General features: G+C 61.7%; 57 protein-coding genes (2 of these 57 only partly in view). 22 read left to right on the top strand and 35 right to left on the bottom strand.

Annotated features, from left to right (window positions below):
* The 7 genes from AMC99_RS13320 to AMC99_RS13290 form a co-directional block, all read left to right on the top strand.
* Positions 1-248, top strand: partial view of a DNA-packaging protein gene (locus AMC99_RS13320; RefSeq protein WP_061927284.1) — the end only. 1081 nt of this gene lie to the left of the window's left edge; only the last 248 of its 1329 coding nucleotides appear in the window; its start codon lies beyond the left edge, outside the window; the stop codon is at positions 246-248.
* Between the two features lie 17 nt (positions 249-265).
* Entirely contained in the window at positions 266-1015 is a 750-nt protein-coding gene (locus tag AMC99_RS13315) for a phage BR0599 family protein (RefSeq protein WP_061927282.1), read from the top strand.
* A complete protein-coding gene (locus AMC99_RS13310; RefSeq protein ID WP_061927280.1) occupies positions 1012-1425 on the top strand; it encodes a C40 family peptidase in 414 nt (137 codons plus the stop codon). The genes AMC99_RS13315 and AMC99_RS13310 overlap by 4 nt, the downstream gene beginning before the upstream one ends.
* 1 nt (position 1426) lies before the next feature.
* Positions 1427-3616, top strand: coding sequence for a GTA baseplate fiber-binding domain-containing protein (locus AMC99_RS13305; protein ID WP_061927278.1), 2190 nt, complete (start codon positions 1427-1429; stop codon positions 3614-3616).
* A gap of 19 nt (positions 3617-3635) precedes the next feature.
* The gene (locus tag AMC99_RS13300; protein ID WP_061927276.1) at positions 3636-4091 is read left to right on the top strand and encodes a DUF2793 domain-containing protein; all 456 of its coding nucleotides are present in this window, start codon (positions 3636-3638) and stop codon (positions 4089-4091) included.
* Between the two features lie 187 nt (positions 4092-4278).
* A complete protein-coding gene (locus AMC99_RS13295) occupies positions 4279-5415 on the top strand; it encodes an OmpA family protein (RefSeq protein WP_061927274.1) in 1137 nt (378 codons plus the stop codon).
* A gap of 167 nt (positions 5416-5582) precedes the next feature.
* Positions 5583-6053, top strand: a complete 471-nt coding sequence (locus AMC99_RS13290; RefSeq protein ID WP_198143541.1) for a superoxide dismutase family protein — start codon at positions 5583-5585, stop codon at positions 6051-6053.
* A 27-nt stretch (positions 6054-6080) separates the two neighbouring features.
* On the opposite strand, the gene AMC99_RS13285 is transcribed toward AMC99_RS13290, so the two are convergent.
* The 7 genes from AMC99_RS13285 to AMC99_RS13255 all read right to left on the bottom strand — a co-directional run bounded on the left by AMC99_RS13285 (position 6081) and on the right by AMC99_RS13255 (position 12937).
* The gene (locus tag AMC99_RS13285) at positions 6081-7697 is read right to left on the bottom strand and encodes a spinster family MFS transporter (protein ID WP_061927270.1); all 1617 of its coding nucleotides are present in this window, start codon (positions 7695-7697) and stop codon (positions 6081-6083) included.
* Positions 7698-7725: 28 nt separating this feature from the next.
* Positions 7726-8415: a 7-cyano-7-deazaguanine synthase QueC gene (gene queC / locus AMC99_RS13280; RefSeq protein ID WP_157058333.1), complete on the bottom strand. Its 690-nt coding sequence runs from the start codon at positions 8413-8415 to the stop codon at positions 7726-7728.
* A gap of 64 nt (positions 8416-8479) precedes the next feature.
* Positions 8480-8896 (bottom strand): hypothetical protein, encoded by a 417-nt coding sequence (locus AMC99_RS13275; RefSeq protein WP_061927266.1) that lies wholly within the window; start codon positions 8894-8896, stop codon positions 8480-8482.
* A gap of 81 nt (positions 8897-8977) precedes the next feature.
* Positions 8978-9868: an Hsp33 family molecular chaperone HslO gene (hslO, locus tag AMC99_RS13270; protein WP_061927264.1), complete on the bottom strand. Its 891-nt coding sequence runs from the start codon at positions 9866-9868 to the stop codon at positions 8978-8980.
* Between the two features lie 54 nt (positions 9869-9922).
* Positions 9923-10849: an ornithine carbamoyltransferase gene (gene argF / locus AMC99_RS13265; RefSeq protein ID WP_198143540.1), complete on the bottom strand. Its 927-nt coding sequence runs from the start codon at positions 10847-10849 to the stop codon at positions 9923-9925.
* 14 nt (positions 10850-10863) lie between these two features.
* The gene (locus tag AMC99_RS13260; protein WP_061927260.1) at positions 10864-12051 is read right to left on the bottom strand and encodes an aspartate aminotransferase family protein; all 1188 of its coding nucleotides are present in this window, start codon (positions 12049-12051) and stop codon (positions 10864-10866) included.
* A 118-nt stretch (positions 12052-12169) separates the two neighbouring features.
* Positions 12170-12937, bottom strand: a complete 768-nt coding sequence (locus tag AMC99_RS13255; RefSeq protein WP_061927258.1) for a cold-shock protein — start codon at positions 12935-12937, stop codon at positions 12170-12172.
* 248 nt (positions 12938-13185) lie between these two features.
* Here AMC99_RS13255 and AMC99_RS13250 point away from each other — a divergent pair, with 248 nt between their 5' ends.
* Entirely contained in the window at positions 13186-13632 is a 447-nt protein-coding gene (locus AMC99_RS13250) for a protein tyrosine phosphatase family protein (RefSeq protein WP_061927256.1), read from the top strand.
* Here AMC99_RS13250 and AMC99_RS13245 read toward each other — a convergent pair whose 3' ends face one another.
* Complete coding sequence (locus AMC99_RS13245) at positions 13633-15057, bottom strand: amidohydrolase (protein ID WP_061927254.1); 1425 nt, start codon at positions 15055-15057, stop codon at positions 13633-13635.
* A 65-nt stretch (positions 15058-15122) separates the two neighbouring features.
* Between AMC99_RS13245 and AMC99_RS13240 the strand changes: the two genes are divergently transcribed.
* The 4 genes from AMC99_RS13240 to AMC99_RS13225 are packed head-to-tail and all read left to right on the top strand — an operon-like array spanning position 15123 to position 18450.
* On the top strand, positions 15123-15542 hold the full coding sequence (locus tag AMC99_RS13240) for a hypothetical protein (protein WP_061927252.1): 420 nt from the start codon (positions 15123-15125) through the stop codon (positions 15540-15542).
* A complete protein-coding gene (locus tag AMC99_RS13235; protein WP_061927250.1) occupies positions 15535-16473 on the top strand; it encodes a sterol desaturase family protein in 939 nt (312 codons plus the stop codon). Before AMC99_RS13240 ends, AMC99_RS13235 begins: the two co-directional genes overlap by 8 nt.
* 23 nt (positions 16474-16496) lie before the next feature.
* Positions 16497-18086 (top strand): GMC family oxidoreductase, encoded by a 1590-nt coding sequence (locus AMC99_RS13230; RefSeq protein WP_061927248.1) that lies wholly within the window; start codon positions 16497-16499, stop codon positions 18084-18086.
* 37 nt (positions 18087-18123) lie between these two features.
* Complete coding sequence (locus tag AMC99_RS13225) at positions 18124-18450, top strand: YkvA family protein (RefSeq protein ID WP_232301432.1); 327 nt, start codon at positions 18124-18126, stop codon at positions 18448-18450.
* A gap of 1 nt (position 18451) precedes the next feature.
* Here AMC99_RS13225 and AMC99_RS13220 read toward each other — a convergent pair whose 3' ends face one another.
* The 9 genes from AMC99_RS13220 to AMC99_RS13180 form a co-directional block, all read right to left on the bottom strand.
* A complete protein-coding gene (locus AMC99_RS13220; protein ID WP_061927244.1) occupies positions 18452-18982 on the bottom strand; it encodes a GNAT family N-acetyltransferase in 531 nt (176 codons plus the stop codon).
* A gap of 75 nt (positions 18983-19057) precedes the next feature.
* The gene (locus AMC99_RS13215) at positions 19058-21820 is read right to left on the bottom strand and encodes a TonB-dependent receptor plug domain-containing protein (RefSeq protein ID WP_198143539.1); all 2763 of its coding nucleotides are present in this window, start codon (positions 21818-21820) and stop codon (positions 19058-19060) included.
* 237 nt (positions 21821-22057) lie between these two features.
* Positions 22058-23380, bottom strand: coding sequence for an ammonium transporter (locus AMC99_RS13210; RefSeq protein ID WP_061928061.1), 1323 nt, complete (start codon positions 23378-23380; stop codon positions 22058-22060).
* A 14-nt stretch (positions 23381-23394) separates the two neighbouring features.
* Complete coding sequence (locus AMC99_RS13205) at positions 23395-23733, bottom strand: P-II family nitrogen regulator (protein ID WP_061927241.1); 339 nt, start codon at positions 23731-23733, stop codon at positions 23395-23397.
* Positions 23734-23881: 148 nt separating this feature from the next.
* The gene (locus AMC99_RS13200) at positions 23882-24583 is read right to left on the bottom strand and encodes an endonuclease/exonuclease/phosphatase family protein (RefSeq protein WP_061927240.1); all 702 of its coding nucleotides are present in this window, start codon (positions 24581-24583) and stop codon (positions 23882-23884) included.
* A gap of 18 nt (positions 24584-24601) precedes the next feature.
* Positions 24602-25177, bottom strand: a complete 576-nt coding sequence (locus AMC99_RS13195) for a pyridoxamine 5'-phosphate oxidase family protein (protein ID WP_061927238.1) — start codon at positions 25175-25177, stop codon at positions 24602-24604.
* Positions 25177-26046 carry an alpha/beta fold hydrolase gene (locus tag AMC99_RS13190; RefSeq protein WP_061927236.1) on the bottom strand — a complete coding sequence of 290 codons (870 nt, stop codon included), beginning with the start codon at positions 26044-26046 and terminating at the stop codon, positions 25177-25179. Before AMC99_RS13190 ends, AMC99_RS13195 begins: the two co-directional genes overlap by 1 nt.
* Positions 26047-26083: 37 nt before the next feature.
* Positions 26084-27640, bottom strand: coding sequence for a peptide chain release factor 3 (locus AMC99_RS13185; RefSeq protein WP_061927234.1), 1557 nt, complete (start codon positions 27638-27640; stop codon positions 26084-26086).
* 39 nt (positions 27641-27679) lie between these two features.
* On the bottom strand, positions 27680-28282 hold the full coding sequence (locus tag AMC99_RS13180) for a TetR/AcrR family transcriptional regulator (protein WP_061927232.1): 603 nt from the start codon (positions 28280-28282) through the stop codon (positions 27680-27682).
* Between the two features lie 101 nt (positions 28283-28383).
* Between AMC99_RS13180 and AMC99_RS13175 the strand changes: the two genes are divergently transcribed.
* Entirely contained in the window at positions 28384-30753 is a 2370-nt protein-coding gene (locus AMC99_RS13175; protein WP_061927230.1) for a TonB-dependent receptor, read from the top strand.
* Between the two features lie 82 nt (positions 30754-30835).
* Here the strand turns inward: AMC99_RS13175 and pheT are convergent, their stop codons facing one another.
* The 3 genes from pheT to AMC99_RS13160 form a co-directional block, all read right to left on the bottom strand.
* Complete coding sequence (gene pheT / locus AMC99_RS13170) at positions 30836-33229, bottom strand: phenylalanine--tRNA ligase subunit beta (protein WP_061927228.1); 2394 nt, start codon at positions 33227-33229, stop codon at positions 30836-30838.
* Positions 33226-34326 (bottom strand): phenylalanine--tRNA ligase subunit alpha, encoded by a 1101-nt coding sequence (gene pheS / locus AMC99_RS13165; protein ID WP_061927226.1) that lies wholly within the window; start codon positions 34324-34326, stop codon positions 33226-33228. Before pheS ends, pheT begins: the two co-directional genes overlap by 4 nt.
* 97 nt (positions 34327-34423) lie before the next feature.
* A complete protein-coding gene (locus AMC99_RS13160; RefSeq protein ID WP_083440178.1) occupies positions 34424-35332 on the bottom strand; it encodes a helix-turn-helix domain-containing protein in 909 nt (302 codons plus the stop codon).
* Between the two features lie 113 nt (positions 35333-35445).
* Between AMC99_RS13160 and AMC99_RS13155 the strand changes: the two genes are divergently transcribed.
* On the top strand, positions 35446-36315 hold the full coding sequence (locus tag AMC99_RS13155; RefSeq protein ID WP_061927224.1) for an SH3 domain-containing protein: 870 nt from the start codon (positions 35446-35448) through the stop codon (positions 36313-36315).
* A gap of 60 nt (positions 36316-36375) precedes the next feature.
* Here the strand turns inward: AMC99_RS13155 and AMC99_RS13150 are convergent, their stop codons facing one another.
* From AMC99_RS13150 to hisN, 5 genes are all read right to left on the bottom strand, one after another.
* Positions 36376-37278 (bottom strand): helix-turn-helix domain-containing protein, encoded by a 903-nt coding sequence (locus AMC99_RS13150; protein WP_061927222.1) that lies wholly within the window; start codon positions 37276-37278, stop codon positions 36376-36378.
* Positions 37279-37374: 96 nt separating this feature from the next.
* A complete protein-coding gene (gene rplT / locus AMC99_RS13145) occupies positions 37375-37734 on the bottom strand; it encodes a 50S ribosomal protein L20 (RefSeq protein ID WP_061927220.1) in 360 nt (119 codons plus the stop codon).
* 26 nt (positions 37735-37760) lie between these two features.
* Positions 37761-37964: a 50S ribosomal protein L35 gene (rpmI, locus tag AMC99_RS13140; RefSeq protein ID WP_061927218.1), complete on the bottom strand. Its 204-nt coding sequence runs from the start codon at positions 37962-37964 to the stop codon at positions 37761-37763.
* Between the two features lie 267 nt (positions 37965-38231).
* Positions 38232-39077 (bottom strand): SDR family NAD(P)-dependent oxidoreductase, encoded by an 846-nt coding sequence (locus AMC99_RS13135; RefSeq protein WP_338021447.1) that lies wholly within the window; start codon positions 39075-39077, stop codon positions 38232-38234.
* Complete coding sequence (gene hisN / locus AMC99_RS13130; protein WP_061927216.1) at positions 39016-39846, bottom strand: histidinol-phosphatase; 831 nt, start codon at positions 39844-39846, stop codon at positions 39016-39018. Before hisN ends, AMC99_RS13135 begins: the two co-directional genes overlap by 62 nt.
* A 222-nt stretch (positions 39847-40068) precedes the next feature.
* On the opposite strand from hisN, the gene AMC99_RS13125 reads away from it, so the two are divergent.
* Positions 40069-41028, top strand: a complete 960-nt coding sequence (locus tag AMC99_RS13125) for a helix-turn-helix domain-containing protein (RefSeq protein WP_198143538.1) — start codon at positions 40069-40071, stop codon at positions 41026-41028.
* Between the two features lie 42 nt (positions 41029-41070).
* Here AMC99_RS13125 and AMC99_RS13120 read toward each other — a convergent pair whose 3' ends face one another.
* Positions 41071-42006, bottom strand: coding sequence for a ribose-phosphate pyrophosphokinase (locus AMC99_RS13120; RefSeq protein ID WP_061927212.1), 936 nt, complete (start codon positions 42004-42006; stop codon positions 41071-41073).
* Positions 42007-42142: 136 nt separating this feature from the next.
* Positions 42143-43144 carry a class II fructose-bisphosphatase gene (gene glpX, locus AMC99_RS13115; protein WP_061927210.1) on the bottom strand — a complete coding sequence of 334 codons (1002 nt, stop codon included), beginning with the start codon at positions 43142-43144 and terminating at the stop codon, positions 42143-42145.
* 65 nt (positions 43145-43209) lie between these two features.
* Here glpX and AMC99_RS13110 point away from each other — a divergent pair, with 65 nt between their 5' ends.
* Positions 43210-43833, top strand: coding sequence for a hypothetical protein (locus tag AMC99_RS13110; RefSeq protein ID WP_157058332.1), 624 nt, complete (start codon positions 43210-43212; stop codon positions 43831-43833).
* Here the strand turns inward: AMC99_RS13110 and AMC99_RS13105 are convergent.
* The 3 genes from AMC99_RS13105 to AMC99_RS13095 form a co-directional block, all read right to left on the bottom strand.
* Positions 43793-45103: a homoserine dehydrogenase gene (locus AMC99_RS13105; protein ID WP_061927206.1), complete on the bottom strand. Its 1311-nt coding sequence runs from the start codon at positions 45101-45103 to the stop codon at positions 43793-43795. The two genes, AMC99_RS13110 and AMC99_RS13105, sit on opposite strands and share 41 nt — an antisense overlap.
* Positions 45096-45515, bottom strand: a complete 420-nt coding sequence (locus tag AMC99_RS13100) for an acyl-CoA thioesterase (RefSeq protein ID WP_061927204.1) — start codon at positions 45513-45515, stop codon at positions 45096-45098. The genes AMC99_RS13105 and AMC99_RS13100 overlap by 8 nt, the downstream gene beginning before the upstream one ends.
* Before the next feature lie 89 nt (positions 45516-45604).
* On the bottom strand, positions 45605-46453 hold the full coding sequence (locus tag AMC99_RS13095; protein ID WP_061928055.1) for a hypothetical protein: 849 nt from the start codon (positions 46451-46453) through the stop codon (positions 45605-45607).
* 361 nt (positions 46454-46814) lie between these two features.
* Here AMC99_RS13095 and AMC99_RS13090 point away from each other — a divergent pair, with 361 nt between their 5' ends.
* The 6 genes from AMC99_RS13090 (at position 46815) to AMC99_RS13065 (ending at position 50554) form a co-directional block, all read left to right on the top strand.
* Positions 46815-47477: an energy transducer TonB gene (locus AMC99_RS13090; RefSeq protein WP_061927202.1), complete on the top strand. Its 663-nt coding sequence runs from the start codon at positions 46815-46817 to the stop codon at positions 47475-47477.
* 82 nt (positions 47478-47559) lie between these two features.
* On the top strand, positions 47560-48327 hold the full coding sequence (locus AMC99_RS13085; protein ID WP_061927200.1) for a MotA/TolQ/ExbB proton channel family protein: 768 nt from the start codon (positions 47560-47562) through the stop codon (positions 48325-48327).
* Between the two features lie 78 nt (positions 48328-48405).
* Positions 48406-48936: an ExbD/TolR family protein gene (locus tag AMC99_RS13080; protein WP_198143537.1), complete on the top strand. Its 531-nt coding sequence runs from the start codon at positions 48406-48408 to the stop codon at positions 48934-48936.
* Positions 48937-48971: 35 nt separating this feature from the next.
* A complete protein-coding gene (locus AMC99_RS13075) occupies positions 48972-49421 on the top strand; it encodes an ExbD/TolR family protein (RefSeq protein ID WP_061927198.1) in 450 nt (149 codons plus the stop codon).
* Positions 49422-49649: 228 nt separating this feature from the next.
* A complete protein-coding gene (locus AMC99_RS13070; protein ID WP_232301430.1) occupies positions 49650-50033 on the top strand; it encodes an ExbD/TolR family protein in 384 nt (127 codons plus the stop codon).
* The gene (locus tag AMC99_RS13065; protein WP_198143536.1) at positions 50030-50554 is read left to right on the top strand and encodes an ExbD/TolR family protein; all 525 of its coding nucleotides are present in this window, start codon (positions 50030-50032) and stop codon (positions 50552-50554) included. The genes AMC99_RS13070 and AMC99_RS13065 overlap by 4 nt, the downstream gene beginning before the upstream one ends.
* A 15-nt stretch (positions 50555-50569) precedes the next feature.
* Here the strand turns inward: AMC99_RS13065 and AMC99_RS13060 are convergent, their stop codons facing one another.
* The 5 genes from AMC99_RS13060 to AMC99_RS13040 all read right to left on the bottom strand — a co-directional run.
* On the bottom strand, positions 50570-53023 hold the full coding sequence (locus AMC99_RS13060) for a ligase-associated DNA damage response DEXH box helicase (protein ID WP_061927194.1): 2454 nt from the start codon (positions 53021-53023) through the stop codon (positions 50570-50572).
* A 63-nt stretch (positions 53024-53086) separates the two neighbouring features.
* On the bottom strand, positions 53087-53902 hold the full coding sequence (locus AMC99_RS13055) for a DUF2059 domain-containing protein (protein WP_061927192.1): 816 nt from the start codon (positions 53900-53902) through the stop codon (positions 53087-53089).
* A 17-nt stretch (positions 53903-53919) separates the two neighbouring features.
* Positions 53920-55335 carry a phosphoglucomutase/phosphomannomutase PgmG gene (gene pgmG, locus AMC99_RS13050; protein ID WP_061927190.1) on the bottom strand — a complete coding sequence of 472 codons (1416 nt, stop codon included), beginning with the start codon at positions 55333-55335 and terminating at the stop codon, positions 53920-53922.
* A gap of 88 nt (positions 55336-55423) precedes the next feature.
* Positions 55424-55711 carry a J domain-containing protein gene (locus tag AMC99_RS13045; protein WP_061927188.1) on the bottom strand — a complete coding sequence of 96 codons (288 nt, stop codon included), beginning with the start codon at positions 55709-55711 and terminating at the stop codon, positions 55424-55426.
* 3 nt (positions 55712-55714) lie between these two features.
* Positions 55715-55756, bottom strand: partial view of a division plane positioning ATPase MipZ gene (locus AMC99_RS13040; protein WP_420805551.1) — the end only. 786 nt of this gene lie beyond the right edge of the window; only the last 42 of its 828 coding nucleotides appear in the window; the start codon falls outside the window, past its right edge; the stop codon is at positions 55715-55717.

Here is a 55756-nt window from a genome sequence, read left to right as displayed (position 1 = left end):
CCGTGCGGCTAGTCCATGCTTCTCGAGGGAAGGTGGCGCGGGCAGAACCCGTCGCCGCCCTCTACGAAGCCGGCCGCGTGCGCCATTGCGGTCCGTTTCCGCAATTGGAAGACCAGCTATGCGGACTGATGGCCGGCGGAACCTACGAAGGTCCGGGCCGCAGCCCCGACCGGGCCGATGCGCTTGTCTGGGCGCTGACCGAACTGATGCTCGGCAGGCGCGGCGGGCCGCGTGTGCGCACAGTCTGAACTGAAAAGGAAACCCGATGTCATTTCTCGGAACGCTTGCCTCCTCTTTCAAGGGAGGCGGGGATGGCCGCGTGCCGCTGTCGCGCGGCTTCGTGTCGCCGTGGGCGCTGGCGCTCGGCAGTAATCACGGCTTCGGCCGCGGCTTCGAATATGCAGAGGCGGTGCGGCAGGGCTACCTCGCCAATCCCATCGCCCAGCGCGCCGTCAGGATCGTTGCCGAGGGCATTGCCGGTGCGCCGCTGGCGAGCGGGGATGAGCGGCTCGAAAAGCTGGTTACCGCGACAAGCGCAGGTCAGCCGTTGATCGAGACACTTGCCGCGCAATTGCAATCTGCCAAGGCCAATCTCGAACGAAGTTTCGTGCCATTGACCAGCCCTACTTGTCGCGCCCGCTTCTGCGGAGAACAATGCGGCCTATCGAGCCGCTTTTTCGAGCATTTCCTCGAGCTGGATTTGGTAGATCTGGACAGCAATGTGGTGGATTTTTCGGTCGATGACCCAGCCTTGTTTCTCGACGGAATGGTGCGATTTACCGAGGGGCCTCAAACTGGTCTGTCCTTCAACATCATCGGCGTATCGGAAGAGGGGTTCCTGCTGGACAAGGCGATTGCTGCCGAAACGAAGCCTGGCATGAAAGCTCTGATCATCGAGGGATGCGATCACCTTCTTGCGACCTGCGGAAATCGCTTTGACAATGCTGCGAATTTCCGTGGTGAGCCTTTCCTTCCGGGAAATGATCTCCTCACCCGATACCCGACACCGAAATGACCGCAGCGAAAATCGCCGAAGAGGCGAAGTCGCTAATCGGCGTCCCGTTCCGACTGCATGGGCGCGACCCGCGATATGGGCTCGATTGTGTCGGTCTGGCAGCACACTGCCTTGAGGCTGCCGGCCGCGAAGGGAACGTACCTTCTGATTATCGCCTGAAGAATCTTTCCGTGCGCGAGTGGTTCGGCAGCGCCCGATCCTTCGGGTTGACCGAGGTCGCGGGTGAGAGCGAGGCGGGCGACATACTGCTCGTCGTTGCTGCCCCAGCTCAATTTCACATCCTGATTGCAACAGGTGGCGGGGCCTTCGTCCACGCTCATGCCGGTCTCGGGAAAGTGGCGATCGCCACCGCCCCGCTGCAGTGGCCGGTCGCCAAGCATTGGCGACTTCAACCGAAGATCGAGGATTGATATGGCAACGCTCGTACTAACCGCCGTCGGATCAATCCTTGGTGGTCCTATCGGTGGGGCCCTGGGTTCAATCGCAGGACAACAGATCGACAGTGCGATCGGCCTTGGTCCGAAGAAAATCCATGGCCCGCGGCTCAAGGATCTGTCGGTCACGACCTCCAGCTTCGGTCATCCGATCGCACGGCACTTCGGCAAGGTAAGAACTGCAGGGACCATTATCTGGGCGACCGATCTAAAGGAACAGCGAGAGACCAGCGGGGGCGGCAAGGGTAAGCCCAAGTCGACGTCATACAGCTATTCCGTTTCGTTTGCAGTCGCGATCAGCAGCAGGCCGATCCATTCGATCGGCAGGATATGGGCCGATGGCAAACTTTTGCGAGGCGCAGCGGGAGACCTGAAATCACCCGGAATAATGCGTTTCCATAGTGGACATCGCGACCAGCAGGCTGATCCATTGATCGCCTCGGCAGAAAGCAAGTGTCCCGCCTTTCGCGACTGCGCCTATGTCGTATTTGAAGACCTTTCGCTCGGCGACTTTGGCAACCGCATTCCTGCGCTCAATTTCGAGGTCATTGCGGACGCTGCGCGCGAAGTGATGATTTCGGACCTCGTGCCAGACTCCATTGGTTCCGATAGAAATGGCGTCCTGAGTGGTATGGTTGGCTACTCGGATGAGGGCGGTCCGATATCGACTTCGCTGTCGCAAATCTCTGAGGTGTTCCCGCTAAATTTCGGTCTGTCCGGGACATCGGCAAAGATAGCTTCTTCATTGGCTGGACAGAGCAGACTGGTGCAACTCGATGCGGCGCGGCGCGCACCAGCGCAGGCTTCAGGAGAGGGGCAGAGCGAGGAGGTGGTTCAAACCCGCTCTAACTCGTCACGCGCTGTTCCAAGAGCGCTGCGCTATTACGATGTCGGGCGCGACTACCAACCTGGAGTTCAGAGAGCACTCGGGCAGTCGACCGATCATTCTGACGCAGCAATCGAACTGCCGGCAGCTCTCGAAGCTTCGACAGCCCGTAGTCTCTGCAACCATATGGTGCAGCAGGCGAAGTGGCGGAACGAATTGCTCACTTGGCCCATTTGCGACGTCGATACCGACATTCTCCCGGGAAAGGTGGTGTCCCTTCCCGACAGGGCGGGGAACTGGCTGGTCAAAGAATGGGATTGGTCTGAGCAAGGCGTGGACCTCTCGCTCGAAAGAGTGCTGCCCAATGCCCCTCGCGAAATTGACGCTCACAAAGGCGATTTGAAGCCCCCGTCAGACCTTCACCCACTGCCAACAAAGCTGCGTTTTCTCGAGCTTCCTTGGGATGGCTCGGGATCAAGCGACGATCGCCAGCTGTTCGCCGCCCTTTCGTCAGGTGAGGAATGGTCGGGAGCGAACCTTTATTATGAATTTAACGGCGGCCTGATCCCGATTGGCGTGGGGACCGCCGAGCGGGTGGTACAGGGTTCGATCCAGGATTCCCTGCCCCCTTCGCCATCGATACTTTTCGAAAGGGAGGCGACGATAGAGCTGCAAGTCGAAGCGGCAGACTTCAATATTCGCAGTACGACGATGGTTGGCCTTTTGCAGGGTGAGAACAGGGCACTTGTCGGAGACGAGGTCATCCAATTTCTTGGCGCCGAACAAACTGGCCTACTGAGCTGGGATCTGAAGGGCCTACTCAGGGGCAGAGGGGGCACGGAAACGAGTGCATTGGCCGGTCATCCGCCTGGAACTGCATTCGTCCTGCTCGACGAAGTACTGCAGCGTCTCGATGGCGCATCAATTCCCTACTCCGCTGAAACCAGACTTGCCGCAATCGGGTTTGGTGATGAGCAGCCGGTGCTCGCTGACATTGAAATGTTCGGCCAATCTCGTCGCCCGCTCGCGCCTGTCCATCTGCAAAGAACCGAAGCAGTTGGAGGAGATGTCACTTTCAGCTGGAAACGACGAGCCCGCGGCCAATGGCAATGGACCGATTTCGTCGATACAGCGCTCGTAGAAGAGCGTGAAGTATATCTTGTGGGTGTTGGAAGTAAATTCGACCCGCTAAGGGTCTGGGAAATCGAAAAACCCCATATTTCATTTTCCAAATCGGAACTCGATGCGCTCAGCGCAGGCTATCCCGGGCAATCGCTATGGGTTTGCCAGGTTGGAACTTACTCCCACTCGCATCCAGCTATTCTCGCCACATTCGCATAACTAGCCAACGGAGGCCGCCATGGCAGAAATCGATTTGAATCAAGCTACAACGAAATGGCAACTTCCGTTTTTGATCCCCGGACAGGCGCAAAAAGAAGTCACGGTCAACGAAGCATTCGCCAGGATCGACTCCCTGTTGAGCCTCGCGGTTGCCGGTGTGTCCGCCAACCCTCCACCAGAGCCATACGAAGGTGAGGCGTGGCTCGTTTCGTCAGAGGCATCTGGCGTGTGGGCAGGACAGGTCGATAGAGTGGCTGTTTGCATTGGCAGCGCCTGGCAGTTCTACTCACCCCATCCAGGAATGCAGGTGCTCAATGAGCAAACCGGGCAATATCTCTACTGCTTTCAGGGCTGGCAGACATCTTCGGAACCAGCCTCACCCTCTGGCGGGGAGACTGTCGACATCGAAGCCCGAGCGTCAATCGATGCAATAATCGATGCCCTTCGAAATAGCGGAATATTTCCGCGCAATTAGCGGAACTTTCATCATTTTGGGGCGTTTAGCGGGTTCAAGGTTGCATGAGGCAGCCTTCTTTCGGGAAATCTGCCAGCAATAGAGGCTAATTTGCAACAGTTTGGGCAGAATGCCTGCTTGCCACCGTCCAGTTGAAAAGTTAGATACTTGGCGGTGACTCCAGTTCGCTAAGAAGGGGAATAATATAATGCGGAAACTCGTCATAGGGATGGCGATGGCCTCGACGGTGCTCTCGGCACCGGCGATTGCTCGCGATGATTCATGGTATATCGGTGTTGATGGCGGGCCTATGCTCGTCGAAGACAACAACTACGATGTTGCTGGCGTAAAAAGTGATTCGTCTGCCGATTACGACACTGGCTTCGATTTCGGTGGCGTTGTTGGTTACGACTTCGGTGGTTTCCGTATCGAGGCGGAAGGTAGCTACCGCGCTGCTGACCTCGATACCATGACTGCTGGCCCGCTTGGTCTCATCGGCAACTTCGCTGTTGAGCCGGGCAATCGCCTGCGTGCGCAGAACGGCGAGTTCGACGCGATCGGCGAAACCAACATTCTCAGCTTCATGCTGAACGGCTTGATCGACTTCGGCGACGACGACGGCATCCAGGCTTCGTTCGGTGGTGGTGTCGGCGTTGCTCGTACCAGCATCGAAGCGACTGTTGATGCCAGCGGCCCTGGCACTTTCGACGATTCGGACACCGGTTTCGCTTGGCAGGCTCTCGCAGCTGTTCGCGCTCCGCTGACCGACCGTTGGGACGCCGGCCTCAAGTATCGTTTCTTCAACGCCCTTGACGTCGACATCGTCGATGCTTCGGGTGCTGAGTTCAATACGGACGTCCGCTCGCACTCGCTGCTTGGCTCGTTCATCTACAACTTCGGTGGCGCCGAAGCTCCGCCGCCTCCGCCGCCGCCGCCGCCTCCGCCGCCGCCGCCGCCTCCTCCGCCTCCGCCGCCGCCTCCGCCGGCTCCGGTCTGCAACACGGGTCCTTACATCGTGTTCTTCAACTGGGATGAGTCGGATATCACTCCGGAAGCAGCGACGATTCTCGACAATGCCGTTAGTGCATATGCCGATTGCGGCACTGCAAGCATCATGCTTGCCGGTCACGCTGACCGTTCGGGTACCGTTACTTATAACGTCGGCCTGTCCGAGCGTCGTAACGAATCGGTTCGCGATTACCTCACTGGCCGCGGCATCCCCGATGCACGCATTGCCAGCGAAGCATTCGGTGAATCGCAGCCGCGCGTTCCGACCGCAGACGGTGTTCGCGAACTGCAGAACCGTCGCGTTGAGATCACTTACGGTCCGGGCTCGGGCATGTAAGCTCTCGCGATTTTGCGAAATTAAGAAGGGGCCGGAGAGATCCGGCCCCTTTTTTTGTCTCGATAGATCTCAAGAGTAGTCCCATGAACATATTCCGATCCGCAGTCGCCCCGGCGTTGGCAATCAGCCTTGCATCATGTGCCCAGGCCTCATTCCAAGGCACTGCCATGGATGAAAAGAGAGGCGCGCCTTTGGCTATCGCCCAGCTGGCTGATCAAAACGGCACGACAATTGGCACAGCAGACATTATCAGTATGAACGGCAAGCCCACCGTCCGACTGACATTCGCCAATCTAAAGCCAGGCATCCATGCGTGGCATCTTCACTCCGCTGGAAAATGCGAAGCCCCTGCGTTCTCAAGCGCCGGTGGCCATTTGAATCCTTACGCGAGAGAGCATGGCCAAGATAATCCGAAGGGGAAACATCTCGGCGATATGCCCAACGTGACCGTCGGTGCAGACGGCCGGGGCTCAGGTGAGTTTGCACTCGACATTGGCTCCGCTGAATTAAGCGAGCTGTTATTCGACGCAGATGGCACCGCCATGATGCTCCACGCAGATCCCGACGATTACAGGAGCGATCCTGCTGGTGCCGCGGGTCCGCGCATCGCTTGCGGAGTGCTAGAAAAACTCCAGTAAAGGGAAGTCGTCCCTTCGTCGCGAGGACTAGACAGGCTCTCCAGCCTGTCTAGCTCGCTCGATCAGCGATGCACTTGCAGCCGGCACAAGTTTGATCGACGCCAACACCAGGATCAAACCGATCGGTGCAATCCATAGAGTCGAGAGAACGCCTTTCGACAAATCGCCATCGTTTGTCGCTGAAACATATCCTGCAAGATAGGGCCCCAGCGCGAGGCCAACGAGCGTTGTCGCGAGGAAAAACGTCGCTGTGGCCGTCCCCCTCATTCGCGGAAGGACCAGCGCCTGACTGGTAGCTGCAGCTGCGCCCAAGGCGGACGACGTCAGCAATTGCGCAAAGAACGCCAGGATGAAGAATGTGGTCAGATCATTGGTGGTAAAGAGCCAGATGGCGACCGGAATTGGCGAAACCAGACCAAAGAGCAGCACGAACAATCGACCAGCCGGGTGCTTCTCGAACAGGATGTCAGCAACCCGTCCGCCAATCGTCACTCCGAGAAAACCGGCGACCGCACTTGGCCCGCCAATCCAGAAGCCCAAGCTACCCTTGTCGATTTCGAACACACGCTCTGCGTAGGGGGCCGTCCAATAGGCACTTGCATAGGCCATAAAGGCTACGCTTCCGTACCCAAGGATCGTGCTGAGGAAAGCAGGCGATCCCCAGGTGAGGCTGAACGTCGCGGGATCCCGCTCCCTCAGCGAAGTCGCCCAACAGAAAACAGCGTAATAGCCGATGGCGAGAAGAAGCCATTGGTCGGTAATTGCAGAGATCAACATTCCTTCGCCGGAGTCGAGCCAGTCCGTCAACAACACGGCGAGCGTCATGAAAAACACGAAAACGAAGATGTTGATTGCGAGGGCCCCTGCTCCGCGCCGCGCCGCGCCGACCAGAGTAAATGGCGGGATTACCGTGAACAGTTCCGCCACGAAGCCTTTGAACGGCGCAGGATCCTCCGGCGATTCGAGGCCATCGATCGCTCCGCGCTTCGGCTCTTTCAATGTCATGACCCAGAGCGCCAGGAGCAGACCCGGTAAACCGACGGCAATGAATGCAACTTGCCACCCGGCGAGGTCGAAAGGTCCACCGTCCGGATAGGCGTTATTCCAGCCGTCGACGATCATCCCGCCGATGAGCAGTGAAATACCGCCGCCGATATAAAGGCCCGAACTGTAGATCGCGAGCGCCGTTGCCCTCAGCCGCGCTGGAAACCAGTCGGAAATAAGGGAATAGGCGGATGGGCTGGCTGTAGCCTCGCCTACGCCGACGCCGATACGGGCAGCGGTCAAAGTCGTTGCGTTCTTCGCCAGGCCCGAAAACGCCGTCATTGCAGACCACAGGGCGAGACCGATCGTCATCAGCCTGACACGCTTCCAACTGTCCGCGAGGCGCCCCAAAGGGATGCCGAACAATGCGTAGAAAATCGCGAAGGCCGTTCCGTAAAGAAATCCCAGATAGGCATCATCGACGCCCAGATCTGCCTTGATGTCGTTGGCCAGGATCGAGAGAATCTGACGATCGATGAAGTTCAATACATAGATAAGAACGAGCACGCCCAGCGCATACCAACTGTATGCCGGAACCGGTTGCTCGGCTTGCGGACGCACTTCGGACGCTTCGACGTGCTCGCCGACCTGATCGCTCATGTTATGAATTTCCTCTCAACGCTTTGCGTCAAGCGTAGCTGGTATTATCCGTAATTCCAGCCTCTTCGAAACCTTTCTGTCGCAATCGGCAGGAATCGCACTTGCCGCATGCCCTGCCGTCGGGTTCCGGATCATAGCAGGACCAACTCCAAGCCGGCTCGAGCCCAAGCCTGTCGCATTCCCGGGCAATATCGGCTTTCGACATATATTGCAGCGGGGCATGGATCTGGAAGGGACGACCTTCGACACCTGCCTTGGTGCCCAGTCTGGCCGTTTCGGCGAAGCTTTCTATGAATTCCGGCCGACAGTCGGGGTAACCCGAATAATCGAGCGCGTTCACCCCGATGAAGATATTCGCAGCGTCGCTTGCTTCAGCGCAGGCGACCGTCAGGGAAAGAAAGACCAAATTGCGGGCCGGTACGTAGGTGACCGGTATGTCCTCGCCGACGCCGCCCTTCGGCACTGGAATGTCAGCGGTTAGTGCCGAACCCCCAAAAGCGCTCAGATCGAGTTTGATTTCGCGGTGCGAAGCAAGTTCGAGCCGATTTGCGATCTCCCTCGCTGCATCGAGCTCCCGACGATGACGCTGCCCATAATCGACTGTCAAAGCGTGCACGGTGTAGCCGCGTTCCTTCGCGATAGCGGCCGATACCATGGAATCGAGGCCGCCTGAAAGCAGCACGACAGCCTGCATGTTTTCTGATTTACCCTGCGTCATATCGCGCAGGACCTAGCGCCATTCGCCAATGTTTCAATATGCGCCTTTTCCGACGCATATCGATTCATCGGCAAGTGCCGGTGCGCCGCGCTTCTGCATTCGCCTGGAACGGCAATCCTTCGACGATTCCTTGCGTCTGGACCTGTAGCAAGGAAGGCGTCTCCTGCCTGATCTTCGTCCGTCCGTATCCATTGCCAGGACACGTGTACTGCACGACGACTTCCTGGGCCTCATCCTCGACGATGAAGCGCGAACAGTTTTGTTCACGGTGACGCAGCTGGATCAGTTCCATCCCGGTTCTGACGCAGATCTTGCGATCGAGCGATCCATCGCGAGACTTGAGGGTCCATTCACCCTTCGCGAGATTGGCCAGCATCCCGAGACTGCCAGCTTGCGCGGTTGCTCCTGATGAAATCAAGGTTGCGGACACACCAAGAGCAGCCGCAAAAAGCGTCGGCAAATAGAACCGCCATGCTTTCATTCTCCGCTCCTGCATAATGTGTCCCAACGGCATGCTATTAGCACATCGGCGATAAACCGCTCCTTAATAGCGACGAACCGTTTACGCCGTAAGGATGAATTCCTTCGAGCAAAAGGCACAGTCGACGACGATTTTTCCTTCGTCGTTCTTCATGGCTTCCTGATCTTCCTCGGGGAAGCGCGCAATGACCTGCTCGTAATGCTCTATACTGCAACGACAGCCCTTGCTCAGCATCAAACCCTTGTTGACCCGGATTTCGTCCTCTTCGTGGAAGAGACGCCAGACGATCGCTTCCATGGAAAGCGCGCTATCGGAAAGCTCGTCATGACTGATGGTCGAGCCCAGGGTCTCGACATGTTCCCAGTCCGGATCGTCCAATTTCACGTGCAGGCGTTCGCGACCTTCCTCGCCTTCCGGAAGGTGCTGCAGCAGAATGCCGCCCGCACGGCATTTGCCGCCCGTATTGCGTACAGCGACCCGCAGCAGGGTCGGCACCTGTTCCGATTGCACGAAGTAATTCTCGCATGCTTCGGCAAGCGAGGCTCCTTCCAGCGGGACGATGCCCTGATACCGGCGACCCTTGTCGGTCTCGAAAGTGATCGCGAGATAGCCTTTGCCGAAGAGGGCGAAGAGCGATGGATTTGCGCCCAACTCCGCCAGCATGTCGGCGTCGAAATCGACATAGCCGCGCATCTGGCCATTGCGGAAATCGCAAACCAGCAGGTTGACCGGTCCGTTTTCCGTCTGGGCCTGCATCGTCAGCTGCGCATTGTCGCCCTTCAGCAAGCCGCCCATCAAGGCGCCAAGCACCAGCGCCTCTGCCAGCAGCAAGGTAATCGGGGCAGGATAGTCATGGGCCGACAAGACTTCGTCCAGCAAACCTTCCAGGCGAACAGCGCGGCCACGCGCACTGCGGTCAGGCAAAGTGAAGCCGAGAATCTGATCGGCAAAGGTTTCGGCTTGTTCAGTCATGGCGGCTATATGGGGGCGGGCCTGAGCGATGGTAAGCCCCTGCCCGCAACCCGGTCATCCAAGCTGCTCGAATGCCCATAACAGCACCGACTTCTGCGCGTGGATGCGGTTTTCCGCTTCATCGAACACGACGGACTGGCTGCTCTCGAAAACCCCTTCGCTTACCTCGTCGCCGACATGAGCCGGCAGGCAATGCAGGAAGATGGCATCGTTCTTGGCATGCGCCATCAGGGCTTCGTTCACCTGATAGGGCGACATCGCCGCGATCTTGTTATGAGCGTGATCCTGGCCCATCGATACCCAGGTATCGGTGATCAGCACGTCGGTATCGCGCGCCGCAGCCACAGCATCCTGAGTCAATGTGACAGTGCACCCGGCCTCGCGCGCCATCTGGACGAATTCGTCTTCGGGTGCGTAACCGGCGGGCGTCGCCACGCGGACGTTGAATTTCATCAATGTCGCTGCCTCGAGTATCGAGTGCAGCACATTGTTGCCGTCACCGAACCAGGCGACCTCCAGCCCCGGCAGCGCCTTGCCATGCTCGATCATCGTCAGAAGATCGGCAACGATCTGGCAGGGATGCGAGCGATCGGTGAGTCCGTTGATCACCGGAACAGTGGCATAGCGCGCCAGTTCCTCTGCCTTGGCATGGTCGTCGGTGCGGATCATGATCGCATCCACCATCCGGCTAAGTACGCGGGCAGTGTCCGCGATCGATTCCCCACGGCCGAGCTGGCTCGTCCCGCTATCGAGAATCAGGGCGGATCCGCCGAGTTGTCGCATGGCGATATCGAAACTGACCCGTGTGCGGGTCGAATTCTTCTCGAAAATCATGGCGAGGACACAGCCGTCCAGCGGTCGGTCGCTGTCCGGTCGGCCCTTGGCCCAGCCTGCGCGCGCAGCCTTGCGATCCTGCGCATCGTTGATCATGGCGGCAATTGCATCGCCGCCCGCATCGGAGAGGTCGAGGAAGTGCCGCATGATCCGTGCCTTCCTCAGCTTTCCGGGACTTCGTAGCTTGCAGCGCCTGCCGAAAGCTTTTCAAAGAATTCGTCGATCTCGGCATCGCCGACCACCAGTGGCGGTAGGACGCGGAGCGTATTGTCGCCTGCCGCAACCGTCAGGAGCTGGTGATTGTCGCGCAGGTGCACGAAGAAAGGCCGACTTTCGACCTTCATCTTGAGACCGAGCATCAGGCCCTTGCCGCGGACGAGTTCGAACAGTTCCGGATAATTGCCGATGAACTGTTCGAGGCGGCTGCGAAGACGCTCGCCCTTGTCACGGACCGACGCGAGGAACTCGTCGTTTGCGACCGCTTCCATCACCGCGCTGCCCGCAGCCATGGCGAGCGGATTGCCGCCATAGGTCGAACCATGCGTTCCGAAGGTCATGCCGCGCGCGGCCTTTTCCGTCGCAAGACATGCGCCGAGCGGGAAGCCGCCGCCAATCCCCTTGGCAGTCGCAAGAATATCGGGCTCGATGCCGTATTGTTCATAGGCATAAAGCGTCCCGGTACGGGCAACGCCGCACTGCACTTCGTCGAGGACGAGCATCAGGTCGTTTTCGTCAGCGAGCTTGCGCAAACCCTGCATGAATTCATCCGAGGCCGGGCGAATGCCCCCTTCGCCCTGGATCGGTTCCACCAGGAAGCCTGCGGTATGCGGGCCCATTAGCGCCTTGGCCGATTCAAGATTGTCGAACTCGGCATATTTGAACCCGGCGAGCAGCGGCGAGAAGCCGTGATGCATCTTTTCCTGATTCGAAGCGCTGATCGTCGCCATCGTGCGCCCGTGGAATGCATTGGCGAAGGTGATCAGTTCATAGCGCGTCGTATCGCCCTGGTGCTGGTGATAGGCGCGTGCGGTCTTGATTGCGGTTTCCACCGCCTCGGCACCGGAATTTGTGAAGAACACGGTATCGGCAAAAGTCTTGTCGACGAGCTCTTGCGCCAGCTTTTCGCCCTGCGGACTGCCGTAAAGGTTCGACACGTGCATTAGCGTTGCGGCCTGCTTCTGGATCGCGCCGATCAACCCTTCATGCGAATGGCCGAGCAGGTTGACTGCGATACCGCTTGCAAAGTCGAGATAGCGGGTGCCGTCTTCGTCGATCAGATGACAATGTTCGCCGCGCACGGGGCGCACGCCGCAACGGGGATAGACGGGCATCAGGGGAGTGATCGACATAGGGCACCTGTAATTCACGAAATTCGAAAACGAGAAATGGCGGCCCCTTTAGGGACCGCCACTTCGCGCCGTTTAGATTGTCGCCTTGCGCCGGTCAAACACCGGCCTGGGGCTCGTATCAGCCTTGAACGGGCACAAGGTTGACCGCCGAGTGCTTGCCTCGTCGATCGACCTCGAGGTCGAATTCATAGCGTTCACCTTCGTTGATACCGGCAAGGCCGGACCGTTCGACGGCGCTGATGTGAACGAATGCGTCCGGCTGGCCATCATCGCGTACGAGGAAGCCGAAGCCCTTCATAGAATTGAAGAACTTGACCGTGCCGACAGCCTTTTCGCCAGTCAGTTCGCGCTGCGGTGCGGCGCTGCGCTGCTCGACTTCGATAACATCGCCAACGACCTGCAGGTCCTGTGCCGACACCTTCCCGCCGCGATCGACGAGATTGAATTCTAGGCCCTGGCCTTCTGCCAGACCTTCAAGGCCGGCACGTTCGACAGCACTGATGTGGACGAAGATGTCTTCGCCGCCGCCATCTTGCTGGATGAAGCCGAAACCCTTCTGTGCGTTGAAGAACTTTACGACGCCCTTGCCGGTACCAACAACTTGAGCTGGCATGCGGTTGAAACCGCCGCCACCACCGCCGCCGCCGCCCGGGCCACCACGACCGCGACCGCCGCCACCGCCGAAGCGATCGCCGCCACCACCGCCGCCATAACGGTCACCACCGCCGAATCCGCGATCGTCATTACGCGGACCTCCGAAGCGGTCGCCACCCGATGGCGCGGGAGGATTGTATCCGTCCATGCCGCCACCGAAGGGATCGAAGCCGTCTTCGCCGAAACCGTCGCGTTTGTCTCGACCCCGGCGGCGCCCTCTATCGTAACCCATAATCTACGTCGTACCTTGTTCCATCGCCCTGGCATTCCTTGCGACGGTACTACGGACGACAGCCATACCGTGCGCGGTTGGTTCGCCGGTGAATGCCGGACCCCCACCCTTCTCAGCTTTTACGCATAGCTCACAAATGCGAGCGATGCGAACGATTTAACACAACTGCGCGCAATGGGGCGAAATTGTGACATTTTCGCATAATTCCAGAGGTTGTCGCCCATGCGAAAGTTAGGCATTGCGACGTCATGACCGACAGCAACTTCCGACAATTGTCAGACCGATTCTTTGCCAGCCCGCAGATCGGTGTCGCCGACATCGATTCTGCCAGAGAACTTGGCATTACCCTGATCGTCAACAATCGACCGGAAGACGAATCGAGCGACCAGACGCCCGGGGCGGAGATCGAGGCTGCAGCGAAGGCGGCCGGCATCGGATATCTGGCGATCCCGGTGACACATGCCGGTTTCAGCGTGCCGCAGGTCGAGGCGCTCGCTGCCGCAATCGAAAACGACGATGGCAAGATCCTGGGCTATTGCCGCAGCGGAACCCGGTCCACGCTACTTTGGGCGCTTGCGCGGGCCAGCATGGGTGATGATCCGTCGAGCATCTCGGACGCTGCCGAATTGGCTGGTTACGACACGTCCCCGGTGCGCCCGGCCATGGACATGCTGGCAGCGCACAACCGCGACTGATCAGTTCCGATAATCGAGTGGCGGCTCCCGGTCGCCGAGCAGCGACTGATAGACGTAATCCGGGCCGCGCGAGGCATCGAATTCGGCCCGCGCCGCAGCGCGCAATTTCGGGTTCGTAAACAGCTCCACCGCCATCAGCGTCATGGTCTTGGCCGCGACCTGCGCACCCTTGAAGCCGATCGAATTGCCGCTAGCCGCGACCGCCTGCCAGCTGTGCGCGCTGGTGCCCGGAATCCATGTCGCCGCCCTCAGGCCGACGGTCGGTGTCGCCCAGGAAACGTCGCCGACATCGGTCGAGCCATATCCCAGCCGCTTGTCATAGGGTTCAATCTGCGCAGCCGATTCGATCGGCTTGGCAGCATCGCCCAGCGTCTTGGAAATTTCCCTCGCCCACGCAGCTTCTTCGGCCGTGTATTCGACGCCGCCCACCTCCCGCAGTTTGGCATCCATCACCCGGGCGAGCGTTTCATTGACGAGCAATGCATTATTGCCGTGGATGACTTCCCACTCGACCTCGGTCCCGGTGCCGAGCGCCGCTCCGCGAGCGGCATCTTCCAGCCTGGTCCAGATATCCTGCACGCCCTTGGGGTCGGGATGGCGCACGTAATAGAATACCTCGGCGAAATCGGGCACGACATTGGGCGCCTCGCCCCCTGAAGTGATGACGTAATGCATGCGTGCCGATTGCGGCATGTGTTCATGCATCATGTTCGCCATCATGTTCATTGCCTCGACTCCGTCGAGCGCCGACCGACCGCGCTCGGGCGCACCGGCGGCATGCGCCGAAATCCCCTTGAAGCGGAACTTCGCCGACCGATTGGCCAGCGTCGTGCGGGCCGCTGCGCTGTTCGAATCGTCGGCGTGCCAGTGGATGGCGATGTCGACGTCGTCGAACAATCCTGCGCGCGTCATGTAAACCTTGCCCGACCCACCTTCTTCGGCAGGTGTGCCATACAGCCGGATGCGGCCCGGAGTGCCCGTCTTTTCCAGCCAGCGCCTGACCGCGATGGCCGCAGTCAGCGAACCCGCCCCGAACAGGTTATGGCCGCAGGCTTGGCCCGCCAGCTTGCCTGCCACCGGATCGCGGCTGGCGGAGCGCGACTGGTTGATCCCGGGAAGCGCATCATATTCGGCGAGGATGGCGATGACCGGCCCGCCGTCGCCCCATTCTGCGATGAAGGCAGTGGGAATGCCCGCGACCCCGCTCTTGATCGAGAACCCTTCGCTCGCAAGCTCTTCTTTCAGGAGCGAGCTCGACCGGGTTTCGAGGTAACCGAGTTCGGCCCAGTCCCACAGCTGGGTAGCGACGCGTTCGGTGCGGCCGGCTTGCGCTTCCACCTCGGCGACGGGATCGGCCGTCTGGGCGCTCGCCTGGAAGCCCGTGGCGAGAACGGCGAGCGCCGTTGCGGTGAAGAATCGCGTCATTCCAGATGTCCCCCTTTTGACCGGCAGCTTGCCGCAAAGCGCGCCCCGTGCCAATCGGTATGGCTATGGAATTCCCGCCCGCCCTTATCCAGTTTCTCGGCTCGCTCGTCGCCATTCTCGCGCTTGCGGGGATTGCGTGGTGGCTGAAGCTCGGCCCCGAGCCGCGACTGGAGGACGAAGCGGATGCCCGCGCCGCCGCCGATGAAGCGGTGAGCGGTTTCGATCCGGTCGCTATTGCCCTCGACAGCGAAGGACGCGGCGCGCTGCTGCGCGATAACGCCGGGCGAATCCTGCTGCTGCGACCACACGGCACGCACTTTGCCGGGCGCCTGCTAACGCCGCAGGCGAGCGCGTATGTGGAAGGCGATGCGCTGGTGATCGACACGGCTGAAAAGCGATATGGATCGGCACGGCTCGACCTGGGTGATAATGCTTCAGCTTGGGTGCAGGCGCTCGACGAGATAAAGAGGGCCGGTCATGCCTGATTTCTCGCCCACCGAATATGCCGTACCCGGCTTCGTCGCACTGGTCCTGATCGAAATGATCTGGGCCTGGCGCACGCGGCGCGACGCCTATGAGCCCAAGGATACGCTGACCAGTCTCGCGTTCGGCCTCGGCAGCACGGTTGCCGGGCTGATTTCCGGCGGCGTCTTTCTCGCGCTGTTCCTGTGGGTCTGGCAGTTTCGCCTGTTCGAGATTCCGTGGAGCTGGTGGGCATTCGCACTGTGCTTCGTGCTCGACGATCTCGCCTATTACTGGATCCACCGGTTCGGCCACCGCGTGCGCTGGTTCTGGGCGAGCCACGTCAACCACCACTCGAGCCAGCACTACAACCTGAGCACGGCATTGAGGCAGACCTGGACGGGCTTCCTTACCCTGGGATTTGCCTTCAAACTGCCGCTGGTCCTGCTCGGCTTCCATCCGGTGATGATCGCGATCTGCGGCGGCTTCAACCTGATCTACCAGTTCTGGATCCACACCGAAGCGATCGGCCGGATGCCGCGATGGTTCGAAGCCGTGATGAACACGCCGAGCCACCACCGTGTTCACCATGCGACCAATCCGCGTTATCTCGACCGCAACTATGCCGGTGTCTTCATCGTCTGGGACAGGATGTTCGGCACTTTCGAGCCCGAAAGCGACGAGGAAAAGATCCGCTATGGCATCGTGAAACAGCTTGGCAGCTTCAACCTGCTGTGGGCGGTGTTCCACGAATGGATCGGCATTGCGCAGGACATGTGGCGCGCGCCGTGGAAGCACAAGCTGTCCTATCTGCTGCGCGAGCCCGGCTGGACGCATGACGGCAGCCGCGAGACTTCCGACCAGATTCGCGAGAATTGGTTGCAGAGGAAAAGCGCTGCGGAAAACTCCGTTGCAACCGGAAACCCAGTTGCGAGACACGGCGAGGCCGCCTAACCTCTCCCGCACAAGGAGAGGACATGGACAGTTTCGATTACGTCGTGATTGGCGGCGGCAGTGCAGGTAGTGCGGTTTCCGGGCGCTTGGCCGAAGATGGCAGGCGCACGGTTTGCCTGCTCGAGGCGGGCGGCACCAACGACAATTTCCTGATCAAGACGCCGGGCTTCATGCCCTTCATCCGGAACAGTTCGAATTACAAATACGATACCGTCCCGCAGAAAGGGCTGAACGGCCGCATCGGATACCAGCCGCGCGGACGCGGTCTGGGCGGATCGTCCGCCATCAACGCGATGGTCTATATCCGCGGCAATGCGTGGGATTACGACAATTGGGCGGCGCTGGGCTGCGATGGCTGGGCCTATGACGATGTCCTGCCCTATTTCAAGAAGGCCGAAGACAACGTCCGCGGCGGTAATGACTATCACGGGTCGGGCGGCCCATTGCGCGTGTCCGACCAGGGCTCGCCCAACCCCACGAGCCGCGCCTTCGTCGAAAGCGCAGCTTCGCTCCAGCTTCCCACGACGACCGATTTCAACGGCGAGAAGCAGTCGGGCTTCGGCCTCTACCAGGTGACCCAGAAGGACGGTGAGCGCTGGTCTGCCGCGCGTGCCTATGTCGAACCGCTGCGCGGCAAGTCGAACTTCGATATCCGTACAGGCTCCTTGGTAGAGCGGCTGGTGATCGAGGACGGGCGCGTCACCGGTGTTGCGATCAGGCGCGGCAACAAGGCGGAGATCGTCCATGCCCGCCACGGCGTGATCCTATCAGCTGGGGCCTTCAATTCTCCGCAGATCCTCATGCTCTCGGGCATCGGGCCGGGCGCACACCTGCAGGAACAGGGCATTGCAGTCACGCTCGACAAGCCTGCCGTCGGCAGCGACCTTCAGGACCACATCGATTACGTTTCCGGTTGGGAGACGAAATCGCGCGAGCCGTTCGGCAACAGCCTCGAGGGGACGCTGCGCATGGTCAAGGCGATCATCGAACACCGGCGCAAGCGCACCGGGATCATGACCACCTGTTTCGCCGAAGCGGGCGGTTTCTGGACCGTCATGCCCGATGCCCCCGCCCCTGATGTACAGTGGCACTTCGTCCCCGCCGTGCTCGAGGATCACGGGAGAGAGAACGTGGGCGGTCACGGATTTTCGCTCCATGCCTGCGTACTGAGGCCCGAAAGCCGAGGCACCGTCAGGCTGAACAGCGCCAATCCGGCAGATGCCCCCCGCATCGACCCCAACTTCCTCGACGACGAGCGCGACATGGCGGTCCTGCGCGGCGGTGTGCGTCTGTCGCACCGCATCGCAGAGGCCCCGCCGCTGTCGGATTACGATCCGCAGGACCGTCACCCCGTCGACATCAACGACGATGCCGCCCTCGACGAATTGATCCGCAACCGTGCCGACACCGTCTATCACCCGGTCGGCACCTGCCGCATGGGCGGGGACGACGACAGCGTGGTCGACAACACGCTGAAGGCGCGCGGTGTCGACGGACTATGGATTGCCGACGCATCGATCATGCCGCGGCTCGTCAGCGGAAACACCAATGCGCCGAGCATCATGATCGGCGAACGCTGCGCCGACTTCGTCAAGGCGGAAGCCTCTGGGTAAGCTCAAGGACTGGGCAGGCGCTCTCAAGCGCGATGTGGTGGCGCTCTGGATCGCTTCCGGCGACAAGCGCACACCCATCGCTGCAAGGGCACTCGCCCTCCTCGTGGCAGGCTATGCGCTAAGCCCGATCGACCTGATACCGGACTTCATCCCGGTCCTCGGCCTGTTGGACGATGTCATCCTGCTGCCTCTCGGCATCTGGCTGGTCCTTAGGATGATCCCGCCGGCGCTTATGGCGGAATTTCGCGTGCAAGCCGAACAGGTGAAGGTGAGGCCCCGTGTCCTGGCCGGAGCAGCGCTAGTCATTGTCGTGTGGCTGGCGGTGCTCTCATGGATTGCCGCTTCGCTCTGGCGGGCCGACTGACCTAGTCGAGCCGTTTCCACATGGTCGAAAGCGGCACAGGCACGGGCCCGTTCTCGTCGAACCAGTCGCTCTCGACCTCGTATCCGCAGGCGCGGTAGAGCGGCCTTCCCGACATCGTCGCTGCCATTTCGATTGCGGCGAAGCCTTCGTTTCTCGCGGCGTTTTCGGCCGTTTCGAGGATCAGCCTGCCGATGCCTTTACGGGCGTGATCGGGGTGGGTGTACATGGCCCTGATGCGTGCACGTTCGGTCCCCGGATCCAGCGTGCGCGGATCGCGGCCCGCCGAATGGTTGCCGCCATACAGGGTCGCGCGGCGCGACCACCCGCCGCAACCGACGAGTTCGCCCTGCTCCACGACGCAAAAATAGGTCCCGTCTTCGATCAACTGCAGATCGAGGCCCATGCCGGCGCGCGAGGCTTCGATCTGTTCGGGAGTTAGAAAACCCTTTTGCAATTCGGCGATGGCCCGATCCATCAGCGCGGCAATGGTATCGGCATCGTCGCGGGTCGCGAGCCGGATCGTCAGAGTCATGCTGAAATTCCTTGGGCCAAGAGAAAGGGGGCGACCTTGCGGCCGCCCCCTCGCTTTACCTCAGGCTGTTTCCGATCAGAACTGGAAACGACCGCGGATGTAGTAGGTGCCGCCGCTGAAACCGAACGGCGACGTCACTGCATATTCCGCACCGGCGATACCGGCATAGGGGTTACGCTCCGGATAGGTGTCGAGCAGGTTCTGCGCACCCACGGCAAGCTCGAAACCGTCGAACAGCTCGTAACCGAGTTCTGCATCGAGGGTCACACGTGCACCGGCGTCGATCGGCAGCGTGCCGTCGTCGAGGTGCGCTTCGTAGAAGCTGCCGAAGTAGTTCGCGCGCAGCATGCCGCGGAAGCGGCCCTGGTCGTGCGTCAGGTTGAGGAAGCCCTTCCACTGCGGGAGGTTTTCTTCAAGCTGGCGGATGCGAGTATCCGAAATGGTGGAGTCCGCATTCAACACCTTGGTGTGCGTGTAGTTCACCGCCAGCGTGGCGCGCGTGGTGCCACCCGGGATCGGATAGAGACGTGCATTCGCCACGAAGTCGACGCCCTGCGTGCGGGTGTCGAACGCGTTGTTGAAGAATGCGAATGCGGTCAGGTCTTCGAAACCGGTGAAGTCGTTGCGATCGATGACGCCGGCACCGTCAAGCGCGACCAGCAGGTCGGCCGTACGCGGCAGCGGGTCGTTGATCAGGTCTGCAGGGCAGGCCGTTGCAACGCTTTCACGATCGGCCAGGTAGCACAGGGCTGCCGGGAAGCTGATCGTCGACGAACGCGAAATACGATCCTTCAGCTTGATGTTGAAGTAGTCGAGCGTGAAGGTGATGTCGCCAAAGTCGCCAGCGAGACCGACGGTGAAGCTGTCGGACTTTTCGGGCCCAAGCGTCGGACGGGCAAGACCGAGACCGCCATTGGCAGTGTCGGAAATGTAGTCGGACACGATGAGACCGGCAGGGCTGAAGAGCGGGAAGGTGCCTTCATCCTGCAGCTGGCCACCGGAGAACTGCGTCGTCACGTTGATGACGTTCGCCTGGCCGGCGGTCGGTACGTGGAAGCCGGTCGAATAGGTACCGCGCACGCGCAGTGCATCCGAGAGGCGATAGAGCGCGCCCAGCTTCCAGGTCGTCGTGTTGCCGAAGCTCTTGGTGTCTTCGTAACGGACGGCACCCTGCAGGGTCAGCGCGTCGATCAGGTCGGCTTCGATATCGAGATAGACCGCCTTGTTGTCTTCGGTGCTGGACCCGGCAGCATTGTCGCTGAAACCGCCGAAGCCGTTCGAACTGGTCGAGAAACCCTGACCGGTCGGATAGGCTGCCGTCGGCTGCGCAAGCGGGCCGAGAGCGAACGAAGCCGCATCGCCAGCCTGGATGGTGAAGGTTTCCTCGCGGTATTCCGCACCGGCTGCGACATAGACGCTGCCAGCGCCGACAGGGATTTCATAACCGAGGTCGAGGTTAACCAGCTGTTCTTCCTGCTGGTAACCGCCCGGCTTGAACTCGTTCGGCGTATTCGGGCCGAGCGAAGCGTTGACCGTGTTGCGGATCACGAAGTCGACTTCGTTCCGGCCGTAGCGATAGCTGACGTCGAAATCGAGGCCGCCGAACAGTTGCCCGCGCAGGCCGCCTGCAACCGATACGTCTTCGAGGCTACCGCCGAAGCGCGGAGTGAAGCCGCCCGGGAACATCTCGACGAAGGAGAAGCAGTTGGGATCGGCCGAAACTGCCGCCAGGATGGTCGGATCGGGGATCAGGCCGCCCTGCGTCAGCGGAATACCGGCAACACAGTCGCCAGAGCTGTTGATCGACAGGTCGCCGACCAGGACCGAAGGAACGGCATTGGATGCGCTCGAAGCAAAGCCGGTGGTCGGATCGACCATCGGACCTGCATAGACGCCGCCGCGATTGGTCGGGTTACGGAAGAAGAAGCCGCCGTCCACATTGCGCGAGGCATAGTTGCCGAATGCATAGAGGTGGAGGTTGTCGGTAAGATCGAGGCCCGAATTGATGAACAGCTTGAAGTCGTCATTGACGTTGGGCTGACCCCAGATCTGGGCGGGATCGGCCACTGCCGTATTGCCTGCCGCGATCAGGGCGGCTGCGTCGTCGCGCTGTACCGAACGGCTGGTCGCATCGGATTCGCCATATTCGGCGCTGATGTTGATGAAACCCAGCTCGGTAAACCCGAGACCGATGTTGGCGCCGATCTGGTAGTTGTCGCCGTCACCTTCATAGGTGGAGCCCCACTTGCCGGTGAGCGTGCCGCCTTCGCGGTCATCTTTGATCAGGAAGTTCATCACGCCTGCGATGGCGTCCGAACCATATTGCGACGATGCACCGTCACGCAGCACTTCGAGCTGCTTGATAGCGATGGTCGGGATGGTCGAGATATCCGGACCCTGCGAGCCGTCGGCGATGCCCCCGCCGAGGAAGGTGATGACCGATGCGCGATGCATGCGCTTGCCGTTGACGAGGACCAGCGTGTTGTCCGGCGAAAGCCCGCGAAGGTTTGCGGGGCGGACCAGGGTCGCGGCGTCAGAAATCGGCTGGGTGTTGACGTTGAACGAGGGGACGGCGACGCGGAGCAGGTTACCCATGTCCGTGTCTGCATTGGCAGCCAGTTCTGCGCCGGTGACGATATCGACCGGGGCGACGGTGTCCGCTGCCGAACGGTCGGCCTGGCGGGTACCGGTAACGATGATGGCAGGTGCGTCCATGGGATCGACGGCCGATTCATCGGTCACGTCCTGCGCCATGGCTGGTGTTGCAGTGGCAACTACGGCGGCGCTCGAAAGCAGCGCGAGCCGGGTGGCCGAAGCGCGATTAAACATCAATTTCATAGGTTGTTCCTCCTCGTCCTAGAAATTGGGAATAATCTGACGTCCCAAGGGGTAATCGAGCAAGTCCGTTTCGTTTGATACCGGATCAAACCGGTAACACTGTCACCAGAATGCAACATACAAAAAAAGGGGCCGGAGCGGCTGGCTCCGGCCCTCTAGTCTTGGTGTTCGCAGGAGGAACACTGTCAGGCGGGACGAGTGGGAGGAGAGAGTTACCCGTCCCGCCAAACTGTTGGATCAGTTGTAGGCGCGCTCCCCGTGCTCGGCGATGTCGAGGCCGTTGACCTCGTCTTCTTCCGAGACACGCAGACCGGTCACAACCTTGGCAATCATACCGGCGATGAAGGTGCCGACCGCTGCCCAGACGATGGTGATAACCACGCCTTCGAGCTGGATCAGGACCTGTGCCAGTGTGCCGGTCGAACCGTCGCCGGGGCCGCCGATGAACGGCTGGACCACGATGCCGGTGCCGATAGCGCCGACGATACCGCCGATGCCGTGGATGCCGAAAGCGTCGAGGCTGTCGTCGTATCCGAACTTGCTCTTCACCTTGGCGACGAAGAAGTAGCAGACGACCGAGGCAACCATGCCGAGCAGGATCGCACCGAACGGTCCGCTGTTACCAGCTGCCGGAGTGACGGCGACGAGGCCGGCAATCACGCCCGAACAGAAGCCCAGTGCGCTGCCCTTGTGGCCGGCGAGACGCTCGACAACCATCCAGGTGAGTGCACCAGCTGCAGTGGCGACGAAGGTGTTGATCATGGCAAGGCCTGCGACGCCGTCGGCTTCGAGTTCCGAACCGGCGTTGAAGCCGAACCAGCCCACCCACAGCAGGCCGGTGCCGACCATGGTCATCGTCAGGCTGTGCGGCGGCATCGGTTCTGCCGGATAGCCGCGGCGCTTGCCGAGCATGTAGGCAAGGACGAGACCAGACACACCGGCGTTGATGTGCACCACGGTGCCGCCAGCGAAGTCGAGTGCGCCTGCATCGAGCAGCAGGCCGCCCGTGCCCCAGACCATGTGGGCGATCGGGAAATAGACGATCGTCAGCCAGATCGGCACGAACACCATGACGGCGCTGAACTTCATGCGCTCTGCCGTTGCACCCAAGATCAGGGCTGCCGTGATCGCGGCGAAGGTCATCTGGAAACTGATGAAGACATATTCGCTGATGACTTCATCACTGAAAGTTGCCGCCGTGGTGTCCGGCGTTACCTGGCCAAGGAACAGGTTGCCCCAGGCGAAGAACTGGTTGCCTTCGGGTCCGAATGCGGTCGAGTAACCCCAGATCACCCAGACCAGCATTGCGAGAGCGGCGGTGGCGCCGATCTGGGTCATGGTCGAAAGCATGTTCTTCGAACGGGTAAGTCCGCCGTAGAAAAGTGCGAGACCCGGAAGGATCATCAGGAGTACCAGTACGGTGGAAGTCATCATCCAGGCGTTGTTGCCCGGGTTCGCGACGGCAGGCGCGGCTTCGACAGCCTCTTGCGCCATCGCGGCGGTTGCGACGAGCATCGAAGCGCCAAGCGCCCCTACGCCGCGAGCAAATGTGCGGATCATTGTTTTACCCCTCATTAGAGCGCGGTGTCGCCGGATTCGCCGGTGCGAATGCGGGTGGCACTGGCAAGATCGAGTACGAAGATCTTGCCGTCGCCGATGGCGTCGGTGCTGGCGGTTTGCTGGATCGTCTCGACCACTTGCGCGGCGATGTCGTCGCTGGCCGCGATCTCGAGCTTCACCTTGGGAAGCATGTTGGTCGAATACTCGGCCCCGCGATAGATTTCGGTCTGCCCCTTCTGACGGCCGAAACCCTTGACTTCGGAAACCGTCATGCCGGCTACCCCGATGCCGCCCAGCGCTTCGCGAACCTCGTCGAGCTTGAACGGTTTGATGATGGCGATGATGAACTTCATCCCTGCCCCTTTCTCTTGGCCGGGCCCTCCCCGGCTCAAACCAAGCAGCAAAAGGCGTGCCAAAATGCGTTTCCGCGCAATTTCAGGCGCGCAGAGGCACGCGCGGTAACCCGATCGTAATAGGTGTGCCTATATTTTAGGCGAGTGTTTATTTTTTGGGCAGTTTGAGCGTCGTCCAGATCGGAAGATGATCGGATGCCTGCGCTGCAAGTGCGCTGTGATGCACCCCGCCGTCGATCACTCGACAACTGTCGGACACGACGATCCGGTCGAGCCGGGCAATCGGGCGGCGCGCGGGATAGCTCGCTCCGGGTGCCAGCATCTGCCAGCCCTTGGCAAACTCTCCCATCGCCCCGCTGCGCAGGCCCCACTGGTTGAAATCGCCCATCAGCACGGTTGCGCGCTGGTCGTCGTGTTTTTCCAGATGGCTCAGGATGGATCGGATCTGGTCGCGGCGGCGAAAGCCGGACAGATCGAGATGCATGCCAATGACGCGGAGGCGGCACCCGTCGAGCACCAGTTCGGCCATGGCTGCGCCGCGCGGCTCCAGCGTGGGCAGTTCCAGCGCGCCGGCCGCCACCCATTGCATCGAGCGGCGGACGAGGAGGGCATTGCCATGCCAGCCGATGCTCTGGCGGCGCTTCGCAACGGGAACGGGCTCCCACGGCGTATCGTCGAGCAGGGCGCGCGGCAGGACGCTGACACGCTGGCCGAAGCGCATGTCCGCTTCCTGCAGGGCGATGACATCGGCATCGAGTTCACGCAGCACCGTAATGATGCGGTCGGGATCCTGGCGCCGGTCTATGCCGACCGCCTTGTGGATATTGTAGCTGGCGAATTTGAGCTGCACTGAGTGCAATCAACGTCGTTATTCGGCGATCGTGCCCGGATCGCCCGCAATATAGCGGTCGGTGGCGCGTGTCGGCAGGCCGTCGATGCTGGCGATGCGGGTCGCCATCTTGGCTTCCCACTCGGCAGGATCGGCCTGGGCATGCAGCTTCGTCAGCGTGTCGCGCTCGCGCTCGAATTCCATGAAGGGAACGCCATAGCCGCAGCTGGTCTGCACGGTTTCGACATCGATCACGAAGATCTGGCGGGTGCCGGGCAGGAGCGTGAAATTGGCGGCAAGCCTGTCCCAGCCATCGTCCTGCGGCAGCACCGGGACGCCGCGGCCATAGATGCGCAGGATCAGCGCAGGCTGTTCGAAATTGCAGAACATCACCGTGATCCGGCCGTCGGCCGCCAAGTGGGCATGGGTCTCGTTCCCTGAACCGCCGAGATCGAGATAGGCGACCCGCTTGGGCGACAGGACACGAAACGCGTCATAGCCCTTGGGGCTCACATTCACGCGCCCCATCGGCGCTGCGGTCGCGACGAAGAACACAGGCTGCTTCTCGATCATCGCGACATGCTTGTCGCCGAGTGCGTCGAAAAATTCAGCCATCAGAGAAAATCCCCCAGCACCTTCATGAAACGGTCGAACTGATCGTGGTGGAGCCAGTGCCCGGCGTTCTCGAACTCGATCACCTCGGCATTGCCGAAATGTTCGATCCGGCCATCCTTCTCAGGATTGGAGGCCCAGCTGTCGGCGCCGTAGAGCAGCAGCGTCGGCGCGGTGATCGCGGCCCATGTCTGCTGCAGGAATTCGTCTGCCACATCCTCGACCGCCCAGACGTTGAGGTGGGGATCGAACTTCCAGCTGTAGGTGCCGTCCTCGTTCCGGTTCACGCCGTGGAGCGTCAGGTGCCGCGCCTGTTCTTCGGTGAGATAGGAATTTTCCTCGATCATGCGGGCGAACGCCGCCTCGATCGTTTCATACTTGCGCGGGCTGCGACCCGAAGCGGCGCGCTTCTTGGCGATCCACTCGTTGAGACGCGCGGGATAGGGCGTCTCGCGCATTTCTTCCTGTCGCTTGGGGCTCGGCCCCAGGCCCTCGATCGCGACGATCTTCTTGACCATGTCCGGGAAGGTCCCGGCATAACGCAGCGAGACATTGCCGCCCATCGAATGGCTGACGATGGTGACCGGGCCGACACCCAGCTGGTGGATCAGCTGGGCAAGGTCATAGACCATGTCATTGCTCGAATAATTGCCGTCCGAGACCCAGTCGCTGTCGCCATGGCCGCGGTGATCCATCGCCACGACATGCCAGTCCTGGCAAAGCTTTTCGGCCACCCAGTCCCAGCTGCGGGCATGATCACGCCCGCCATGGACCAGCACCAGCGGCGGCTTTCCGCGGTTGCCCCAATCGAGGTAATGCAGCCTCAGCCGCTGCGAGATGAATGTTTGCGAGGTAGGGCCAGCTAGCGTCATGGTGCTTCCATGCCGCGAACGCGCCCCGCTCGCAAGATCACCTTTCCTTGGTGGCCGAGAAGGTCAGCTCGGGATTTTTCTCGACCTGGTAATTCACGTCCCACGGGCTCTTGGCCATGAAGACGAGATCGCCGTCGCGGTCGCGCGCCAGGTTGGAGCGGTTGAAGTCCTCGAAGTTCTTCAGTGCCGCTTCTGTTCCTTTCAGCCACCGTGCGGTCGCAAACGGCGATGCCTCCAGATGTGCGCCGACCTTGTATTCCGCCTCCAGCCTCGAAACGAGAACGTCGAGCTGCAGCTGGCCCACGACGCCGACGATCCACTGCGCGCCGATTTCGGGATAGAAGACCTGGATCACGCCTTCTTCAGAAAGGTCGTCGAGCGCCTTCCTCAATTGCTTGGTCTTGGTCGGATCCTTCAAAATAACGCGGCGCAGGATTTCCGGTGCGAAGTTGGGCAGGCCGGTAAAGCGCAGGTCGTTCTTCTCGCTCAGCGTATCGCCGACGCGCAAGGTGCCGTGGTTCGGGATGCCGATGATGTCGCCGGCCTCTGCCGTGTCCGCAATCTCGCGGTCCTGCGCGAAAAACAGGATCGGCGAGTGGATGGCGATCGGTTTACCGAGGCCCGAAGGCGTCAGCTTCATGCCGCGTTTGAAGGTGCCCGACACCTGCCGCATGAAAGCGATGCGGTCGCGGTGGTTCGGGTCCATGTTGGCCTGGACCTTGAAGATGAAGCCGGTCACTTCGTCGCGGTCGGGGCTGACCTGTTCCTCGCCCGCAGGCTGCGGCCGCGGCGGGGGCGCCCATTCGGCGATCGCAGTAATCAGTTCCTCGACCCCGAAGTTCTTCAGCGCAGATCCGAAGAACACCGGCGTCAGGTCGCCATGGCGATAGGCTTCGAGGTCGAATTCCGGATAGCCGATGCGCGCCAGCTCGATTTCCTCGGCGAGATCGTCGGGCAACTCGCCGAGCGGTTCGCGCTTGCCGAGATATTCCTTGCTGTCACCTTCGGGCACGGCGACCGTGTCGTCGGAGAAATCGAGAATGCCCTTGAACAGGCCGCCCATGCCGAGCGGCGCGCTCTGGGGGCTGACATCCAGCGCCAGCGCATCGGCAACCTCGTCCAGCACCTCAAAGATCGAACGCCCTTCGCGATCGACCTTGTTGACGAAGGTGATGATAGGGACGGAGCGCAGGCGGCAGACCTCGAACAGCTTGCGCGTCTGTGGCTCGATACCCTTTGCGGCGTCGATCACCATGATCGCGGAATCGACAGCCGTCAGCGTGCGATAGGTGTCTTCGGAAAAGTCTTCGTGACCCGGCGTGTCGAGCAGGTTGAAGGTGATGGTCTCGCCGCCGTTCAAGTCCGGGAACTTCTTCTCGAAGGTCATCACGCTCGACGTTACCGAAATGCCGCGCTGCTGCTCGATTTTCATCCAGTCCGACCGCGCACGCCGCGCCTGCCCGCGCGCCTTTACCTCGCCGGCAAGATGGATCGCGCCGCCCTGGAGCAGCAGCTTTTCGGTCAGCGTCGTCTTACCCGCGTCGGGGTGGGAGATAATCGCGAAAGTTCGGCGATTGGATTTCGTATTGGCCATCGGCGCGCCCTTACGGGGACTGGCCGTCAAAATCCAGCGTCAGCGCGCTATGCCGCGTTCCAGCAGGGCCATCGCGCGCCGCGCCACTTCCCCGGTCGAGAGCGCATCGTCCTGGACGCCAAAACGCAGGCCCAGAAACACGTTCATACCCATGATCGCCCACGCCTCGACCTCGCCCACGTCACGGGCGATCCCCTGGCCCTTCATTTCCTCGAGGCGGGCAGTAATGCGTTCTGCCGTGTTCGAGTAATGCGCCTGCCAGTCTTCCGGCGCGACGAATTCGGCCTCGTCGATGATCCGGTAGAGCTCTTTGTGCTGCCTGACGAAGTCGAGAAAGGCGTGCAATGCCGCCCCTTCACGTTCCAGCCCGGGCTCGAGGTTCGAAATCGCAGGCGATACGGCATCGCGCACACCGTCCGACATGTCGCTGACAAGCGCACGGAACAGTTCGTCCTTCGATTCGAAATAGGTGTAGAAACTGCCGAGGGCGACGCCGGCGCGCTGCGTGATCGAGACGATGGAGCTTTCGTGAAAGCCGCGTTCGCCGAATTCCTGAGCTGCCGCATCGAGGATCTTGCGACGCGTCTGACGGCCACGCGCAGTGCGCGGTTCGCGGCTCACCTCCTTCGTCACAGCTGGCATCTCGTCCTCCCCGGTTCACTTTCTAGGCATGCGCGCGAGGCCCATGCAAGCAAAACTTGAAAGTCGGTTCATATTTCAATATTGGCAGTCACAGAAGTTCAATGGGAGAGAATTCTGTGACCCTGTTTTCCAAGAAGAATGCGGCTGTCCTGCTTGCAGGCTCGGCCATGTCCTGCCTAGTCGCCATCCCCGCACATGCCCAGTCGGCAGACAATGCCGCCGCTGGTGAAGCCGAATTCCAGCCGACGAACGAAATCGTCGTCATCGCCCGAAAGCGCGAAGAGCGCCTGCTCGACGTTCCGATCGCAATCACCGCGCTCGGCCAGGAACAGCTAGACGATCTGGGTGCCAACGACCTTTCGGGCGTCCAGGGCGCTACCCCCAACGTCAATGTCGTCCAGGGGCGCGGTTCGGCCTCGAGCGCGAACTTCTTCATCCGCGGCATCGGCCAGCCGGATGCCCTGCAGACCTTCGACCCGGCAGTCGGCGTCTATATCGACGGTGTCTATCTCAGCCGCATCCAGGGCGCTTTGCTCAATCTCTATGATGTCGAGCGCGTCGAAGTGCTGCGCGGCCCGCAGGGCACGCTATATGGCAAGAACACCATCGGCGGCGCTGTGAACATCGTGTCGAAGAAACCCGATCTCGACTACATGACCGGCGAAGCGAGCTTCACCTATGGCAAGTATGACGAGACCATCGCCAAGGGCTATATCTCGGCCCCGATCGCACCCGGCAGCGTCGCGCTTTCGCTCGCCGGCCTTTACGACAACCGCGACGGTATCGTCACGGACCCGGCGACCGGCAAGAAGTACAACGACAGGAACAACCTGTCGTTTCGCGGCATCCTGCGCGCCCAGCCGAGCGATGCGGTCGAGGTCCTGCTTTCGGGCGACTACACGCGCCAGCGCAACAAGCTGACGCTGGGCTGCGCGACAACTGACCTGATCGGCTTCGACTACAACGCAACCTTCACTGGCCTTACTCCCTTCGTGATCGCGCCCAACAGCGACTGCGATAATTACGACTACGAGGCATCGACCAGCTTCACTGGGGACGAAGGCCAGAAGCTCGAGCATTGGGGCGTATCCGGAACCGTCAATGTCGAATTGAGCGACATGCTGACGCTCAGCTCGATCACAGCATATCGCAAGCTGACGCCTGACCTCTTCATCGACATCGATGCGACCGATACCGAAGTGGGCGACGTATTCGTCGGCGTGAACCAGAAGCAGTTCAGCCAGGAATTGCAGCTGAAGCTTGATGCCGACCGCCTCGCCGGTGTTTTCGGCCTCTACTACCTGAACGAGCAGATCACCTCGCAGCAGACCGCGTGGGCGGACAACTACCTGCGTTACATCGGCACACCGCTCGAATTCATCCGTACGATCGAGGACGACCAGGAACTCGATAGCTATGCAGCCTTCGGCCAGCTGACCTACGATTTCACCGACAAGTTCTCGATGACTGCCGGCCTTCGCTACACGCACGAGAAGAAGAGCTACTACCGCCACACGGACGCCCTGCTTTCGAGCGCGGTGTTCCAGACCGACATCCTCGCCAGCAGCTACACCTTCCCCGACGATCTGCCGGCGCCGTTCAACGACATCGACAGCGTGTCGTTCGATGCTTGGACCCCGATGGTTTCGGCAAGTTACAAGCCGACCGCGAACACGATGATCTACGCCTCGGCCAGCCGCGGCTTCAAGTCGGGTGGCTTCAACGGCCGCGTCAACGGCCTCGCCGATGTGACGCTGGAAGTGGATGGCGACACGGTGGTCGTACCTTACTTCGCACCGGAAAAGGTCTGGACCTACGAAGTCGGCGCCAAGGGTAGCTGGCTCGACGGACGCGTGAACGTGTCGGTCGCTGCCTTCCACTCCGACTACAAGGACTTCCAGGCCCGCGTAGGCGGCGGCAACACCGGTGTGACCGGAGGCAGCTTCCCTGTGCTCAACGCCGGCAAGCTGACCATCCAGGGCATCGAGGTCGAAGGTTCGGTGAAGCCTTCGACGCCGCTCACCATCATGGCATCGGTCGGCTATCTCAACGCCAAGTATGACGAGTTCACCGATGGCCGCCGCGCTCCTGCATTCAGCTGCAACCCGACCGGGAATGCAGTCACCTGCGAACCCGCCTTCGCACCGCCGCTGACGGCGCGTGTGGGCATGGATTACACCGTGCCGGTGGGCGACGATGCATCGCTGTCATTCGGCGGTGACATGCGCTTCGTCGACAAGCACTATCTCTCGGTCGACAACCGCGAAGGGCTGGAGGAAGACGGATACTACCTCGGCAACGTCTATGCAGAGATCGACTGGGGCGGATATTACCTGCGCGGCATGGTCAAGAATGTGACCAACTCGCTCTACAAGACCGACGGGCAGGAATTCAGCTCGGTCGGCAATATCCAGACGGTCTATTTCGGCGATCCGCGCACCTGGCAGGTCACCGCAGGCTTCCGCTTCTAGGAAAGCGAAGTCAGGACAAAAAAGGGGCGAGGGAGCGCATTGCTCCCCCGCCCTTTTTCTTTGGCTATCGCTGGTTGCAGCCTTAGCCGCGCAAATCGGCACCAAGCTTCGCAGCCGACGACACGACCGCATCGGAGATCGCCTTGATCTCTGCATCCTTGTAGCTCTTGTCCTGCGGTTGCAGCGTCACTTCGAGAGCGATCGACTTCTTGCCTTCCGGCACGCCCTGCCCAGCGAACACGTCGAAAATGCGGGCATCGACGATGTTCGATTTATCAGCCCCGCGAACGGCCTTGAGCAATTCGCCCGCGGCGAGATCGGCATCGACCAGGAATGCGAAGTCGCGCGTTACGGCCTGCAGCGCCGGCGGCGAGTAGGCTGCCTGCGCAAAGCTTGCCGTACCCCGCTTGGGCGGAATGGCGTCGAGGAAAATCTCGACCGCAGCCACCGGGCCATCGACATCGAAGCTCGCAAGGGTCGAAGGGTGCAGCGTGCCGAAGCGCGCCAGCACGTTCTTCGGACCAAGGCGGAGCGTGCCCGACTGGCCGGGATGGAACTGCGCACCGGCCTCGCCCATCACCATCAGCTTGTCGACAGGGGCACCCGCCTCTGCGAGCAGCGCCTCGGCTTCGGCCTTGGCATCGAAGGCATCGAACCTGGTTGCCTTGCCACTGGCCCATGCGCGGGTCGACCTTTCGCCCGCGAGCAGGACGCCGAGCGTCAGTTTCTCGTCGCTTGCGCCGGACTTGCCGCGGAAATAGCGGCGACCGATCTCGAACAGGCGAAGGCTCGCCGCGCCGCGGTCCATGTTGCGCTTTGCCGCCGCCAGCAACCCGGGAAGCAGCGAGGGGCGCATGACCTTCATGTCCTCGCTGATCGGGTTGTCGAGCGCCCAGGGCGTGCTGCCCTCTTCGGCGAAATGGTCGGCGTCGGCCTGCGGCAGGAAGGACCAGGTGATCGCTTCGTTGAGGCCGCGAGCCGCTGCCGCACGGCGCAGGCGCCGTTCGAGCTTCTGCGCTGGTGTTGCAGTCGGTTTCGCCACGCCTTCGGCGCGCGGCAAGGCCACGCTGGCAACCTTGTCGAGACCGTGAATGCGCACGACTTCCTCGACCAGGTCGGCAGGCCCTTCGACATCGTGACGACGCAGCGGACACGTGACGTTCCAGTCATCCGATACGCCGAAATCGAGCGCTTCGAGGATGCGGCGCTGATCATCAGCGGTGATTTCCACACCGCCAAGGCGCGCAGTCAGTCCGGGATCGAAGGCGATCAATTTCGCTTCTGCCGGCGGCTGGCCGGCGCGCACGACCTCGCTCGCCTCGCCGCCGCAGGTGCGCTGGACCAGATCAGTCAGGATCGCCAGCCCATCATCGAGGAATGCCGGATCGACACCGCGTTCGAAACGCGTGCGTGCATCGGACGCCAAGCCGAGTTTGCGGCCGGTCACGCCGATGCGGGCAGGATCGAAATAGGCGATTTCGAGCAGGACGTCGGTCGTCGCCTCGGTCGCTCCGGAATGCTCGCCACCCATGATCCCGCCGACGTCGTGGACACCGGCATCGTCTGCAATTACGGTCATCGTGTCGTCGAGCGTGTAGGTCTTCTCGTTCAGCGCTTCGATCGTTTCGCCATTGCGTGCACGACGGGCAACGACTGCACCCTGGAGCTTGGCCAGGTCATAGACGTGAGCCGGGCGGCCGAAAGCGAGCATCAGGTAGTTGGTGCAATCGACGAGCGCGCTGATGGGGCGCTGTCCGGCCGCTATCAGGCGCTGCTGCATCCATTCTGGCGACGATCCGTTTTTGACGCCGCGAAGGACCCGTCCATAGAAGGCAGGACAGCCATCGGGATCTTCGGTGCGGATCTCTGCAGGGCAGCCGAAAGCCGCTTCGACCGAAGGGACATCCATCGGCTTGAGCGTTCCGACGCCTGCCGCGGCGAGGTCGCGTGCAATGCCATAGACACCCATGCAATCGGGGCGGTTGGGCGTGATCGCCACATCGAAAACCGGCGATGCGTTGTGGTAATCGGCGAAGCTCGTTCCGACCGGAGCATCTTCAGGCAGTTCAATGATGCCGTCATGCTCGTCGCCCAGTTCGAGTTCGCGGACCGAACACATCATGCCGTTCGATTCGACGCCGCGAATGGCGCTCTTGCGGAGTTCCATGCCGTTGGCGGGCACGACCGCGCCGGGCAGGCCCAGCACACCCTTCATTCCCGCGCGGGCATTGGGCGCGCCGCAGACGACTTGCAAGGGGTCGCCGTCGCCCGTGTCGACAGTGAGCACCTGCAGCTTGTCCGCGTCTGGGTGCGGTGCCGCCGTAAGGACCTTCGCGACACGGAAACCCTCGAGCCTTTCGGCAGGGTCTTCCAGGCCTTCGACTTCGAGGCCGATTGAATTGAGCGCAGCCGAAATCTCCGCCACCGACGCGTCGGTGTCGAGGAATTGCTTCAACCATTCGAGCGAGAACTTCATGCCCGTGCTCCTACGCCTGCGGAGAGGGTCGGCTGGTCGAACGGACTGAAGCCATAATGCTGAAGCCAGCGCACGTCGCCGTCGAAGAAGGCGCGCAGATCGTCCATCCCGTATTTGAGCATGGCAAGCCGGTCGACGCCGACGCCGAAGGCAAAGCCTTGCCATTCGTCAGGGTCGAGGCCCGCGAATTCGATCACCCGGCGGTTGACCATGCCGCTGCCGAGCAATTCCATCCAGCCGTGACCCGGTGCATCGCCATCGCCGCCGAGGACGCGGCGCCCGTCGACCACTTCGAAACCGACATCGATTTCGACCGAAGGTTCGGTGAAGGGGAAGTACGACGGTCGCAGGCGCAGCACGATATCGTCGCGCTCGAAGAATGCCTTGAGGAAGGTTTCCAGCGTCCACTTCAGGTGGCCGAGGTGGATGCCCTTGTCGATCACCAGTCCTTCGACCTGGTGGAACATCGGGGTATGTGTCGCGTCGCTGTCGGATCGATAGACTCGGCCCGGCGCAATGATGCGGATCGGCGCGCCCTGTTCGACCATGCTGCGGATCTGGACGGGAGACGTATGCGTGCGCAGCAGCATGCTACGCCCTTCTCCATCCTTGTCCGGGAAATAGAAGGTGTCGTGCATTGCGCGTGCCGGATGGCTTTCATCCATGTTGAGCGCGGTGAAGTTATGCCAGTCGTCTTCGATCTCCGGACCGGTAGCTACTGCAAAGCCCAGGTCGACGAAGATTTCGGCCAGCTCGTCCATCACCTGGCTGACAGGATGGACCGTGCCGCTCGGCTGCTGAGGCGCAGGCAATGTCAGATCGACGGTCTCGTTGGCGAGCTGAGCTTCGAGCTCTGCACTCTCGAGCGCGGATTTCTTGGCCATGAGCGCGTCCGAGATTTCGGCGCGGATCGCCTGGATCGCAGGCGCGGCCTGCTGGCGTTCGTCCGGGCTCATCTGGCCGAGCGTCTTCAGCGCGAGGCTGACCCAGCCCTTCTTGCCGAGCGCGGCGACGCGTTGTTCCTCGATAGCATCGAGTGTCTGCGCATTCGCAATTGCCGCCAGTGCGGCATCCTTTTGTGTCGTCAGTTCTGTCATTGCTTCTGGCTTCTTTACCGGAGGGCGACCCGCTAGCGGCAAATGGCCTCGAAGGCAAAGCGGCAATACCGCCTCGTCACGAATCGCCGCCTTCCAGTCAGGCAGAAATGGCAGGCTTCCCGCCCGCCGAAGGGTCATGCAAGCCCTGGACGGCCTCGCCCGCGATCGCCGCGCGCGCCTTTGCCGCCGCGGCAAGCAAGGGATGATCCTGCTTCGCATAGGCGCTCGGCGTCATGTCCATGAACCGTTTGAAGTCGCGGACGAAATGCGCCTGGTCGTGGTAATGGTAGTCCATCGCAGTCAACCATTTGAGCGAGGGATCGAGCATGAACTGCGCGAGGCTGCGCAGGAACCTCTGTCGGCGGATAAGCAGCTTGGGTGAAAAGCCGAAAGCGCGGCGCGACAACCGTTCGAGCGTCCTGATCTTCAGTCCCGTCGCCTCCGCCAGGTCGGCCACCGTCGTTACATCGGGATCGACCAGCGCGGCATTAAGCGCCGTTATCGATTCCACGTCGTTGACCGGGCGCTCAACCAGCGCAGCCATGTGGCGCTCGATGATGGCCAGCTCGTCCTCGAAGTCCCCGTTGGAAGCGCGCAGTTCATCCGCCAAAGGCCGGAAAACGGCAAAGGCAGGGTCGGTATCGGCATCGGCAACCCGGTCTGCATAATCACCGGCCGGGGCATCGATGAACTTGGCCCATCCCAGAGGGAGCAGGCCAATCCCCCAATTGCGGCCCGATCCCATGCGGAACCGCGTCGCCCGGCTCGTCGGCCCGGCTGCCACGAACGCCGGGGTCTGCTCCATCGGCGCACCGGCGATCGAATGCTGGCTCATCCCTTCGGGCAGAATGCGGATGTTACCCCATTCAGGATGGAGGTAATCCTCCTGCCAGCCGATCAGCGACGGCGCCTCTACTGTCGTGCAGTAATAGGTGGTGACGAACGGCTGCAGCTCACGCGAAGGCAAGGCGAATCGTATCTCGATCGAACCGGTCGATACCCCCACCCAATGCAACCCCTTGTTATTTTGAGAAAATCCGAAACGTCGGATCCTTACAAGTCGAAAGTTGCATTTCAGCCTAACTATCGGTGACTTACAAGTACTTGGGGGAAACAATCATGAAACTTAAATTGATGACGGCGGGTCTTGCGATGGCTGTCCTTGCAGCGCACGCGCCGGCCTCGGCGGCGAAGCAGGAAGCACCGGAACTGACGAAGTGCGAGGCCAGCCTCGGCACGATCGCGCTGGTCGAAGGAGACACGACGGGCTGGACAGAGTGGGGGCTAGGCAGTCCACGCGAACTCATCAATGCTCTCGCCATTGAATCCGGCTGCTTCACGCCCGTCAACGCTGCAAATGGCGAACCGGCACGCTTCCTCGTCACGGCGATTGCCGGTTCGCAGGAAGAAGTCGACAAAGGCATGGAAATGGCCAAGGCAGGCGCTACCGAAGCCCTCATCCGTAGCGGCGCTGCCGGATCCGTCCTCAGCAAGGTCCCGGTTGGCGGAGCGCTTCTCGGCGCTTTCGGCGGCTTCGGGGGCAAGAAGAAAACCGTCGCAGCCGGCCTGCGCGTCGTCAGCCCAACAAACGGCATGACCGTTGCCGCCGGCAGCGGCACCGTGAAGAAATCGAGCCTCAGCTTTTCCGGCTCGGGTGGCTGGGCGCAGACCGCAGCCAATGCATCGGGCTATCAGGGCAGCAAGAACGGTGAAATGCTGACCGAGGCCTTCGTCATCGCATTCAACCAGCTGATCGCTCAGCGGACGGTTCTGGAAAGCGCCCCGGCAGCATCAGGCGGGGCATCGGCAGCGGCGGTCGTTGCCGTCGATACCGTCATGCGCAGCAGCCCCGCTGCCACCGGCGCTGAGGTGCGTTCGCTCCGTGCGGGTACGGAGCTGTCGCCGACCGGCAAGCGCGAAGGGCTCTTCATCGAAGTCGCGGACAACTATGGCACGAAGGGCTGGGTGTCCGTCGAAGACATGGAATAGGACTTTTCCGGAAGTTCTCGCAGGCGGATCGGTGCATCATGCGCCGGTCCGCTTTTCGTATCAGCCTGGCTTGTCGAGCGTTTGGGCCGGAGAGCCCCAGATCTTGGCCCGCGCCCTGATGAAGGCCGACAGGACGGGATGGTCGAGAGCGGCATAGTCCGACGGGTTCATTGTCATGAATTCGTGAAACTCGCGCGTGAACTGCGCCTGGTCGTGATAATGGTCGTCCATCACTTCGGTCCATTTCTTCCCGTCGTGAAGAAGGAAGTCGGTGAGGCTGCGCATGAAACGTTGCCGCCGCATCAGCAGTTTCGGCGAGAACCCGAAGTAGCGGTGGCATAGCCGTTCGAGCGTCCGCACGCTCATCCCTGACAGATCGGCAAAATCGGCGACGCTGGTCAGCTTGCTGTCGACCATCGCCCGGTGGACGCGCACGATCTTGTCCTCGTCGCGGTTGGGCCGCATCGCAGCATTCATGAATTCGACGATGTAGTCGAATTGCTGCTGGTCGGGCACGCTATCGTCGCAGAGCACCTCCTGCATCGGAGCGAACTTCTTGAACGCTGGGTGCGCTGCCCCGTCGCATATGATGTTCACAACGTCGCTGGCATTGGTGTCGAGCAGCCGCGACCAGCCGAGCGGAAGTATCCCGATGCCCCACATGCGGCATGTGCCCAGCTCGAACCTGACCGGCAGCGTGCTGGGGCCGGTCGCCGTGAACCGCGCGTCGCGCAGCTCTGGCTTGCCGGGCACCTGGGAGACCGGAACGGAACCTGAAAAGAACCTGAGGTTCGCCCATTCCGGCTGCAGGTGGTCGTGGAGAACTCCGCCATCATCGACGTCGATTATGGCCTGGTAGAAGGACGTGAAGCAGCCGTCGAATTGCGCAGGTGGTGCGAAGAAGTTGCTGCGAACCTCATATCGTTTTGCCGCGCCCTGTGCTGACGCCTGATGCCCGGTCATACCCGACAGTAAGACACACTTGTCGAGAATTTACAAACGAGAAGGGCGCCGAAGCCGAAGCCCCGACGCCCTTCGCGAATTCGTATGGCGATCAGATCAGGCCGGAAGGGCCTTCTTCGCCTGTGCGATCACTGCCTTGAAGGCTGCGCCCTCGTTCATGGCGAGATCGGCCATCACCTTGCGGTCGAGTTCGATACCGGCGAGCTTCGCGCCGTGCATGAACTGCGAATAGGTCAGGCCTTCGGCGCGAACGGCAGCGTTGATGCGCTGGATCCACAGGGCGCGGAAGTTGCGCTTCTTAACCTTGCGGTCGCGATAGGCGTACTGGCCGGCCTTTTCGACGGCCTGGCGAGCGACGCGAATCGTGTTCTTGCGACGACCGCGATAGCCCTTGGCCTGTTCGAGCAGCCGCTTGTGCTTCTGGCGCGTGGTAACGCCGCGTTTAATGCGAGGCATATTCTATCTCCTGGAAACTTGCGGGCTCAGTCGAGGCCGTAGGGGGCCCACTTCTTCACGTGCTTCACGTCCGCTTCGGACAGCACGGAAGTTCCGCGGTTCTGGCGAATATACTTCGCATTGTGGCTGATCAGGCGGTGGCGCTTGCCAGCAACACCGTGCTTGACCTTGCCGGTTGCGGTGATTTTGAAGCGCTTCTTCACACCGCTCTTGGTCTTAAGCTTGGGCATTTTCATCTCCTAGTACAGAGACACGCTCAACCAGCCCTGGCAGCCCTTGTCGCCAGGCCGGCAGCTTGATTCGTGTCGTTGAAGGCGCGCGAGATAGCGATCTGGGCAGGAATTGCAAGCGTTGTGACGCCCGCCAAATCCTACTGGATGGAACACATGGAACACAGTCCATGAGGCGAAACTCCTTCCTTTCGGGCCTGGACGCGGCATGTCATCGCTGCCGATGTCAGCTGCGGTAGGAAAGCGCGAAATCGAAACGTTCGGATCCTATTCCTCGTAGATCATCTTGACCGTCATCCCGCCGTCGATGTTGAGATGCTGCCCGGTCACGAAGCCCGCGCGACAAAGATACTCGACCGCCTCTGCAATGTCCTGCGGTTCGCCGACACGCCCGGCAGGATGCTGGCCCTTGTCCTTTTCGCGATGTTCGACCTCTTCGCGCTTCGACTGTTTCTGCCAGTTGCGCGTCTCGATCCAGCCCGGCCTGATCGCATTGACCCGGATTTGCGGACCGAGGGTAACCGCCATCGAATGGGTCAGAGCATCAAGACCGCCCTTGGCTGCTGCATAGGCGAAAGTTTCGGGTTCGCTCATGACCGCGCGGGTCGAGGAAATGTTGACGATGGCCGCCCCGTCTTCGGCTTTCCGCAAATGAGGCAGCGCCGCGCGGCTGCACAGGAAAGCCGCTGTCAGGCTGGCATCGATCCAGCCCTGCCATTGGTCGAGCGACAGATCCTCCAGCGGGCCGCAATATGGGTCGGCGATGCCCGCATTGTTGACGAGGCAGTCGAGTGCCGCCCCATCGAGATAGTCCGAAACCTGCTCGAAAGCCTTTCCCACCTGGCCTTCATCGCCAACATCGCAATCTATCATTTGCGACCGGTCAGGCAGGGCCATGCGGAGTTCGTCCAGTGCCTCGCCATCCTTGTCGAGGCCGATAACGTTCCAGCCTAGCCCGTGGAAATGCAGGACAATGGCGCGTCCGATGCCAGCACCGGCGCCTGTGATCAGTATCGTTCTTTCCATGCGCGCCCAACGAGCGGCCGGCGGCTTAGTGCCCGTGATCGTGCCTGTGATCGTGGTCGTGGTGATGGCCATCGTCGAGATCGACACCGCTCATCGCCTCGAGCACGTCTTCGAGACGTGCCGGATCGCCGAGCGCGATCACCCTTCCGTCGCTTCCGGCATCGAGCGGGTGACCCTGCCAGTCGCTCATCGTGCCGCCGGCCCCTTCGACGATCGGGACTAACGCGGCATAATCATAAAGCTGCAAATTGGCTTCGACCACGAGATCGACATGGCCCGACGCGCACAGGGCGTAATTGTAGCAGTCGCCGCCATAGATGATCTTGCGCTCTGCCACCGCCTTCGCAACGCCCATGAAGGCATCGACATCGTCGCCCGAAAACTGGTGCGGCGTGGTCGTCGCCAGGACCGCCTGCGACAATTCGCCGCAAGGCGAGCAGCGCACGGGCTTGCCGTTGAAAGTCGTACCTTCGCCGATCACCCCGACCCAGCGTTCATTGAGGATCGGCTGGTCGATCACGCCAAGGACGGGCCAGCCGTCCTGCAGCAGCGCGATCAGGGTCCCGAAGATCGGGCGTCCGGCAATGAAGCTGGTGGTGCCGTCGATCGGATCGAGCACCCACTGCCTGCCAGCGCCTTCGTTGCGCAGGCCGTATTCCTCACCAACGATGCCGTCGGACGGAAACTGCTTTTCGATGATCGAGCGCATGGCCGCTTCTGCCGCGCGATCCGCCTCGGTCACGAACGTGCGGTCCTTCTTCTGTTCGTGCGACCAGTCGCCGCGGAAAAGCGGGCGGATGGCAGAGCCTGCCGCGTCGGCAAGGCGGAGGGCGCATTCAATGTCGGTTCGGTCCATGACTTCCCGTGACTTTTAGGATACAAAAGACGCTGAAAACGAAGTTGGGATACCTTCGATCGCAAACTATGGGGACACATAGCCCAATGGGCCGCGAAGACAATCGTGCGACCTCACGGTTGCTGCGACCGCATGCTTTGCGGCCATTTGCGATTGCCTGCGCCCTCCATGCGGAAAGCATTTCGTCGCCCTGCAGCTCGCTTTCTTCAGGGGGCCTGGGCCGTGTCTGACAATCCCGACGAGGACCTTTGGCGCAAGCACATCGTGCCGCTGACCGGCATGTCGCGCGACGGCATGCCTCTGTCGGAAAACCGCGCCCCTTCCCCTGACCTGGAGCCGTGGGTTGCGCGGCTCGTCTCGGCCAAGATGACCAACGATCCCAACGCGCATGTCGCCTGCGGGATGTGCAATGACCTCCTCTACACCCGCGTCATATTCAACGGACGCTGGACGGCGATGACTGCCGACGGCCACGACAGCTTCGAACACGAGGTCCTGCAGTTCGGCCAGCAATCGAAATTCATGCCGTTATCGTGCACCGGCGATATCATGTCGGCGGGTTTCGGGCTGCGCGCCGGTGCCTTTCATGCGCTGACCGGCCGATCGGCCCATGAACTGACCGACCGGATCGAACGAACCGACATTTTCGGAGTGCTGGCAGACGACATCAAGGATGTTTTCTCCGACGAGTATTCGCCGGAAGACTGGAATCTCGCGCTGGAAGAAGCGCTGCGCCGATATATCGACCGACATGATCCCGCCCCGCCCAATCCGGTCACCTCGGCTTTCGAACTGGCGGCCTTCGCGGACCCGACCCAATCGCTCGGCGATTTTGCCGAACAGCACAACATCAGCCTGCGACAGCTCGAACGCCTCGTGAAGCGCGATTTCGGCCTGACCCCGCGCACGGTGATGCGGCGGGCGCGGGCGCTCGACATGGCCGCCCTGATTTGCGGGGTCGCGGACGAAAGCGAGGAGGAAGAGATCCTGCTGCGCTATTTCGACCAGTCGCACCTGATCCGCGAATTCGCGTCATTCTTCGGGGTGACGCCGGAAAAATTCCGCGCCCGCCCGCGGCCGCTCATCACGCTCACGCTCGAACAGCGCCAGGCGCGGCGGCTGGAAGAACTCGACCGCCTGAAACCGGGAGAAAAGCGCCCCTGGTTCAGGAGCGACTACTGACGGGACCTTGACCGTCGGCGGAGGCTGGCGCCCCCTGCCGGATCAATCGAACAGCGAGCTAACCGAGCTTTCGTCGGCGATACGGCGCACCGCTTCGCCAATCAGCGGAGCGATGGTGAGGATGCGGATCTTGTCCGATGCCTCGGCCGCTTCGGTCGGTCGGATCGAGTTGGTGATCACCAGCTCTTTCAGCTTGGACCCGTCGACGCGCGCAACCGCGCCGCCCGACAGCACGCCGTGCGTGATATAGGCCGCGACGCTCGCAGCGCCCTGGTCCAGCAGAGCTTCGGCCGCATTGCACAGCGTGCCGCCCGAATCGACGATGTCGTCGATCAGGATGCAGTGGCGACCGGTCACGTCACCGATGATGTTCATCACTTCGGATTCGCCCGGGCGATCGCGGCGCTTGTCGACGATGGCGAGCGGAGCGTTGTCGAGCCGCTTGGCCAGCGCGCGTGCGCGCACAACGCCGCCGACGTCGGGGCTGACGACCATCAGGTCCTGGTCGCCGTAACGCGCCTGAATGTCCGCCGCCATGACAGGCGCGGCATAAAGGTTATCGGTCGGGATATCGAAGAAGCCCTGGATCTGGCCTGCGTGCAGGTCGACTGCAAGCACGCGGTCGGCTCCTGCCTCGGTGATCAAATTGGCCACCAGCTTGGCCGAAATTGGCGTGCGCGGTCCGGGCTTCCGGTCCTGCCGGGCATAACCGAAATAGGGAACGACGGCAGTGATGCGCTTGGCCGATGCACGGCGCAGCGCGTCGATGCAGATCAGCAGTTCCATCAGATTGTCGTTTGCCGGGAAGTTCGTTGGCTGGACGATGAACACGTCCTCGCCGCGCACGTTCTCGTGGATTTCGACGAACACTTCCTCGTCCGAGAACCGCCGGACGCTGGCGTCGGTCAGCGGCATCTCGAGATAGGCTGCGACCGCACGGGCGAGAGGCAGGTTCGAATTGCCGGACATGATCTTCATTGGAAGCGAATCCCTGACTGCAGCTGTTGCCCCCGCCTAGACGAGAGTCATGCGATTGCAACAGACCGCGTGGGCCAGTTTTGGACAGGAAGCAGCAAAAAGTGTCGCGGATGGATCAGCCGCGACCACTTTGCGGTCAGGCGACGCGGTGTTCGCCCTTGATCCAGCGCACGGTGCCCGAGCTTGCACGCATCACGACGCTTTCGGTCGTCATCAGCCCGCCGCGCTTGCGCTTCACGCCTTCGAGCAGCGAACCTGAGGTCACGCCGGTCGCTGCGAAGATGCAGTCGCCCTTTGCTAGCTCCTCGAGCTTGTAGATGCGGTCGAAATCCTCGTCCGGAATGCCCCATTTGCGGGCGCGGGCCTTTTCATCCTCGTTGCGGAAGACGAGACGGCCGTTGAACTGGCCGCCGACGCAGCGCAGCGCCGCTGCGGCAAGCACGCCTTCAGGCGCGCCGCCCTGGCCCATGTACATGTCGATCGTGGTGTCTTCGTCGGTTACCGCGATGACGCCGGCAACGTCGCCGTCTCCGATCAGGACGACGCCGCAACCGATGCCGCGCAGTTCGGCGATCAGGTCTGCATGGCGCGGACGATCGAGGACGCAGACGATGATTTCGGAAGGTTCGACACCCTTGGCGGCAGCAACCGCCTTGACGTTTTCTGTCGGGCTCTTGGCGAGGTCGATGATCCCTTCGGGATAGCCGGGGCCAACCGCCAGCTTGTCCATATAGGTGTCGGGCGCGTTCAGGAGGCAGCCTTCTTCGGCAGCGGCGAGCACGGCCAGCGCGTTCGGACCGGCCTTCGCCGTGATCGTAGTGCCTTCCAGCGGATCGAGCGCGATGTCGATCTTGGGGCCCTTGCCCGGCGCGCCGCCGACTTTTTCCCCGATGTAGAGCATCGGCGCTTCGTCGCGTTCGCCCTCGCCGATGACGACGGTGCCATCCATGTAGAGCTCGTCGAAAGCCTTGCGCATCGCTTCGACAGCGGCGGCATCGGCGGCCTTTTCGTCGCCGCGTCCGACAAGCTGCGAGGCAGCGACTGCCGCAGCTTCGGTCACGCGGACCATTTCGAGAACCAGCACCCGGTCGAGCGCGTCACTGGACTTTGGCTTCTTTGCAAGGATATCGGTGTTCATCGGTGATTCAGTCCCCTCCTGTGAGGTGAGGCGCGCTTAGACCGATGGAGGCAGGCTTGTCGAGCATGGCAGTGACCAGGACCAGAATCAGTGCCCTGGTTTTCCTTGTCGCAGCCGCTTTGGTCGGCGCGAATCCAGCCTCGGCGCAAGGATCGGAAACGCGCGCGGCGGACGGTTCTACCTCGATCGACATCCTCGCGACCATCGACGACATGTATGGCCCCCAGCCGCCGATGGAGGATTGCTCTGCGGAAGAAGAAGCCGCGATTCTCTCGGGCGAGATCATCGTCTGCCGCCGGCAACAGGACCAGAGGCAGTTTCGCGGTGTGACATCGGACGAGGCGCACAAGCGCTATGCCCGTGAAACGATGAACAAGGGCAACCCGCAGACGCCCGACGTCGCGGGCGAGGGCATTTTCAAGGGGCCGGCCACCGTCGGCGGGTTGTGCCTGATACCGCCCTGCCCGAAAGAACCGGCGCTGATGATCGACGTGACCGCATTGCCCAAGGCGCCTCCCGGGTCGGATGCGGACCGCATTGCCCGCGGCCTGCCCCCGCTCGGCCAGGACGACATTTCTCCGGAAGAGATCGAACGCGCTCGCCGCGAAGTCCTGGGCCTCCCTCCGAGGGAGCGGCCCGCCGGCAGCGCTAGTCCCGCAACAGCGGCAGCACCAGCGGCGGAGCCGTAAGGCTTTCCGAACCGTCGAGCAGGTCGAGCGCCTCGCGAATGCAGCGCTCGGGCCCTTCGTGCGTGACCATGGCCACCAGCACTTCGTCGCCTTCGTCCGCGCGACCTTTCTGGATCAGGCTTTCGATGGAAACGCCCGCATCGCGCATTGCTGCGGTAATCTCTGCCAGCACGCCGGGCCGGTCGGCGACGGTGAAGCGGATGTAGGTCCGCTCCATCCGGTGACCCGGTTCATGCGGCGCCATCGCGACAAGCTGGGCCACGGGAATCGAGAACGGCGCACCGACCTCGTCACGGGCGATATCGATGATGTCGGCGACCACTGCGCTGGCCGTGGGACCATCGCCTGCACCCGCGCCCTGGAACAGCAGCCTGCCCGAGAAATTGCCTTCTGCGACGACCGCATTGGTCGGCCCGTCGACGCTCGCCAGCGGGTGGTCCTTGGAAACGAGGCACGGGCGAACACGCTGGAGGAGCTGCGGCGCACCGTTCGCGTCTTCCTCTACATCGGTCATCGCGATGAGGCGGATGACGAAGCCCAGCGCCTCTGCCTGCGCGATATCGGCAGCCTTGACCCGGGTGATGCCGGTGGTCCGCACGGATTCGAAATCGATCCGGGCGCCAAAGCCGATTGCGGCAAGGATCGCGAGCTTGTGCGCCGCATCGATACCTTCGATGTCGAAGGTCGGGTCGGCCTCCGCATATCCAAGCCGCTGCGCATCGGCGAGCACTTCGCCGAAATCCGCGCCGGTGTCCTCCATTGTCGAGAGGATGTAATTGCAGGTGCCGTTGAGGATGCCGTAGATCCGCTCGAGCGCATTGGCGGATGTGCCTTCCCTGAGGCCCTTCACCACCGGGATACCGCCTGCAACGGCGGCCTCGAACTTGAGCGCGGCTTCCTTCGCCTCGGCCATTTCGGCAAGGGCAATGCCGTGGTGCGCGATCATGGCCTTGTTTGCCGTGACCAGCGCCTTGCCCGCGTCGAGGGCCGACCGCGCCAGCGCCAGGGCCGGTCCGTCAGACCCGCCGACAAGTTCCACCACGACATCGACGTCGTCACGCTTCGCCAGCGCGGTCATGTCGTCTTCCCATGCATAGGGTGCAAGGTCGACACCGCGATCTTTGGTCCGGTCGCGGGCGCTGACAGCGGTTATCACGATGTCGCGCCCGGCCCGCGCGGAAATCAGCCGCGCATTGGTTTCGATCAGCCGGATGACACCGGCGCCGACGGTGCCGAGGCCGGCAAGCGCAATGCGAAGCGGTTCAGCCATGCGCCTTCTCCAGCGCGGGGAAACCGAAAGCTTCGCGAATGTGGTCGGGTATCGGCATCGACTGCCCCGTCGAAAGGTCGACGTGGACTGTCACGAGACTGATGGTCGCACGCAGGCTGCCATCCTCTGCCCCGTGCAGGGTAATCTTCTTTTCGAGGCTGGAATTACCGATTCGTTCGATCGTCAGCCGCCCTTCGATCATCTCTTCCAGCCGGATCGGCGCAAGGAAATCGATCTCGGCATGCCGCACGTGGAATTCCGAATCGATCGCCTTGCCCTGCGCGCGCAGGTCGATGAAGAATTCGGTGACGACGACATCGGCATATTCGAGATAGCGCGAATTGAAGACGACCGACTGCGGATCGACTTCTGCATAGCGCACGCGGAAACTGTGACGGAACGGATCGCTCATGGCGGTGCCCTAGCGCGCAGCACGGGCTTGAGGGAACCACTTTGTCTTGAGGCGGCGCTAGTTGCCCTTGGCTCGCCCCATGCCGACAATCAGTCCGCGCGGGCGAGCGTCCTCATGCAGGGGCCCAGCGAACCCAGCACCAGCGCATAGTCACGCTCTGCCGCGCTGCGGGATGCCGGGTCACGCGACAGGTTGGCGCTCGAAGGCAGGCGCCCCGGCAAGGCGCAGGCAAGCCGGTACCAAGCGATGGTGTCGCGCTGCGGCGGGCGGGCCGCCTGGTCGATGATCTCACCCCACGAAACGCCCCATGACGGCTCGCGCCCCGGCCGGTGCAGCACCGTGAGCGAAACCGGCGAACGATCCGCCGTTTCGAGGAAGATCTGGGTTTCCGATTCGCCCACGAGGTTTCCGGGCACGGACAAGGCGTCCCGCACACCGGTTACGACAGGCGGCGAATCGGCCGCGACCAGCGCAGCAATGATGGGGCGCGCGCGCGCCTCCAGTTCCGCGCTGTATGCCAGCTGGGCTTCTGGCCGAACGAGGCGCAGTTCGCCGGGACGACCGGGGACGAGCCTTGCGAAAAGGAGGACCTCCTGCTTGCGCAGTTTGGGCGCGCGGCCCTTCGAATCGCGCGGCACGTCGACGAGATAGCGCAGGGATTCGCCGACCGCAGCAGGGCCGGAAATCAGCGAAAGAGTGCGCGCCTCGATAAACAGGCGGACATGGCCGGGCGCGAGACCGGGCGAACGTTCCGGTTCGACCTCTATCTGCTTGCGAATCTGGGCGCGGATGACGACTTCCGAAGCGTCGGCGAGGTCGGCAATATCGGCGTATGACACCGATTGTACACTCGAGTTTACCGGCTCTTGCGCCAGCGATCCGGCAGCCGGAACGGCCAGCAGGGAAGCTGCGATCGCAAGCGATACGGGACGTTTCAAACCTTTGAAAATCAAGAGCTCTACCTTCGAGAATAATTATGCGCGAGAACACTGTCTCGGGAACGATTCTGGCTTGCCGACGGTTCCAGACCACAAGCGCTGAATCGGCCCTTAACCGATAAAGCGTTTGCCTGAGTAGGGCTTGCCGGTTAAAGCGAGCGCCGGATTGAATGACGTTGGGGACATTTCAGGTCACAATCCAGCAAGCCACCCGACAGGCTTGGTTGGCGAGCGTACCGAGCGGTGCCCGCCACTCGGCCAGGGAGGAAGATTTGAGTGACGCCCGTCCCGCAGGCATCTGCTTGCGGTTGGGTTTTTTCGGGCCTCCGCCCGGATTGTAAGATGGAGAGAAAGCGACTGGATGGCCTACGCTGACCAACAAATGAGCGGCAATCGCGTTGTTGCTCTGATCATCGTGGCGTTGATTCATGTGGGTATCGGCTACGTACTCATCAGCGGGCTCGCCTATCAGGCAGCCAAGAAAGTTGTTGAACGCGTAACTACCGTCGATATCGAAGAACCACCGCCCCCAGAGGAACCGGACGAACCGCCGCCGCCGCCGCCGGAGCAGACTGCTCCTCCGCCGCCGGTTGCACCGCCGCCGCCGATCAATATCGCGCCGGCACCCCCACCGATCCGCACCCAGCCGACTATTCCGCCGCCTGCGCCGCCCGCTTTGGTCGTGCCGCCGCCGGCAGCCCCGGCACCGCCGCCCCCGCCGCCTTCCAAGGCACGTGGTGCGACGCCGGACGGTCAAGGCCGCTGGGCCCGCCGTATCCAGGAAAACTATCCTTCCCGCGCACTGCGTGAAGAAACCCAGGGTACGGTTGGCGTTTCGGTCACGATCGATGGCAGTGGCCGCGTTTCCGGTTGCCGCGTCACGCGTTCGAGCGGGTCGAGCATCCTGGACGAGGCAGCGTGTGAAGGGATGCAGCGTTACGCACGCTTCAACCCGGCTCTCGATGCTGCTGGCAACCCGACTTCGGGAAGCTACTCGACTGCGATTACATACCGCCTGAACTAGGTAACAACGAAATCCGGGCCCCGGTCGGAGATGGACAAATTCCGGGTCTCACGGGGACAATGAATTAAGAGGACTATTCGCAATGATTATCCAAACTCTTGCTGCTGCTGCAGGTGAAGCGGGTCCGAAGACCCAGTTCGGCTTCATGGAAGCCATGGAACAGGGCGGTATTATCGCCTGGTCGATTCTGGCCGTTCTGGTCATTATGTCGGTCGGTTCGTTCTACATCCTGATCACGAAGCTCCTCGAGCAGAACAAGATCATGCGCCAGTACAAGGGCGTACGCACCAGCTTCTGGCGCGCAGGCTCGCTCAAGGAAGGCGCTACCAAGCTCGAAAAGAACAGCGCATGGCGCCAGGTCGTCGACGATGCCAACAAGGCTAACGACGACGTTGCAAAGATGACCGACAGCCTTGAAGCTCACGATTACCTGCACGGTACGCTGAGCCGCTCGGAAGACCTCATCATGGCTCGCCTCAACGGTGGCCTGCCGTTCCTCGCAACCGTTGGTGCAACCGCACCGTTCGTCGGTCTGCTCGGTACGGTTATCGGTATCTACCGCGCCCTGATCAACATCGGCCTCGCCGGTTCGGCCTCGATCGACAAGGTCGCAGGTCCGGTCGGTGAAGCACTGATCATGACCGCCATCGGCCTGCTCGTCGCCGTTCCGGCCGTGCTTGCCTACAACTGGCTGCAGAGCCGCAACCGTCGTATCGCCGAGCTTCTGACTGGCTTCTCGACGGAAATCCTGGCCTACATCAGCTCGAACGGTGCGGTTAAGCCTGCCGTGACGGCTGCTCCGGCTGCGAAGACTGCGGCTCCGGCTGCTGCTCCGGCCAAGAAGGCCTGATCCGTTGATGTCGGGGGCGGCCCTGTGTCGCCCCCGCATCCGCAGTAATTAGCGAAGTTTTACGGATAGGATTTTACAATGGCGATTCAGATGGGAGGCGGGGCAGATACCCCCATGTCGGACATCAACACCACGCCACTCGTGGACGTGATGCTGGTGCTCCTGATCATCTTCCTCATCGCGGTGCCTGTGGCAATCCAGACCATCGAAAAGCTCCAGATCCCGGTTATGGAATCGGTCGAATCGAAGGATAAGGTCGAAAACCTTCTCCTCACCGTTTCCACCACCGATGCCGGCGGCCGTTCGGCCGGCGAACCGGGTTACGAGGGTGCATCGCGCGACGGCGAATGCCGCGTCTATTTCAACAACGTCACTCCGGTGTCGTCGGAAGAACTCTACGACCGCGCATTCGAACGTCTTGATGCCATCGTGCAGCGTGCAGGTGGTCCGGAAGCGATCATGGAAGATCCCGACCAGATCCCGCAGGTCCACATTCGCGGCGACGTGAATGCACCGTGGCGCTGCGTGGCTGGCGCAATCTACAACATCCAAGCGGCCGGTTACCCCACGGTCGGCTTCATCTCCAACCCGGTCGAACCTGGCGTTTGATCGGGGCTGGTAGAGAGAGACAGGAGTAAACACCCATGGCAATGTCAGGCGGCAAGGATGATGGCGCGCCGATGATGGAAATGAACATGACGCCGTTGATCGACGTCCTGCTCGTTCTGCTCATCATGTTCATCATCACCATCCCGGTTGCGACTCACTCGGTCGACATCGACCTGCCTTCGGCTGCAAACCCTCCGCCCGACGTGGTGGTGGAGCCGGTCAAGAACAAGCTTGTTCTGACGCAGGGCGGCGAGATCCTCTGGAATGCAGACCCGATCAACCAGGGCCAGCTCGTTTCGCTTCTTTCGGAAAGCGCAGCGATGAACCCGGAACCGGAACTGCAGTTCGAGCCGGAAGCTCTGGCGAGCTACGATCTCTCGGCCAAGGTGCTCAACATCATCAAGGCATCGGGCGTCACGAAGTTCGGCTTCGTCGGCAACGAGAAGTATCGCCAGTTCGGCGCAGCCGGTGGCGCTTCGCAGTAAGCGATACCGCACAGCGAATAATGGAAGAGGGGCGGAGCGATCCGCCCCTTTTTCTTTGCCCGCGTTGCGCGCGCTAACTGCCGCACTGTCGTGCAAAGGGCCTGGAAAAGCATCAACAACGACAGACACTTGCGCCTGATTATGTGATGGTATATCCTTCCACCATAAGCAGGAGAGAATGCCATTCCCTATTCTCGCAAAGCTCCGCGCGGTGCCCAGGCCCGCCCCATGTCGGACATGAACGTCACCCCGTTCATAGATGTCCTGCTGGTGCTGATCATCATGCTGATCATGGTCGTGCCACTGGCGACCCATTCGCTGGATATCCCGCTTCCGAGCGGCGAAGGCCGGCATGACGTATTGCAGGTCAACACCGTCCACATCGACGACAGGGACCGGCTGTATTGGAACGGCGAGGAGCTCGACCGGCAGGAACTGCTCAACCAGCTGGCGACTGCGGTCGATTCTCCGAACAGGCCCGAATTGCGTTTCGAGCCCGATGGCAACGCCAGCTACGACGTTTCGGCCAAGACGCTCGCGCTGATCAAGGATTCGGGTTCGGAAAACTTCGCCTTCGTCGGTAACCACCGATATCGCGACTTCGCCCGTTGAGGCGTTCCCGGATCCGCGCAGGCGTACCGACCCGTTCGGGCAGCCTGCGGCGACATAGCCAGTCCCGGCCTATCGTAACGCTCGGTCTCGCGCCATTCGCAGACGTGCTGCTCACCGTGACACTGGTCTTCGCTGCGCTCCGCCCGCCGGTCACTCATGCGCTCACCGTGGACCTGCCTCTGCCCAATCCCACGTATCTCGGCCCGCTGACGCCGAATGCGAACCGGCTTCATGTCAATGCAGACGGCCAGCTGCTGTGGAACTCCTATCCGGTGGATGATGCTCAGTTCGAGCTGATCTTGGCGCAGATCCGCGAGTTGTCGCCGCAACCGGTCCTGATGTTCGATCCGGCAGCCGATGCACCCTACGAGGTGGCGCTCGATGCCCTGTCCAAGATCCACCGGGCTGGCCTGGTCGACAACTGCTTCCGTTTCGACCACGTGTCCCGCTATCGCCGATACGAAGTCGAAACGCCCGACCAGCTCGTCCTTGCCGAACCTGTCGAGTGCACCATTCCCTAAGGCTACTGACCCGCCCTAATCCTCAATCGGTTCGATGTCCTCGATCCGCATCGCTTCACCGGCGAGTGTTTCCGCTTCGAGCAGCAGTTCGTCATCCACCGCGCCCTGCGGCACCGCCTCGCGCCCGATCATCGTCATCACCGGCACGGCCAGCGGACTGACCCGGTCAAGTTCGACATGCACCAGCTCGCGTTCCGAACGTTCGAGCAAGTCGCCCAGCCTGCCGACATCGGTCATGCGTGCACGGGCGTCGGCCCATGCCGCCTCAAGCAACACATGGTCAGGTTCGTATTTGCGCAGGACGTCATAGATCAGGTCGGTCGAGAAGGTGACCTGCTTGCCCGTCTTGCGCTTGCCCGGATGCTGGCGCTCGACCAGCCCGCTGATGACGGCGACTTCGCGGAAAGCGCGGCGCAGCAGGTGCGATTCCTGTACCCATTCGACGAATTCATGCGCCAGAATGTCCGGAGACAGCAGCGGCGCGGGATCATCGACCGGCTTTAGCCCCCACACCGCCAGCGAATAATCGTTCGCGACAAAGCCGCCGGGGAACAGGCCGCGATCCTCCATCCGCCGCGTGATGAGCATGCCCAGGCTCTGGTTCGCATTCCACCCTTCAAAGGTGTAATAGACCGCATAGTGTTTCTTCGCGTGCGGGAATGTCTCGACCAGCAGCATCCCCGGCCCCGGCATTTGGCTGCGCCAATCCTGCACCTCCAGCCATTCGCGCACATCGTCGGGAAAGCGGTTCCATCCTGCCCGATCGACCAGCATTTCGCGGACCCGGCCGGCGAGGTGCGTGGTGATCGGCAGGCGCTGCCCGCCATAGCTCGGGATGGTCGCCGACTGCTTCGCCGCACGCACGACCACATCCATGTCCTTGAGCTGTTCGACCTCGAGGCTCAGCCCTGCAAAGAAGAATGTGTCGCCCGGCGAAAGGGTCGCGGCAAAACGCTCTTCCACCTTGCCGAGATTGCGCCCATTGCGGAACCGCACGGTCAGCATCTCGCTGTCGACGATGATCCCGGCGTTCATCCTGTGGCGCGCGGCGTGCTCGGGGTGCGTAAGCCGCCAGACGCCCTGCTTGTCGCGCACGATGCGTTTGAACTTGTCATAGGCGCGAAGGGCATATCCGCCATTCTCGACGAAGCCGAGCACGCGCCGGAACTGCTCCTCTTCGACCCATGCATAGGACAGGGTGGAACGGATTTCGGCGAGCAGCTCGTCTTCCTGGAAAGGTCCGGCGCAGGCGCAGGCCATGATGTGCTGCGCCAGAACGTCCAGCCCGCCGTCGCGAAACTCCTCTCCGTCGCGCTGGCCTTCATCGACCGCATCCTTTGCCGCGGTCGCTTCGAGGAACTCGAACCTGTTTCCCGGCACGAGGATAGCGCGGCTCGGCTGGTCGAGCCGGTGGTTGGCGCGGCCAATGCGCTGCAACAGGCGCGAGGAGCCCTTGGGAGCGCCCATCTGCACCACGCAGTCGATATCGCCCCAGTCGACCCCAAGATCGAGGCTGGCTGTACAGACAAGCGCCCTCAGCTCGCCTCGCGCCATTGCTCCTTCGACCTTGCGGCGGGCCTCCTTGGCCAGGCTGCCGTGATGGATGCCGATCGGCAAATTGTCGTCGTTGATGTCCCACAGAAGCTGGAAGATGAATTCGGCGAGGAAGCGCGTGTTGGTGAAAACCAGCGTCGTGTTGTTCTTGCGAATCTCTTCATAGAGTTGCGGGATCGCCCAACGCCCGGCATGGCCGCCCCACGGAACGCGTTCCTCATCCGGCAGCAGGATTTCGACCTGCGGCTCTGCGCCCTTCTCCCCGTCCACCAGCTCGACCGCATCGATATCGCCCCAAGGCGCAAGCCATGCCCTGAACGCTTCCGGATCGGCGACCGTTGCCGATAGCGCCGCCCGCTGCATGTCTGGCGCGATCGCCTGCAGCCGCGTGAGAGCGAGCGCCAGCAGGTCGCCGCGCTTGCCCGTGGCAAAGGCGTGGACCTCATCGATGACGACGCGCTTTAGGCCGCGAAACATTTCCAGGCTGTCCGGGTATGAGAGCAGCAGCGACAGGCTTTCGGGCGTCGTCAGCAGGACGTGCGGCGGCTTCGTCCGCTGGCGCTTCTTGCGGTCGGACGGCGTGTCCCCGCTGCGCGTTTCTATCCGGATGGGAAGGCCCATCTCCTCGACCGGGGTGAGGAGATTGCGCTGCACGTCATGGGCGAGCGCCTTTAGCGGCGAGACATACAGCGTGCGCAGCCCGTCGGGCGGGCTTTCGCCAGCGAGGCGCGTCGGAGTGAAGTCCGCAAGCGTCGGCAGGAACCCGGCAAGCGTCTTGCCCGCGCCTGTATCGGCGACCAGCAGCGCATGTTGCCCCTTGTCGCTCGCCTCGAGCATTTCCGACTGGTGCCGCCTGACGCGCCAGCCGCGCCCGGCGAACCAGTCTGTAATCTCGGATGGGATTTGCGCGCTCACGCCGGCTCAACGCGCGACAGGGCGTTCGGGTGCCCTAGCGGCTGCGGCGCGCAAACAGGCCCGTCACTCGTCACCCGCTTCCTTCATCGCGTCGACGAATTCCATGTTCGCCTCGACCTCGTCCTGGTCGAGACCGGTAAGCGCGGAAATCCGCGATTTCTGCGACGCTGTCAGATCGCCCCAGCGGCGCGGGGCCGGCAGGTCTGCGGTGGCAGCGGTCATCTTGGCCTCCATCTCTCCGATTGACTCGAACATGGAAGGCAGGGCTTCCATGCTGGCGCCTAGGATCCGCGGATCGCTCGACATGGAGAAGCTCTTGCGAGCGAAGCTCAGGCCCGACGGGGTAGAGAAGAACGCGTCGATGTCCGCCAATTCGTTCGCGTTAAAATGGATGGCATAGGCTTCGCTCATCGCCTTGCGCATGGTCGGCTCCATGCGCGTCATCATGTCCTTCATCATTTCGGGCATCAGCTTGCCCATGACGGCATTGCGCTCGCGCCATGCTGGATCGAGAATTCCGGCGAGTTCCGCCGCCTGCTCCTCGGTCAGTTCCAGTTCCGAAGGATCGAGGCCGAGCTGGCGGGCGACGTCAGCCTCCGGATTGGAAGAAGCAAGCTCCATGATCGGGCCCATCATCTTGTCGAACATCGACCCCATCATGTCGCCCAGCGTGCCTTCGGGGATCATCTTTGCGACAATGCCCCGGGCGATCGGCAGACGCGCCTCTTGTTCGGCGGTCAACGGCTCGACCGGGAACATGGAACGCATCGCCTGCATCACGTCATCGTCCGGCATGGCGCTTTCCTGCGCGGCGACCGGCGTTGCAGCCAGCGAAAAGGCAGCGCCTGCTGCCAGAAGACCCTTGGAAATAAACTTCATCACCAGCTCCCGATTGCTCAGTGTCCGACGCTTTCGCCCCGCTCGAGGCCCGATAGCGCCAATTGTTCGTCGATCTGCGCCATCAGGCGATCGAGACCGTCCTTCGTGTCACTTTCAGCGCGCGCGACCAGCACATCCTGCGTGTTGGAGGCGCGCAGCAGCCACCAGCCGTCCGCAGTCGTCACGCGAACGCCATCGGTTGCGTTGACATCCTCGACACCCGGCCCCGGATTATCGGCGAGCCTTGCGCTAACCTCGTCGATCGCGGCGAACTTGCGGCTTTCATCGACCTGGAAACGCATTTCGGGGGTGTTCAGCATGTCGGGCATGTCGCCGCGCAGCTGCGTCACCGACTTGCCCAGCCTGGCCGAGGCCGCGATCAGCCTGACACCGGCGTAAAGCGCATCGTCGAAACCGTAATAGGTGTCGGCGAAAAACACGTGCCCACTCATTTCGCCAGCGAGCGGTGAACCTGTTTCTTTCATTTTGGACTTAATCAGCGAGTGGCCGGTCTTCCACATCAGCGGCTTCCCGCCGCATGCGCTCACATGGTCGAAAAGAGCCCGGCTGGCCTTTACGTCGGCGATGATCGTCGCATCCTTGCGGGTTCTGAGCAGGTCTTCGGCATAGATCATCAGCAATTGATCGCCCCAGATCACGCGCCCTTCGCCGTCGATCGCGCCGATCCTGTCGCCGTCCCCGTCGAAAGCCACTCCGAAATCGAGCTGCTTGTCCGCGACGAGAGCCTTCAGATCGGCAAGGTTGGCCTCGACAGTAGGATCAGGATGATGATTGGGAAAATTACCGTCGACTTCGGTGTAGAGAAGGTGGTGCTCGCCCGGCAGGCGGGCAGCGAGCGCTTCGAGTGCAGGCCCGGCAGCGCCATTGCCGGCGTCCCAGCCGACACGAAGGCTGACGAGGGCATCGGCATCGATCCCGGCCAGTCCTTCGAGCAGGCGCTCGACATACTCGCCCAGGATGTCGCGGCTTTCGACATCGCCGGTGCCATCGCTCCAGTCGCCGGCAGCGGACATTGTCCCGATGGTCTGGATGTCTTCCCCGAAGAAGGGGCGCCCCTGAAATACCATCTTGAAGCCGTTGTAATTGGCGGGATTGTGGCTGCCAGTTATCTGAATGCCGCCATGCACATCTTCGGCTGACGCCTCTGCGTAATACAGCATCGGGGTCGGCCCCATGCCCACGCGCACGACGTCGCAGCCGCTCGCGGTCAGTCCTTCGACCAGGGCATGTTCGAGCATCGGAGAGCTGACCCGCCCGTCATAGCCGACGGCGACTTTCGAACCCCCGGCCCGGCGCAGCAAGGTGGCAAAGCTGCGACCGATGGCGCGCGCATCGTCAGGCCCCAGGGTTTCGCCGATGATGCCGCGAATGTCGTATTCGCGTAGGACGGTGGAATCGAATTGATGCTTCATTGACTGCGGGGAACCTCTGATCGCGCCGATTGGCCGGGGAACAGGCCTTTAGTGGCCTGCCGTGCACCCGATGTGAAGGTCAATTGTGTCAGTTCTGTTCCGGAAGTTCATCCAGCAGCAGGTCACGCGCCGCGTTCGCTTCGTGCACCTGCGCGCTGGAGCCGCCGCGGTCGGGATGCACCATTGCGATCAACCGCTTGTGCGCGTCCATGATCTCGCCATGGGTGGCACCGTTACGGACACCCAGCAGCTTGCGCGCGCGAAACAGCGCCTGGCTGCGGGTCGAATTCGTCTGGAGATATTCCCACGGCCACCGCCCGAAGACGAGCTTCACGCCCAGCGAAACGACCGCGAGCAGGATCAGCAGGCGCGTCATGCGTCAGGCGAGTTCCAGCTGCGCTTGCGCGCCCGCAATTGCCGG

This window comes from Altererythrobacter epoxidivorans (genome assembly GCF_001281485.1).
Lineage (GTDB): Bacteria > Pseudomonadota > Alphaproteobacteria > Sphingomonadales > Sphingomonadaceae > Erythrobacter > Erythrobacter epoxidivorans.
The sequence above is the reverse complement of the archived record's forward strand: the minus strand, read 5'-3'. Positions and strand labels throughout refer to the sequence as shown.

Excerpts from the sequence above, each read along its gene's own strand:
- AMC99_RS13315 (WP_061927282.1), top strand. The coding sequence starts at position 266 with ATGTCATTTCTCGGAACGCTTGCCTCCTCTTTCAAGGGAGGCGGGGAT.
- AMC99_RS13310 (WP_061927280.1), top strand. The coding sequence starts at position 1,012 with ATGACCGCAGCGAAAATCGCCGAAGAGGCGAAGTCGCTAATCGGCGTC.
- AMC99_RS13305 (WP_061927278.1), top strand. The coding sequence starts at position 1,427 with ATGGCAACGCTCGTACTAACCGCCGTCGGATCAATCCTTGGTGGTCCT.
- AMC99_RS13300 (WP_061927276.1), top strand. The coding sequence starts at position 3,636 with ATGGCAGAAATCGATTTGAATCAAGCTACAACGAAATGGCAACTTCCG.
- AMC99_RS13295 (WP_061927274.1), top strand. The coding sequence starts at position 4,279 with ATGCGGAAACTCGTCATAGGGATGGCGATGGCCTCGACGGTGCTCTCG.
- AMC99_RS13290 (WP_198143541.1), top strand. The coding sequence starts at position 5,583 with ATGGATGAAAAGAGAGGCGCGCCTTTGGCTATCGCCCAGCTGGCTGAT.
- AMC99_RS13285 (WP_061927270.1), bottom strand. The coding sequence starts at position 7,697 with ATGAGCGATCAGGTCGGCGAGCACGTCGAAGCGTCCGAAGTGCGTCCG.
- queC (WP_157058333.1), bottom strand. The coding sequence starts at position 8,415 with ATGACGCAGGGTAAATCAGAAAACATGCAGGCTGTCGTGCTGCTTTCA.
- AMC99_RS13275 (WP_061927266.1), bottom strand. The coding sequence starts at position 8,896 with ATGAAAGCATGGCGGTTCTATTTGCCGACGCTTTTTGCGGCTGCTCTT.
- hslO (WP_061927264.1), bottom strand. The coding sequence starts at position 9,868 with ATGACTGAACAAGCCGAAACCTTTGCCGATCAGATTCTCGGCTTCACT.
- argF (WP_198143540.1), bottom strand. The coding sequence starts at position 10,849 with ATGCGGCACTTCCTCGACCTCTCCGATGCGGGCGGCGATGCAATTGCC.
- AMC99_RS13260 (WP_061927260.1), bottom strand. The coding sequence starts at position 12,051 with ATGTCGATCACTCCCCTGATGCCCGTCTATCCCCGTTGCGGCGTGCGC.
- AMC99_RS13255 (WP_061927258.1), bottom strand. The coding sequence starts at position 12,937 with ATGGGTTACGATAGAGGGCGCCGCCGGGGTCGAGACAAACGCGACGGT.
- AMC99_RS13250 (WP_061927256.1), top strand. The coding sequence starts at position 13,186 with ATGACCGACAGCAACTTCCGACAATTGTCAGACCGATTCTTTGCCAGC.
- AMC99_RS13245 (WP_061927254.1), bottom strand. The coding sequence starts at position 15,057 with ATGACGCGATTCTTCACCGCAACGGCGCTCGCCGTTCTCGCCACGGGC.
- AMC99_RS13240 (WP_061927252.1), top strand. The coding sequence starts at position 15,123 with ATGGAATTCCCGCCCGCCCTTATCCAGTTTCTCGGCTCGCTCGTCGCC.
- AMC99_RS13235 (WP_061927250.1), top strand. The coding sequence starts at position 15,535 with ATGCCTGATTTCTCGCCCACCGAATATGCCGTACCCGGCTTCGTCGCA.
- AMC99_RS13230 (WP_061927248.1), top strand. The coding sequence starts at position 16,497 with ATGGACAGTTTCGATTACGTCGTGATTGGCGGCGGCAGTGCAGGTAGT.
- AMC99_RS13220 (WP_061927244.1), bottom strand. The coding sequence starts at position 18,982 with ATGACTCTGACGATCCGGCTCGCGACCCGCGACGATGCCGATACCATT.
- AMC99_RS13215 (WP_198143539.1), bottom strand. The coding sequence starts at position 21,820 with ATGAAATTGATGTTTAATCGCGCTTCGGCCACCCGGCTCGCGCTGCTT.
- AMC99_RS13210 (WP_061928061.1), bottom strand. The coding sequence starts at position 23,380 with ATGATCCGCACATTTGCTCGCGGCGTAGGGGCGCTTGGCGCTTCGATG.
- AMC99_RS13205 (WP_061927241.1), bottom strand. The coding sequence starts at position 23,733 with ATGAAGTTCATCATCGCCATCATCAAACCGTTCAAGCTCGACGAGGTT.
- AMC99_RS13195 (WP_061927238.1), bottom strand. The coding sequence starts at position 25,177 with ATGGCTGAATTTTTCGACGCACTCGGCGACAAGCATGTCGCGATGATC.
- AMC99_RS13190 (WP_061927236.1), bottom strand. The coding sequence starts at position 26,046 with ATGACGCTAGCTGGCCCTACCTCGCAAACATTCATCTCGCAGCGGCTG.
- AMC99_RS13185 (WP_061927234.1), bottom strand. The coding sequence starts at position 27,640 with ATGGCCAATACGAAATCCAATCGCCGAACTTTCGCGATTATCTCCCAC.
- AMC99_RS13180 (WP_061927232.1), bottom strand. The coding sequence starts at position 28,282 with ATGCCAGCTGTGACGAAGGAGGTGAGCCGCGAACCGCGCACTGCGCGT.
- AMC99_RS13175 (WP_061927230.1), top strand. The coding sequence starts at position 28,384 with ATGGGAGAGAATTCTGTGACCCTGTTTTCCAAGAAGAATGCGGCTGTC.
- pheT (WP_061927228.1), bottom strand. The coding sequence starts at position 33,229 with ATGAAGTTCTCGCTCGAATGGTTGAAGCAATTCCTCGACACCGACGCG.
- pheS (WP_061927226.1), bottom strand. The coding sequence starts at position 34,326 with ATGACAGAACTGACGACACAAAAGGATGCCGCACTGGCGGCAATTGCG.
- AMC99_RS13155 (WP_061927224.1), top strand. The coding sequence starts at position 35,446 with ATGAAACTTAAATTGATGACGGCGGGTCTTGCGATGGCTGTCCTTGCA.
- AMC99_RS13150 (WP_061927222.1), bottom strand. The coding sequence starts at position 37,278 with ATGACCGGGCATCAGGCGTCAGCACAGGGCGCGGCAAAACGATATGAG.
- rplT (WP_061927220.1), bottom strand. The coding sequence starts at position 37,734 with ATGCCTCGCATTAAACGCGGCGTTACCACGCGCCAGAAGCACAAGCGG.
- rpmI (WP_061927218.1), bottom strand. The coding sequence starts at position 37,964 with ATGCCCAAGCTTAAGACCAAGAGCGGTGTGAAGAAGCGCTTCAAAATC.
- hisN (WP_061927216.1), bottom strand. The coding sequence starts at position 39,846 with ATGGACCGAACCGACATTGAATGCGCCCTCCGCCTTGCCGACGCGGCA.
- AMC99_RS13120 (WP_061927212.1), bottom strand. The coding sequence starts at position 42,006 with ATGAAGATCATGTCCGGCAATTCGAACCTGCCTCTCGCCCGTGCGGTC.
- glpX (WP_061927210.1), bottom strand. The coding sequence starts at position 43,144 with ATGAACACCGATATCCTTGCAAAGAAGCCAAAGTCCAGTGACGCGCTC.
- AMC99_RS13110 (WP_157058332.1), top strand. The coding sequence starts at position 43,210 with ATGGCAGTGACCAGGACCAGAATCAGTGCCCTGGTTTTCCTTGTCGCA.
- AMC99_RS13105 (WP_061927206.1), bottom strand. The coding sequence starts at position 45,103 with ATGGCTGAACCGCTTCGCATTGCGCTTGCCGGCCTCGGCACCGTCGGC.
- AMC99_RS13100 (WP_061927204.1), bottom strand. The coding sequence starts at position 45,515 with ATGAGCGATCCGTTCCGTCACAGTTTCCGCGTGCGCTATGCAGAAGTC.
- AMC99_RS13090 (WP_061927202.1), top strand. The coding sequence starts at position 46,815 with ATGGCCTACGCTGACCAACAAATGAGCGGCAATCGCGTTGTTGCTCTG.
- AMC99_RS13085 (WP_061927200.1), top strand. The coding sequence starts at position 47,560 with ATGATTATCCAAACTCTTGCTGCTGCTGCAGGTGAAGCGGGTCCGAAG.
- AMC99_RS13080 (WP_198143537.1), top strand. The coding sequence starts at position 48,406 with ATGGCGATTCAGATGGGAGGCGGGGCAGATACCCCCATGTCGGACATC.
- AMC99_RS13075 (WP_061927198.1), top strand. The coding sequence starts at position 48,972 with ATGGCAATGTCAGGCGGCAAGGATGATGGCGCGCCGATGATGGAAATG.
- AMC99_RS13070 (WP_232301430.1), top strand. The coding sequence starts at position 49,650 with ATGTCGGACATGAACGTCACCCCGTTCATAGATGTCCTGCTGGTGCTG.
- AMC99_RS13055 (WP_061927192.1), bottom strand. The coding sequence starts at position 53,902 with ATGAAGTTTATTTCCAAGGGTCTTCTGGCAGCAGGCGCTGCCTTTTCG.
- pgmG (WP_061927190.1), bottom strand. The coding sequence starts at position 55,335 with ATGAAGCATCAATTCGATTCCACCGTCCTACGCGAATACGACATTCGC.
- AMC99_RS13045 (WP_061927188.1), bottom strand. The coding sequence starts at position 55,711 with ATGACGCGCCTGCTGATCCTGCTCGCGGTCGTTTCGCTGGGCGTGAAG.